Genomic DNA, 57,671 nt, shown 5'->3' with positions numbered 1-57,671 from the left:
GTTTATTGAATTCTATAATGATTCAGACGATGCGCTGGATATGAGTGGCTTTATGATTTATGATGCCGACGGATATTTGGCAAGTACTCCTAACCATACTTTCCCGGCAGGTACAATAGTACCGGCACACGGTGCAATTGTAGTGTTTGGCGGTGGTACACCTACCGGAAGTTTTGGTGGTGCCGTGGTACAAACCTCAACAACTGGTGATTTAAATATGAATAATGCAGATGATCTTATGACAATCACTGATGCCGAAGGTAATGTACTGCTTACCTTTAATATCGAACCGCTGTCTAACAACCCTAACGAATCGTATACCAGAAATCCTGATATTACGGGAGAATTTGTACAGCACAGCTCAGTAAACGGAGCCTTATTCTCTCCGGGTACAAAAGCAGACGGAACCTCATTTTAATTAATTATAAGAGTTAGTATACAATGATAACAGGCCCAATTATAGCAATAGTATTTATTGTATTGGTAGCAACACTGTTGCTAAAAAAATACTATCCGCATGCGGTATTGCTTATAGCAGGATTATTAATGCTTACCGTAGCCTACTTTTTACCGGGGTATGATCCCTTCCCGGAGTTCAAAAAAGGCTTTATAGGTTTCAACATTTTTAAGGCTGTAAGAAATTCGTTTGCCGGAACTAACGCAGGTGTTGGGTTAATGATAATGGCTATTGGTGGTTTTGTGGCTTATATAGATAAAATAGGCGCATCTAAATCTTTAGTATATATAGCTTTAAAACCATTGGGCCTGTTTAAAAAATATCCATACATAGCTGCTTCACTGGTTATTCCTATAGGGCAGATACTGTTTGTATGTATCCCGTCGGCGGCGGGCTTGGGATTGTTACTAATGGCTTCGGTTTTCCCTATCCTTATCAATCTGGGGGTAACAAGGCTATCGGCAGTTTCGGTAATAACAGCCTGTACGGCTTTTGGTATGGGACCTGCATCGGCCATTACGGTAAGTGCAACTTCAATTATGGAGACCGATACCGTAGGTTATTTTATAAGGGAACAGATACCGCTTGCCATTCCGCTTAACTTAACGCTTATGATTACCTATTACTTTGTAAACAGGTATTATGATAAAAAGAATAATGTAGCACAACACGAAGTGGAGGTTAAGGAACCCGAACTTACTGCTCCGCTATACTACGGTATAATCCCTATTATGCCTTTAATACTACTGATTTTATTTTCGGATATATTCAATTTCTTTGGTGATGAAATAGTATTAGACACTACTACGGTAATGTTTATCAGCCTTTTTGTAGCACTGATTTTTGAAATGATACGAAAAAAATCGGTAAAAGATGTACTGAAATCGCTTACCATTTTCTGGTCGGGCATGGGGGATATATTCAAAACTGTGGTAACCCTTATCATCGCTGCCGATATATTCTCGCAGGGACTTATAGGCCTTGGCTTTATTGAGGGACTTATAAATACTTCCCAGCACCTTGGTTTTGGAGCTATAGGTATAGGAATCGTTATGGCGGTAATGATATTTTTGGCCTCTATGCTTATGGGTAGCGGTAATGCGGCCTTCTTCGCTTTTGGTCCGCTAATCCCTAATATAGCATCAAAGCTTGGGGTAAAAACTACTACTATATTACTGCCTATGCAGTTTTCGGCCTCAATGGGAAGAACCGTATCTCCGGTGGCAGGAGTAATGATTGCTACAGCAGAAATAGCCAAAGTACAGGTAATGGAAATTGTAAAACGCAATTTGATTCCGCTTGTTTCGGCTTTACTAGTCATGTTAATTTATTATTACATATAAAATATGCTTACACTAATAAAAAATGCTAACGTATATGCTCCCCAGCACTTAGGTACAAAAGACATACTTGTAGGAGGAGAGAAAATACTGGCTATAGAAGATAATATAGAACCCCATTCAACTTTCACAAAGATTATAGATGCTAAGGGTAAAGTTGTTACCCCGGGGTTTATAGATCAGCATGTGCACATAATTGGGGCAGGGGGTAAGCATGGCTATGCCTCTATGACGCCCGAAATTATGCTTGGTGAATTTGTAGCCTGCGGGTCGACTACCGTGGTAGGGCTATTGGGTACCGATGGTACTGCCCGTAGCGTGAAAACACTTTATGCAAAAACTAAAGCCCTTACTGATGAGGGGATGAGTGCTTATATGTTTACCAGTTATTTCAGTATAGATCCTGTTACCATTACCAGTAATATACAGGATGACATGGTGTTTATAGATAAGGTAATAGGCTGTAAGGTGGCTATAAGCGATGAACGCTCGTCTTATCCAACGGCTCACGAACTTTTAAAGCACTTAAGGGAAGTAAGGGTAGGCGGACAGATTGCCGGTAAAAAGGGAGTACTGCATATTCACTTAGGGAAGATGTCTTCACAAATAGACATACTACTTGAAATCGTAAAGAAATACGAGTTTCCTATAGAAAACATATCACCAACCCACGTAGGGAGAACAAAATCACTGTTCGATCAGTCTCTTGAGTTTGCCAAACTGGGTGGTATGATTGATATTACTACAGGAGGTACTAAGTATACAGATCCTTATAAATCGGTACTGTATGCACTGGAGCAGGGTATATCTATAGACCAGTTAACCTTTAGTAGCGACGGTAATGCCGGATTAGGTAAAACAGATGAGACAGGTAAGGTTATAGGTTTTAAAAAGGCTCCTGTTAATCTTAACTACGAACAGTTCAGGGCACTGGTAAAAGATGGCGGACTGCCAATAGACCAGGCTGTAAAACTAATAACCAGTAACCCTGCCAAGAACCTGGCATTAAAGCAAAAAGGTACTATTGGAGTAGGGTTTGATGCCGATTTCTGCTTTTTAGATGATGATTTGACGCTGACAGATGTAATTGCCAGAGGCAAGGTAATGATGGCTGATAAAGAGATTATTGTAAAAGGTAATTTTGAACACTAACAGATAATGAAAAAGTATATACTATTAATCACGGTTTTACTGCTTAGTGCCGTTAAAATGTCTGCCCAGGTACATTTGGATAAATACAACTTTGGAGAAGGACTTAATTTTAGCGGAGACAGTGGGTACAGCATGAGGCTACAGGGGTATGTACAGCCTTATACCGAGTTTAAGAAAGCCGAAAACGACAGCGACCTGTATACCAGGTTCAGGATGCGACGCCTCAGGCTTAGGCTTTCGGGGGAGTCGGCAGATACAAAATTTAGCTATAGGTTACAGGTAGATCTTAGTGGTTCTACCGAAGCCGATACCGATGAAGGGAGTAACAATATGCTTCTGGATGCTTTTGTTACCTATGATTTTTCCAAAAACTGGTCGGTTAGCTTTGGGCAAAAAATGACCCCTACAGATAACCTTGAGCTTAGCATGGGTTCGCAAACACTTCAGTTACCTGAGCGTAGCAGGCTTACTTCGGTATTTGCTTCCATAAGGGAATTCGGGTTGTTCTTTAACGGATCGTACAGGTTAAGCGGCGGCGATATGTATTTAAAACCTGCGGTTGCCATTACTAATGGTGACGGTATGAATGTTTTTGATAAAGACCACGGAGGTTTTAAATATGGCGGTAGGCTGGACTTCCTTCCTTTCGGGTTGTTTAACAAATTTGGACAATACCGTCAGGCTGATATTCAAAGGGAACTTACCCCAAAAATCCTTATTGGTGTTAACTACAGCTACAATGACGGAGTGAGTAGTAGGAGAGGCCGTAACAGCGGATCCATATTGTACCTTGATGATAGCAATAATGAGGCACTACCTGATTATGAAAAGTTTGGTATTGACTTCCTTTTAAAATATCAGGGCTTTTCCTTATTGGGAGAGTTTGTAAAATCAAACGCTTATATAGATAACAGTATTACCCAAAGGGTACGTACCGATGGTTCTGTTTCTTCAAGTTTTGAGGTAGATGGGATTCAGGATGTAACGAACTACATTAAGAACAGAATGATGCTGGGGCAGGGGTATAATGTACAGGCAGGTTATGTGTTTAAAAACCTGTGGTCTGTAGACGGAAGGTACACTCACCTTGAAGCCGATAAGTATTCTTTCCTTAATAACGGAGCATTTTATGCAAGGCCTAACTACTATACACTGGGTGTAACCAAGTATATGAGGCGTAATTATGGAGCCAAGATACAGGCTTCCATAACTTATGTTGACACGGCTCCCGAAGCTACCAACAACGATGGTGAGCTGGTAAACGGTAACGAGTGGATAGGAAGATTAATTTTTACAGTAAGTTTCTAAATATCAGGAGATGAAAAATATAATAACAATTTTGGTATTAAGTTGCACATGGCTTTGTTCGGCGCAGCTTTTTAATCCTCAGAAGAAGGAAATGACCGAAAAGTTCTTTCCTGAATTTGAAGTGGAGATAAATACTCCGGCTTTTGATAAAAAGAAAGGCTTTACCAAGTATGACGAAATGATGCCTTTCCTTCAAAAACTGGTTGATAGCCATAAGGATATTGCAGAGATGACATTTATTGGCAAAAGCCAGAAAGGGAGAGATATTCCTTATATCCATATCAACAAGAAATCAGGAGTTAACGATAAGGTTAAGGTATGGATTCAGGCCGGTATTCACGGTAACGAGCCTGCCAGTAGCGAAGGGGTACTTTACTTAATAGAGCAGTTGCTTAACAACAGTGAATACAGTACTTATCTTGATCAACTGGAAATAGGTATAATACCTATGGCAAACATAGACGGTTATAACAAACAGAACCGATATGCTGCAAACGGGCTCGATCTTAACAGGGACCAAACCAAACTTATGGTTCAGGAAAGTGTATACCTTAAAAAGGCATTTACTGATTTTGGTGCCGAAGTAGCGCTTGATTTCCACGAGTTCCAACCTTTTAGGAAGGATTATCTTGAAATGGGGGAGTTTGGGTATTCCAACCCATATGATGTAATGCTTTTATACACAGGTAATCTTAACGTGCCAAAAGAATTAAGAGACCTTACGCAGTTTGGGTTTATCAAAAACACTAAAGATATCTTGGCTACTCATAACCTAACAAGTCACGATTACTATACTACTGCCGATGTTCACGGATTCACGGTATTCAATCAGGGATCGGTTAATGCAAGGGCAAGTGCTACTTCATACGCATTAAGCAACTGTGTGTCTACCCTTGTGGAAGTAAGAGGTATAGACTTAGGGAGGACTTCCTTTAAGAGAAGGATAATGACTACTTTCTATATTGCTGTTTCCTATATGAATACAGCTATGGAAAACAAGACCGAACTGAGAAGGATTTTAAAACAATCGGAAGAGTCGGGTAACGATGTGGTTGTTTCGTCAAAAAGGGAAGCTTCAAGGTCTGAACTGGAATTTATAGACATAGCCAGTAACACAAAAGTAAAGGAGGAAGTAAACCTTCGTGATGCCTTAAAGTCACAACCTGTATTAAAAAGGGATATGCCTACAGCCTACATTATTTTACCTGAGCATACCGCACTTATAGAAAAGCTGAAAGTACTGGGTGTGGAAGCACAACAGCTTAAAGAGACTCAGGACATAGAAGTGGAAAGCTACAAAGTAGTAAAATATAAAAGGGATGCCCGAAAGTATGAAGGTATGAACAGACAGTACGTAACTACCGAAAAGGTAACCGAAACCAAAAACTTCCCTGCCGGAACTTATATTATTTATACCAGTCAGAAAAACAAGGGACTGGCAATTGAAACACTGGAACCCGAAGCAGATAACAGCTTTATCTCTTTTGGGGTATTGAGAACAAACCTGGGAGAGGAACTTCCTATTTACCGTTATATGAAATCTAAACTTTAAGTATAGCACGCAACATGAAAAAAATAATTTTATATATACCGCTTATACTGGCTTTAAAGCTATCTGCTCAGGATAATGTAAGCACTGTAAACGAAGTGAAGTTTGAGCAGGGCAGCGGACTCAATTTTGGCTTTGACAACAATAACTACCAGTTTAATATTGGAGGCTTTATACAGCCTGGATATACCTATAGTAAATTTGAACATCAGGATGCCGAAAATACCATGAAGGTGAACCGTGCTTACTTTACCGTAGGCGGTAAAGCGTTAAAGGAAAAGGTGAGCTTTTTTATCCAAACCGATTTTAGCCTGTCTAACCCTTTACTGGATGCATGGGTTGCCTATCACCCAACAAGTAATATAAACGTTACCGTGGGGCAAAAAAGAACTTTTTTAAACAACAGGGAAATGACCATTAATGAGGATAAGTTCCAGTTTACTGGCAGGAGTATGTTAAGTACAGGACTTTCCAATACAGGTAGGGAGTTTGGTGTTTTTCTTGACGGAACCTTTAGTATAGGTAACTTTGGCTTTGTACCTCAGGTTGCCCTTACTTCGGGAGACGGGAGAAACTCTTTTGGGTCAGACTCAAGGGATGCTGATTTTGGCGGATTTAAATATGGCGGTCGTCTTGATTTATATCCGTTAGGATTTTTTATGGAAGGTAACCGGAATACAACAGCTGATTTACTACACGAAGGAAGTTTAAAAATGGTAGTAGGTGGTGCTGCAAGTTACAATGATGGTGCTAGTAATGGTGTAGGTGAGGGTCATGGTGATTTTGATCTTTATAACGAAGACGGCGGACTACAGTACCCTGATTACAGAAAAATGTATGCCGATATATTATTAAAATACCAAGGTTTTTCATTATTGGGAGAGTATGCCAATACCAGTGCAACAGGTTTAGAACAAACATTTATTAACCAGGCAGGGACTGTGGTATTACAACCTATGCAAATAAGTTCTATGTTAGTACTGGGTGATGCTTATAATGTACAATTAGGGTATGCTACCCTTAACGGTTATGCTGTAGATGTACGTTATACAAACCTTATACCTGAGTTTAAGGATTATAGCAGTTCACTAATGGAAGAGACCAAGGCCTATACTTTAGGATTGTCTAAATACATTAAAGGAAACAGCCTTAAAATCCAAACTGCTTTATCGAGTATAGAGTATAAAACCAGTAAAGAAATAAGGGCAGAATTACTATTTCAGATAGTATTTTAGTGCAAAAAAAGGATAACTTTACTTTATGAAATTATTTAGATCAGGCTCTGAAAAGAAGATAGTTTTTAAAATTATGGGACCGCTTCTTTTTATTTTTCTGGAAATACTGGGGCCTCCTCAATCTTTAAATGCAAGTGCCTACCATGTGGCATGTGTTACACTTTGGATGGCTTTTTGGTGGATAACCGAGGCCATTCCAATTGCAGCAACTGCATTATTACCCATAGTACTTTTTCCTTTACTTGGTGTGCTGGACCTACAGTCTACCACAACCAGTTATGGACATAAATATATTTTCCTCTACTTGGGAGGTTTTATACTGGCCATAGCCATTGAACGCTGGAATTTACATCAGCGTATGGCCCTTACCATTATACGGTATGTAGGGGGGAAGCTGTCTCAAATTATACTGGGCTTTATGATTGCCACAGCTTTTTTATCCATGTGGATATCAAACACGGCGACTTCGGTAATGATGTTGCCTATAGGTATGGCAGTAGTAAAACAGTTTAAGGATGGTTCGCCCGGAAACAAAATGGGAGATTATTTTGGTAAGGCATTAATGCTGGGAATAGCCTACAGCGCCTCTATAGGAGGTATAGCTACTTTAATAGGTACGCCGCCTAACCTTGTATTGGCAGGAGTGTTGGAAAAAATATACCATGTTAAAATAGGTTTTTTTCAGTGGATGAAGTTTGGGCTTCCTATTTCGATACTATTACTTGTACTATGCTGGAAATACCTAACGGCTTATTCCTTTAAATTTAAATCGGTTGAGTTTCCGGGAGGAAGAGAAGAGATAGACAGGATTTACAATAAGTTGGGAAAAATGAGTTTTGAGGAAAAACGTGTTTCCGTGATTTTCATACTAACAGCCTGTGCATGGATTTTCAGGGGATTGATTCAAAAGGTAATTCCTACTATAGATGATACTATTATAGCAATGGCTGCTGCTATATTGTTATTCATTATTCCGTCAGGAGAAAACAAAAAGGCCCTGTTAACCTGGGAAGACACAGTTAAGCTGCCTTGGGGTGTTATCTTGCTTTTTGGTGGAGGTATGGCGTTGGCAGAAGGTTTTTCGAGTACGGGACTTGCCGAATGGGTTGCCGAACGTATGACAGGCATGGAGAATGTAAATCTGTTCGTGTTGATACTTATTTTGGTTACTCTTGTAAATTTCCTAACCGAGGTTACCTCAAATATGGCTACTACAGCTATTATTTTACCGGTGTTGGCACCTATGGCTCTTTCGCTTGATGTGCATCCTTACCTTATAATGACAGGAGTAACGCTGGCAGCATCGTGTGCATTTATGCTTCCTGTAGCCACACCCCCTAATGCTATAGTGTTTGGTTCGGGTTATTTACGAATATCTGATATGGTTAAAAGCGGAATTGTAATGAATCTCGTTTCAATACTTATAATTACGCTTATGGTTTACTTCCTGCTTCCGGTTATATGGGGAATGGATTCGGTAAATTTCCCTGCTATTTTTGTCAAATAGCAAAAGCAATGAAACAATATATAAAACCCGGTTTATGATTATTCATAACCGGGTTTATTTTTTAATGTGATATTGTATCTGTTACAGGCATAAATACAAATCTTGGATTGCTGAAGTCTAAGGGAATATCAGGGCTAAAATGCGGAATATTGACAAACTCTACCACAACACCTTTGCCTTCCAGTAAATAGCCATCCTTTTTTAAAAGAGCAATGGGAACCCTTTTTTTATTGGTTCCTGCCCAGGGCTTATAATAATAGTTGCCAATAAGGGTATCACCTTTAATTTTTCCTCTAACCTGCCCAATGTCCGAACCGTTTACACCATTAATAATTTCATATCGGCCATAAAATTCTGTACCCACAATATTAAGATCTAAAATACCTTTTAGCTTACCGTTTTCGGCAATGTAACGCGAAGGTTTATCAGTATCATTATTGCCTTTTTTGCATCCTGTAAATAATAACAGAACAAAAGCAATACATACTATTATTCGTTTTAAATGTTTTTGCATGTGTAGAGTTATATTATATAAGGCAAATAGTGAAGGAGCTTCCCTCGTTACTACTCTTGTAATTTAAATAACCTCCGTGAGCATCTACAATGTTTTTTGATAGTGTTAGCCCTATACCGGCACCGTCTTTACGGGTGGTAAAAAAGGGAAGGAATATCTTGTCTTCTATTTCCTTATCAACGCCCAGTCCGGTGTCAGATATGGTAATAAAAGTGCGCTCCTGTCTTACTTCAGCCGTAAGGGTTATTATTTTATTTTGCCTGCCCTCCAGCGCATACATGCTATTAGTAAGCAAATTGATAAATACCTGTTCCATTTGGTTGGCATCGACCATTAACCAATAGGTTTCGGCAATTTCATTATTAATGGTAATACCTGCTTTTTTTAGTAGGGGTGTCATTACTAAAAGGGTATCGTTTACAAGCTTTGTAAGTTCGGTTCTTTCTTTGTTAGGAGAAGGTAGCATTGCCAGTTTCCTGTAGCTTTCTATAAAGTTTTGGAGGTGGTCACTACGGTGTATCATGGTATTTACACTCTCCCTTATATCATTCATATCTTCTTCAGAAAGCGTTTCCTGTTGTGCCAGTTCATTAAGGTTTTGAGTTAGCGAACGTATAGGAGTAATGGAGTTCATCAGCTCGTGTGAAATAACCTTCATCAGGTTAATCCAGGCATCTTTTTCCTTTTTAGCTACTACCTTTTGAATAGAGTCTAAAAGAATGATATAATACTCCTGTCCAAAGGTAACCGACTTGGAGGTTTGCAGCATGTAGGTTTGGCTTTCCTCATCGTCTATCCGTATTTGTGCTGATACTCTAAAATCTTCAAACTTTCTTTCCTCAATGATAGCGCATAATGCAGGGAGCTGTTTTTTGAGATATTTCCAATGTGATACTCGTGGTGTTTGGAAATGTTGTGAGAAATAATCATTCATGAGGAATACACTCCATTCCTCATTGGTTTTGTTGAGTATAATTACTCCGGTTTCAATGTTGTTTAAAATAGAACGGTATACCAAGTCTTTTGTAAGCTGTTCGTGTTGTCGTGCCTTAAGGGTATCATATAGCTTAAACAAATTTTTATAGTTCTCAAAATCGCTGTGCCTTGAAAAATCGGCCGAGAAGTCGTCACTAAGTATGGCTGTGATGGTTTTATCGTAAAACAGATAGGTATTTCTAATAAAATAAAACAGCTCTGCCATTAGCAGTACACAAACTATTATACAGAATATAGCCGAATAGGGAAGTCCTTTAGCAAGAGCATAAACTCCAAGTCCGCCTGAAATCATTATAAAGATTAGGCGAAGAAAAAAGAGCTGATAAAGTTTTAGTGATTTCATACCTTATTTTTTACCTAATTCATACTTATCTATCCTGCGGTAGAGAGCAGCTCTTGAGAGTCCCAGTTCCTCGGCAGTTTTACTAATGTTGTTATTGTGCTTTTGCAGGGCACGCTCTATGGCTGTTTTTTCCATATCAGACAGTTGCGTGTCCTGTGTACTATCAACTTCTGCCACTTCCTCTAAATCGAGGTCGGTAGCCGTAATTTCATTTTCCTCACATAATATAACAGCACGCTCTATACGGTTTTCCATTTCCCTGATGTTACCGTTCCAGGCGTGTTTTTCAATTTGTTCTAAAGCTGTTTTAGAGAAACTAAGGTTTGTCCTGTCATACTTGGTTTCCATTTTATTTAATAGAAAAGAAGCCAGGTCAATCAGGTCTTCAGTACGCTCTCTTAGCGGAGGTAATACTATTTCCATAGTATTGATACGATAGTACAAATCTTCCCTAAACAGTTTTGAGGCTACTTCCTCTTTCAGGTCGGCATTAGTAGCAGTAATAATCCTAACGTCTACAGCTCGGGGTTTTGCCTCACCAAGCCTAGTAACCTGTTTGTTTTGTATAACCTGTAATAGTTTTGATTGCAGGTGTAAGGGAATGTTACCAATTTCATCAAGAAATATGGTACCATTGTGTGCCATTTCAAACCGACCCGCAGTATCGGTTTTGGCATCGGTAAAAGCACCTTTGGCGTAACCAAACAATTCACTTTCAAATATATTTTCGTTAAGCGCACCTAAATCCACATTTATAAATGGTTTTGTAGCTCTTGGCGATTTTTGGTGTATATGGTTTGCCATAACATATTTACCGGTACCGTTTTCTCCCAATATTAATACATTTGCATCGGTTTTGGCAACTTTGTCGGCGAGTGAATAAGCTTTTTTAATGGCAACCGACTCTCCTACAAAATAGTTGTCTTTATCTGGTTTGACAGCTTCCTGTTTTCTTTCTTTACGGCTTTCGGTAACGGCAGCTTTTACAACTTCAACCAGTTTGTTGTTATCCCAGGGTTTTAATAAATAGTCAAAAGCCCCCAGTTTTAGTCCTTCAACAGCGGTTTCTACTTTCCCAAAGGCTGTCATGAGTATCATAACTGTTTTAGGGGAGAAGGTTTTTATTTCTTTAAGCAGGTATATGCCTTCGCGTCCGTCTTCAAAACCAATACGGTAATTCATGTCCAAAAGCACTACATCAATTTGATTTTCTGCCAATACCTCAACAGCCTTTTTAGGGTCGTTTAGCGTAAAAATTTGTTGAAAATGTTTTTTTAAAACCATTTTAGCGGCAAAAAGTATGTCTTCCTTATCATCAATAACTAAGATGTTGGCATGCGTTTTTTTCATTGATTGTGCGGTTTCGGACAAATACTGTTCGATATCGGACAGTATTGTTTATTGAGTTTTTTTTATTTAGCTGGTTTATAGTTGGTTGTGAATTTTAAATGCGTGGCACGAAATTGTACTTATATATGCCAAACGAACTTAAACATGGACACCATCATTAACCGTAAAAATAAAAAAAATAAATATCTGCTATTAGCAGTTCCCGCTTTTTTACTGTTGGGATACTTTGTGTATGCTGCCGTAACCAAGAAAAGAAGCCTTACCGTGACAAAAAGTGAAATAACCATTAAGACAGTAGAGAAAGACTATTTTGAAGACTTTATTGTTTTTCAGGCAAAGGTAGAGCCGTTAAACTCCATGCTGCTTAATGTGATTGAAGGCGGAGCTGTACAGGAAATATTTGTTGAGAACGGTGATATGGTAGAAAAAGGTGAACCGCTTGCAAGGCTTTATAATCCTAATACCGAACTGAACTATGTTACACAGGAAACCTCAATAATAGAACAGATAAATAACCTTAGCAAAGCAAAGCTTGACCTGCGCAATCAGGAGCTGAGCATGGCAAAAGATCTTATAGCGATAGACCACGATTTTCAGGATGCCAAAAATCAGTACGACCTGCATGAAAAGCTTTACAGTGAAGAGATACTTTCTAAAAATGAATGGGAAAAAACACAGGAAAACTTCAGGTTTCAAAAGGAACGTAAAAACATAATACAGCAAAGTATACAAAAGGAAAAACAGGCCAACCAGATACAGATAGCACAAATATCCCAATCGCAGGCTATTATGTATAAAAGTCTTGATATTTTAAGGGAGAACAAAAAACACTTTTTGGTAACGGCTCCGCTTGCCGGTCGGCTTACCTCTTTTGAGCCCGTATTGGGTAAAAACTACCAGAGTGGTGATAATATAGGTAAGATAGATGTAATGAACGGATATAAACTGGTAGCCGAGGTAGATGAATTTTATCTGCAAAGGGTAACAGTAAACCAAAAAGGAAAAATAGACCATAAGGGTGAAATGATAGATGTGGTAGTTACCAAGGTAATCCCAGAGATTATTAACGGTCGTTTTATTGTAGAGCTAAATTTTGCTGCCGACAAGGAACTGAAATTACAGCAGGGATTAAGCTTTGGGGTTAGATTAATGCTTTCTGAAAAGGAAAAAACGCTGGTAATGCCTAAAGGCAGATTTACAGAGGAAACATCTGGTAAATGGATATTTGTGGTAAACGGCAATAAGGCCGAAAAGCGTGAAATAAAACTGGGAAGGGAAAACCCGGTTTATCATGAGGTACTGGGAGGCCTAAAAGAAGGCGATAGGGTAATAACATCAAACTATGTTGATTATACCGATGTGGAAATTTTAAATTTGGAATAAAGTTATAAATACAGAACCGTGGGTTCAGTCATCATCAGAATAAAAATTAATCAACCAATTAATTAACTTATGAAACACATTTTGTTTAGCCTTTTAGTTGTAATTATATCATATTCAAGTGCTTTTGCGCAGAACTGTAACTGTGAAGAAAATTTTAAATGGGTAAAAAAGACCTTTGAAGAAAATGATGCAGGATTTCATTATGCCTTAAGCATTAAAGGAGAAGAGGCTTATAAAAAGCATAACGAACTTTATGAAAGTAAAGTAAAAGAAATAACAGACCTGAGTGAATGTGCAGATGTTATTTATGACTGGTTGACTTTTTTCAGAAAAGGACATTTTTATATTGATATAATTCAAAGCAGTAATGAAGTAACAGAGACGACTATAAATAATAATGAGAACTGGGAAAAGTATCCTATTACTGAAGAAGAGTTTAATAAATACCTTTCTAAAGGAAAACTTGAATCTTTTGATGGAATTTGGAAAACAGATCCTTATAAAATAGGTGTTATTAAAACAAAATCAGGATATACCGGTTTTATACTTGACGGAGGTAATACTCCATGGCAAAAGTATGAGGTGAAGTTTAAGTTGGATGTCACTAAACCTAATAAATATGAAGGTACTTTTTATTTGAGAAATTATAACGGATATAAGCTTAATGATATTATACAGTTAGGGGAGAATACTTTACAGTTTGACGGTATTTTTCTTGAAAGAGAAACCCCCAGGTTTAAAGATACTAAACAAATAAAAAGTTACCTGGAGCTTATTAAGGCTGACAAGCCTTTAGTACAACAATATTCTGACTCTACCATAGTGTTACGCATACCTTCATTTTCAAATGGTTATAAAAGGGAGATTGACAGTGTAATAGTAGCTAATCATGATAAAATCATATCAACCCCAAACCTTATAATAGATATACGAAATAACGGAGGAGGATCTGATGGCAGCTACAGTGAAATCATACCCTATTTATATACTAACCCAATTCGTATTGTTGGTATGGAGTTACTTTCCACCCCACTTAATAACAAGCGTATGGAAAGTTATATGGATAATCCTGATTTAACAAAAGAAGATAAAAAAGAACTACAGAAATCTTTAAAAGTACTTAATGGTAACCTTGGCAAATTTGTAAATCTTGGCGATAAAAAGGTCTATATACAGGAACTTGATACTGTATACAGTTATCCTAAAAATGTAGGAATACTAATAAATAAAGGCAATGGCAGTACAAGCGAACAGTTTTTGCTGGCCGCAAAACAAAGTAGTAAAACCAAACTGTTTGGTACAACTACGGCAGGAGTACTAGACATCTCAAATATGTATTATGCGATATCTCCTTCAGGAGATCTAAAGCTGGGGTACTGCCTGTCTAAAAGTTATCGAATACCTGATATGGCAATTGATGGTAAAGGTATTTTACCTGATTATTATCTGGATAATGAAATCCCCCAGTCTGAATGGGTACAATATGCACAAGACAGTTTTAGTAGAAATAAATAACCAACAAAAAATACAATCATGATCAAAATAGAAAACCTTTCAAAAGTATTCAGAACTGAAGAAGTTGAAACAAAAGCATTAAACGATATATCTATCGAAGTTAAAAAGGGCGAGTTTGTTACTATTATGGGGGCATCGGGCTGTGGTAAGTCAACACTGCTTAATATAGTGGGACTGTTAGACAGCGCATCGGGCGGAAGTTACAAACTGCTGGACAAGGAAATAAATGGACTTAGCGAAAGTGAAAAGGCTAAAGTAAGAAAGGAAAACATAGGTTTTGTATTCCAAAATTTCAACTTGATAGATGAGCTTTCAGTTTATGATAACATAGAACTACCACTTATTTACAACAATGTTCCGTCGGGCGAAAGGAAAAAAAGGGTTGAGGAAATTGCAGAGCGTTTGGGTATTTCACACAGGTTAAAGCATTATCCGCAACAGTTATCGGGAGGGCAGCAGCAAAGAGCTGCCGTAGCAAGGGCGCTGGTGAATAATCCTAAAATAATTCTTGCCGATGAGCCTACAGGTAATCTGGACAGTAAAAACGGTAACGAAGTAATGGAGCTGTTAACAGATTTACACGCTAACGGAGCAACAATACTTATGGTTACGCACTCTGAATATGATGCTTCATTCTCTCAAAAAACAATCTATATGAAAGACGGTATGATACTCAAGGAGAAACTAAACAACAGGAATGTAGATGTTCTTATATCTAACTAAGAACAACAGGAGTCAATCATCAGTCAAAATCAATTAAAACCAATCACCATGTTAAAAAACTGGCTAAAAATATTTTTATACAATGCAAGGAAGAATAAGTTCTTCACAGCCCTTAATACGTTGGGGTTAAGTATTGGTATAGCCGCACTTATATTTGCCATATTGTACTGGAATGAGGAGCATAGTTATAACCAGTGGAATCCTGAAAAAGATACTGTGTTTACCGTTGCAACCCATTTGGGTAACGATATAGTTTGGCCTTACAGTGTATACCCGTTGGCAAAATACATGAAAGACGAACCGTCAATAGAGGAGTTTTGTTATTTCAATAACTGGTATTACTATGAGCTGGTACATTACGGAGAAAAAAAACAACAGATAAATATACTGGATGCCCAAAAGAATTTCTTTGATTTCTGTCCGTTTCAATTTGTAAAAGGAGATATTAATAATGCATTTCCCGATGTAAACAGTATTGTACTGGAAGAGAAAACAGCCCAGTCGCTTTTTGGAAAGGAAGATCCTATAGGAAAGGAAGTTACGTATTCAGGTAGGAAACTTGTTGTAAGAGGAGTGTATAAAATACCCGGAAAATCATCCTTTGATCCTGATGCGATTACTAATTTAATAGAAGGAACAAGGCTTAAAGGTAATGAGGACGGATGGGGTAATTTTAACTTCGGGCTGATGCTGAAAACCAAATCATCTGAAGATGCTGATAAAGCCAGGGAAGCGGTTGAAAACATCTATCTTGATTACAGAACAAAGCTTTACGCTAAAGAAGAAGGGCTTTCGGTTGATGAGTACATTAAAACAAACGGCACAATCAAAATAAAACTGACCTCTTTGGCTAACAGCCGTCTTCATTCTCCGGTAGAAGATACACCAGAAGGGCAGGGTAACTATCAGTTTATGCTTATTATGCTTGGCCTTTCTGTACTAATTTTAATACTTTCAATAGTAAACTACGTAAACCTTGCTACGGCAAATGCTATTAAAAGAGCTAAGGAGGTAGGTGTACGCAAAATACTGGGCGCCACAAAGAAAAACATAGTTAAGCAGTTTATTTTTGAAACGGTAATGGTTACAATAATGGCAATTGTACTGGCTCTTGTAATTGTAGAGCTATCACTGCCTTATTATAATGATTTCCTTAATAAATCACTGGTTATAAGTAGCGGTCAGTTTTATCTTCAGCTTATAGTAATATTTTTTGTAGTGGTTTTTATGGCAGGTATGTTGCCGGCAATATACGTTTCTAATTTTAATACTCTAAAAGTACTTAGAGGGAATTTTGGGAGAAGTAAAAACGGAGTATGGTTACGTAATGGTATGTTGGTACTACAGTTTGCCATCGCAGCCTTTTTTATAATAGGTTCCTATATCGTTCATCAGCAGGTAGATTATATGAGTAATAAAGATTTGGGATTTAAAGGAGATCAGGTTATAGAAATTTACTACAGAAGACCTTACAATGATGACCCGGCGATAATGTTTAATAACTATACTATTGTTAAGCAGGAACTAAGTAAAATTAAAGGAGTACAGGCCGTAGCAGCTACAGCATTCTCTTTGGGTGGGGGAGCTGGTTCTTCTTCGGGTTTTACTTATAAAGATCAACGTATACAAGCTCAAAACATGGCGGCTGATTTTGGTTTCCTTGAAATGATGCAAATTAAAATGGCTAAGGGAAGGGCACTGTCAGATAAGTTTTCGTCAGATACTATAAACGGAATGATGATAAATGAAACGGCAATGAAATTGATGAAGGAAAAAGATCCTATTGGAAAAACTATTGACTGGAATGGTGAAAAGCTTCATGTTGTTGGTGTTGTAAAGGATTTTCATTTAAACGGACCTCAAAATGAAATACCACCTATGTCCTTCTTCCATTTTAAGACCATTGACTGGATGACTTATAATTTGGATAAGGTCTATGTAAAAATATCGGCAGATGAAATGGGTTCGGCTTTAGAAGACATAGAAAAGTTTTGGGTTTCTAAGGTAGATACAGAATATCCTTTCGGCTATGAGTTTGTAAACAAAAAATATCAAAGAAGCTATCAGGAATATGTAAATCAAAAAAATCTGTTTTCTCTTCTAAACGGTGTGGTTATACTTATCGCACTATTCGGATTGTTTGCACTGGCTTCCTATAGTATACAACGCAAAATGAAAGATATTGCCATACGTAAAACTCTAGGGGCAGAGACTAAAGTGCTGCTTAGAGAACTGTCTAAACAGTATATACTGTTTTGTGTTGCGGGTTTTATTCTGGCAACTGTCCCAGCATGGATATTACTTAACAAGTGGCTTGAAAATTTTGCTTACAGGGTAGATGTTTCGTTTGTACCTTTTATTATAGGCTTTATAGTATTGATGATACTTACACTTGTTGTAGTACTATCCAGAGCGTATGCCGCTACGAGGGTTAATATTCTTAAATACCTTAAATACGAATAGTTATGCTGAAAAACTGGATAAAAATATACCTGTATAACATTAGGCATAACAAGCTTTTTACAGCACTTAATATACTGGGGCTTAGCCTGGGTATCGCCGGACTTGTTTTTGCATTACTGTACAGTAACGATGAGTATAGCTATAATGCATGGAACCCTAACAAGGATAATGTATTTTATACGGTGTCTGATGTGGGGGAAGATATGCTGTGGGGTTCAAGCTCGGTGCCGCTTGGCAGGGCTTTGGGGGCATCTGTACCACAGGTGGAGGAGTATTGTTATGTTGAAGGATGGTATAACAATAATGTGGTAATCTATGAGGGTAAAAAAACAATGCTTGATAAGATTACTGATGCACAAAGAAACTTTTTCAGTTTCTTACCTTTTACCTTTATTAAAGGTAGTGCCGAAACAGCTTTAAGCCCAACCACTATGGCTATTTCTGAACCAACTGCCAAAAGGATTTTTGGTAGTCAGGACCCTATCAATAAGCAGGTAACTTATATGGATAAAGTATTTACCATAAAAGGTGTTTACAGGATAGACGGGAAATCGTCTTATGAGCCTGAGGCTGTTATAAATTTAATAGATAAAGATCTTGATGAGAACCAGGATCGATGGGGTTTTTTCGGTTACAATTTGCTTTTAAAGCTTAAAAATCCTGAGGATGCTGCTTTTGTTTCAAAACAAATAGATACGCTTTACTATAACAATACAGTAAAAAAATCCATAGCCGAATCGGGTATTAGTGAAGAAGAGTATTTAGAACGTTACGGAAGAACAAAAGTATACCTGGAGCCTTTAAGAGATTTAAGGTTAAAATCCAGAGTTTCAGATGTGCCGGAAGGCAGGGGCAACTATCAGTTATTGCTAATCATGATGGGACTTTCCATACTCATATTGGTAATATCAATAGTAAACTATATAAACCTTGCTACGGCAAATGCTATTAAGAGAGCTAAGGAAGTAGGGGTACGAAAAATACTGGGAGCTTCAAAAAAGAATATTGTTAAGCAGTTTATTTTTGAAACGGTTATTACTACGCTATTTTCCATATTACTAGCCTTGGTAATTGTTGAGGTTTCACTGCCATATTATAACAGCTTTTTAGCTAAAAATCTGGTTATAAACGAAAGTGATTTTTACATAGATCTTGCTTTACTGTTTATAGTTGTGATAGTATTGGCAGGAATATTTCCGGCTATTTATGTGGCAAAGTTTGAGGCTGTAAAAGTACTTAAAGGAAATTTTTCCAGAAGTAAAAAGGGGATATGGTTACGAAACGGAATGCTGGTAGTTCAGTTTGCGGTGGCTTTCTTTTTTGTAATAGGCTCATATATAGTACATCAGCAAATAAAATATATTACTACAAAAGACTTAGGGTTTAAAGGAGAGCAGGTTTTAGATGTGTATTACAGAAATCCTTACGATTTTAACGATAAGGGATATATGGAAAAGCTATTAAACCGTTACGAGAGTACAAAAGAGCAGCTTAAAAATATAAAAGGGATTGAACAGGTATCTGTTAGTACTGTAAAAATAGGAGGCGGAAGTGTATTACAGTCTTCGGTTTCTTATCAGGGTACAACGGTTTCTATGCAGCTTATGGCTATGGACTTTGGCCTACCCGAAATACTCCGTTTTAAGTTTCTTGAGGGCAGGGATTTATCTCCACGCATCGCTTCAGATACTATAGATTCGGTTATCCTTAATGAAACAGCAGTTAAGATGCTAAAAATAACTGATCCGGTTAATAAAGTTATTAATTATAATGACAGCAAACTTAAAGTTGTAGGTGTGGTACAGGATTTCCACATGTTTGGTCCTGCCGAGAAAATATTACCTATGATGCTGTTTCACTATAACGTAAAAACGTGGGAACTGCAAAACTGCCATGAGATTTATATAAAAGCAAATCCTGAGCAAATGGAGTCGGTCATTGCAGGTGTTGAGAAGCTATGGAAAGAAAAGGTTGATCCCGATTTTCCTTTCGGTTATGATTTTGTAGATAAAAATTTTGCCCGTACGTATGAAGATTATGTAAGGCAGCGCAATGTGTTTTCCCTGCTTAATGTAGTGGTTATACTTATAGCTTTATTTGGGTTGTTTGCCCTCTCGTCTTACAGTATACAACGAAGGATGAAGGAAATAGCTATACGTAAAACACTGGGTGCAGAAACGGGTACATTACTTAAAGACCTGTCCAGGCAATATGTACTATTTTGTGTTATAGGATTTGTTATAGCAACAATTCCCGTATGGATGCTACTTAACAAATGGCTTGAAAATTTTGTTTACAGGATAGAAGTTTCATGGCAACCGTTTGTAGTAGGCTTCTTATCACTCATGGGCTTAACACTCACAGTTGTATTGATAAGAGCTTATGCCGCTACAAGGGCAGAGATACTTAAATACCTGAAGTACGAATAATATCTTTAAAGTTAGTTAATAATAAACAGCCTGTAGGGAGCGCAATCCCTACTGGCTGTTAAAAGAATCATGCTATGAAAGGTAAATCCTTTTTATATATATTAGTTTTAGTTATAGCAATGCCTTTGTTTGCCCAACAGCAGGTATGGACCTTGCAGCAATGCCTGGAAACAGGTAAAGAAAACAGTCTTGATTTTCAGTTAAGTCAGTTAGAGGTATTAAGTGCCGAAACTACACATCGCAGTCCTTTACTGGAGTATTTACCAAAGGTTGATTTTTCGGCAAGCCATAACTACAGTATCGGTTCTACTATTGACCCGGCTACTAATAACAGGGTGAGTTCTAATATACAGTCAGATAATTTTTCGCTAAATGCCAGTATGAATCTGCTTGATTTTAATGTGTTTACCACAGCAAGACGCAATAAGATAGCAGTACTTAAAGCAAAGGCAGACAAAGAAGCCACACAAGCCGAATATTCGCTGTCAATACTGGAAAACTATTTTAATGTACTATATACTCAGGAGCTGCTTAAAATTCAGTTAGATCAGTTTGAAAACGCAAAGTTCAACCTTAAAAGAGTAGAAAAGGAAGTAGAGTTGGGCAACAGGCCAAACAGTGATTTGTATGATATGCAGGTGAGCTATTCGCAGGAAGAAAATAATATACTTGAAACAAAGCAATTGCTGTATAACCAAAAGCTTACCCTGTTACAGCTTATGAATGTTGAAAATACAAACCCTGATGATATTTTACTGGCTAAAGCCGATGAGGTTGTGCTTACTGATGAGAGTGAAACCAATGCCTTTGAAAATGCTCTTAAAAACTATCCGGCTATAGAGTCAAGAGAGTTGGCTATGGAGGTTGCCCGTAAGGAAATTACCATGAGGAAAAACAATTATTTACCGGTTTTAAGCGCCTATTACAGCTATTCCTCATTTTATTACCTGCCGCTTAATCAGCCGGGAGGACAACAGGTAAACCCTTTCTGGACACAGCTTAACGACAATAAAAACCATTACATAGGCATGCAGTTAAACGTACCTATATTTAACGGTTTGCGAACCAGTAGGGATGTACAGCTTGCAAAAATTGAGTATATGAAAAGACAGGTGGAAAGCGAGCAGGAAAAAATTAAACTAAGCCAAACCATAGAGCAGGAAAAAGCTAAACAACAGCAAAATAAACAACTGGTACAAAAGCTTGAAAACACAAAGCAATATGCCGAAAAATCGTTTACTACAACACAATCTAAATTTAGTAGTGGGCTGGTGGAAGCCATAGTATTTACCTCCTCAAAAAACCAGTTACTTATGGCAGAATATAATCTGCTAAAAGCAAAGTATACAGTACAATATATAGGCTATAAACTGAAATTTTTACAGTTTAATACTTTTTAAAATATCAGTTTTACTGAATAAAACAGGGATTAAGCATGTTTTATATATAAACATTTAGCCATGTATGATAATTATCAGTTTTTGTCTCATGGCGATATTTAATATTTGCAGATAAAACTATTTGCAAAATGACAACTATAAAACAACCGCATAGCTTTCATATTCCTGTTATGGGGCTTGCCTATACTATTGACAGTCCTATTAAGGTGGCACAGTTTGGTATTGATTCGGTTATCTCTATTGTAGACGATGAGTTAATCGAAAAAATGCACGCCTTTTACAGTGAAAAGTTTGAGCTTCCGTATAAGGAAATCTCAAAAAAAATATCAGACTACAGGGCTGAGCGTATTACAGCCTACCTCAATACGGTAGACAAAATTGTGAAGCAAAAGTATGATGCTTTTTGTACAGAACTAGTTAACAGTAAAAAAACACTAAGCAACTTTGTTGATATGCTGCCTACTGTATCTGATTTAAAAAAAGGACTTCAGTTCTATGCATCGAGTCCGTTTGACCAAACAAACGAGATACGAAGCTTCCTTAATAAACATTTCAGGCCTGGAGCAATAGATGTAAACATCATGACTAAGGTTGATAAAACCAATTACAGTGATAATGACACTTTGCCTTCATGCTATAACGATGCCCATGCTGCTTTAAGAGGCTTCGCACACAGTAAGCTGGAATCGGCAGTAGTACTATCGGCAGGGATGAATCCTTCACTGTATAATTACCTTGCTGAATTCCCTGATTTTTTTCCTGATGAAAAGGGAAACCTGAAGAAGAAGGTTATACTTAAGGTGAGTGATTTCAGGTCGGCATTAATACAAAGTAAGTTTCTTGCCAAAAAAGGGATATGGGTAAGCGAGTATAGAATTGAATCAGGACTTAATTGCGGTGGGCACGCTTTTGCTACAAACGGATTGTTACTGGGACCTATTATGGAGGAATTCAAACAACGCAAACAGGAACTGATATCTCCGGTTTATGAATTATGGGTTAAGGAACTGGAACAAAAGCAGGCTTTTATTCCTAAAGAACCCCTTGAGGTAAAAATAACAGTACAGGGTGGTGTTGGTACTGCCGAGGAGCATCAGTTTTTACTGGATTATTACAAGGTCGATTCGGTAGGCTGGGGATCGCCTTTCCTTTTAGTACCTGAGGCAACCACTACCGATGCTGCTACCCGAAAACTTTTAATGGAAGCAGGCGAGAACGATTTTTATAAAAGTGAAATATCTCCGTTGGGAGTACCTTTCAACACAGTTAGGGGAACAACTAACGAGTGTATTAAAAACAATCGTGTATTGCAAAACAAAGCGGGTAGTTCGTGCCCTAAAAAATTACTGGCACTACATAACGAGTATGATGAAAAGGGTATTTGTACAGCATCCAGAAAATACCAAAAACGTAAGCTTTTTGAACTGGAGCAGTACAGGGATACTATTACAGAAACCGAGTACAGGCAAAAACAGGATACTATTGTTGCAAAATCATGCCTTTGCGTAGGGCTTGCCAACCCGGCATACATGGAGAATAACATCCATATAAAAGGCGAAGAGCAGGGGGTAGTAATTTGCCCCGGACCTAATATGGCCTACTTTAACAGGGAAGTTTCGTTATTTGATATGGTAAGGCATATTTACGGCTATACATCTGTTTTACAAAACAGTTACCGACCTAATATGTTTATTAAGGAATTACAGCTTTATGTAAGCTACCTAAAAGAACATTTACTATTAGAGACTGAAACATCTGAAAAGCAAATGAAAAAATGGGTAACTTTTAAGGATAATCTTTTAAGCGGAATTAACTATTACAGCAAGTTATTTATTGATAATAGTTGTTTTGAAGCACAACAAAGGGAAATTTTAAACAGTCTTAACGGTTATAAGGCTGAACTGGAAAGTATCGCTATTTAATTAAACGACTTCCTGAACTCCAAAGGAGATTGGTTTGTTTTTGACTTAAACAGTTTACTAAACGATTGAGGATGTTCAAATCCCAGTGTATAAGCAATTTCACTAACTGTTAGGCTGGTTGTGGAAAGTATTTCTTTAGCCCTGTCTATAAGCTTACTGTGAATGTATTGCTGAGCTGTTTGACCTATTAGGGAACGCAACATATCGCTAAGATAGTTTGGTGATAGGTTAAGCTGTTCTGCAAGGTACTGTACACTGGGCAACCCTTCGTTTAAGGGATTATCATTACTAAAATAATTATTCAGTAAATCGTCCAGCTGTTGTAACAGGTCACTGTTTACAGCCTTACGGGTAATAAACTGACGTTTATAAAAACGATTGGCATAGTTGAGTAACAGCTCAATTTGTGAAATGATAACATCCTGACTAAAATCGTCAATACGATTGTTAAGTTCATCGTCAATCATTCTGAATATTGAAAGCATAGTGTCCCTTTCACTTTCCGAAAGATGTAGTGCTTCATTAGTAGCATAAGAAAAGAAACCGTATTGCTTTATCTTTTTAGCTAACGGATAATTCCACAAAAAATCAGGATGAATAAGTAACACATGCGATGAACAGCCTGATATATCCATAGGATCATGGTCTTCCTTACCTATAATCTGATTAGGAGAAGCAAACAGTAGTCCGCCCTGATCAAAATCATAATAGTGCTGACCGTATTTTAACCGGTTACTAAATTTTGGGCGGTATGATATTTTATAAAAGTTAAGAATGTGGTTAGCTGCCGGTTTACTAAAATCAAGAGATGAGTTTGTACTGCTGATAACACTTATCAATGGGTGTGCAGGAGCAGGAAGTCCAAAAAACTTATGCCCTTCAGATATGGAGTTGAACTTAATATGTGGAATATCTTCTTTTTTCATTTTTAAAATCAGTTAAATAGATGACCGATACCTATACAAATATCGGTTATCTAAAATCAATTATCAAGGTTTTACCTCTTTAAGGGAGCATTCTTAATTTCCTTGCGCCGAGTTTGATATGGTTTCCCATTCTTCCCATACCGCGAGCCTGTTGTTATAAGCTTCACGTACCGATGGTAGTCCCTGGTCACCAAGGAAAAAGCGTAACGGAGGGTTCTCGTTGTCTACTACTTTAAACAATGCATTTGGAGTAGCATCGGGGTTACCTCTTTCCAGGTTTCTAAGTCCGCCTATAAACTGGTTTTTAAAGTCGTCGTATTCTTCCATACCGGCAGAGAATTTTAATGATTCCTGACTGCCGAATTCTGTAGCATAAGCACCCGGTTCTATAATGGTTACTTTAATGTTAAACTGACTTACTTCGGCAGCAAGACTTTCATGTATGGATTCAAAAGCCCATTTTGACGAGCAGTAATATCCTATAACCGGATAACTAATATGTCCCAAATTACTTGATGTTCCCAGTATGTGCCCGTAACCCTGTTTACGTAATAACGGCAGGGCAGCCTGTATAACTGTAACAGGACCTATAACATTGGTTTCATACAACAGGCGTATCTCATCGGGGTTGGCTTCCTCAATAGTCCCTATAAGTGAATAGCCTGCATTATTGAGCACAATATCCAGTTTTCCAAAATGATTATAAGCCTGTTCTAAAGCTGTTTTCACCTGTTCGGGTTTGGTTACATCAAGCTGTAAAATCAGTACATTATCACCATACTTTTCTTTAAAGTTAGCTATACTCTCCAGGTTTCGTGCTGTAGCTGCTACTTTATCACCACGTTGCAGTGCGGCTTCGGTCCAAACACGGCCGAAACCTCTGGATGTACCTGTAATAAACCATATCTTGTTTTCCTTATGAGTTGTCATAATCTTTTAATTTTGAATTAATAATGATACAAAGGTCAGTAAATGGATGAGGGCTATTGTAGCCTAATTTAGGATAGTTGTAGCCAAAAAAAGTTTTATAGCATCTTTTATACTATAATTCTTATTATTGAGTTATTTTTAGCAATTGCTTTCCGCATATATTATTTTATGGATAACAGTAAACTCATAAAGAGTCTTAAAAAAGGAAATCAAAAAACCTTTAAGGAAGTTTATTTTAAGCACTATGATAAACTTATACAGGTAGCGAGGAGGTTTGAATTTAAATTTCTAACCCCCGATGATTTCGTGCAGGAAACTTTTGTACAGCTTTATACCAAAAGAGAGCTGTTAAAAGAAGATGTTCTTTTTGACAAGCAATTGTTTGTTATTTGTAAAAATATAATTCTCAATCACCTTAACAGGGAAAATAAGGTTATTCCACTGGATCCTGTAAAACTTAAAATGGAAGCCGACGGTGAAGATACCGACCTACTTTTAATGGAGGACAGGAGAAAACAGCTTCAATACTTACTGGAGCAGCTACCGGAACAGCAAAAAAAAATATTTACACTACACAAGCTGGATAACTATTCGTACCAGGAAATAGCAGAGATGACAAGGCTTTCCGAGAAAACAATAGCCAATCACATTTACCTCGCTAATAAATTTATTCAAAAAAAAATCGCCGAGGCTTAGGAACTTTTTGTTTCCCGTTTGTTATAGGATAAATGACAAGCAAATGAACCTCGAGATTTTTAAAACCAATGTAGAAACACAAGAGCAGGCAAATTACCTTTTAAGACTGTTGCAGCATTGTATTTCTGATTGCCCTATAAGTTTTGATTTGCAGGACAGCAACCGCATACTGCGCGTGCATACCAACAGGGAAGTTTCTGAGGTGGTATGCTCTCTGTTTGTAAAGCAGGGTTTTCATTGTCAAAAATTATAACACTACCATGGAAGATAAAGATATTGATAAGAAACTGAAAAAAGTTTGGGAAGATGAAGCTGCTCAACAGCCTGATGAGAAGAAAGAGGCTTCATGGAATGACTTCTCAGCAAAGGTATTTGAGAAAAAACCAAGAAAGATAAGGCCATGGCACTATGCTGCAGCGGCAATATTATTAGTTTTTCTTTCCCTGAGTGGAGTCTTATTGTCTGATAATTCTTTTGGAGGGGAGAGGGATATGGCCTATACCATAGTTGAAAACCCTACTACAAAAGTGAAGCTTATTAATCTTCCCGACAGTACTGTAGTGGAATTACAGCCAAATGCAAAACTGGAGTATACCAATGATTTTGCAGACAACAGAAAAATAAACCTTAAGGGTACAGCATTTTTTAAGGTACACAAGGATAAAGAGCATCCTTTTAGGGTGTTTTGTGGTGAGACCACTACAACGGTTTTAGGCACCTGTTTTACTGTTACCGAAGGAGAAGAAGATTCGGTATCGGTAAAGTTATACGAGGGAAGTGTACAAATGACGGTAAAAGGCAATTCTCATAACTGGTTGCTTTCTCCGGGAGAGGAGTTTTTATACAACGAACAGGATGTGACTGTAGAGGCTTTTAACCGATTTAAAGATTTTGATAATGTACCGTTAAAATCGGTTTTAAAATATATAAGAGATACTTATGGCTATGAGGTAATTATGCCTAAAAGCTATATCAATATGCAGGTAACCCTGCGATTAAACGAGAAAGAAAATTTAACCGATGTAATACATATTTTGGCCGAAATGTATAACCTAACTCCGCAAATAAATGAAGAAATAAAGAAAGTGACCTTTAAATCAAGATAAAATAGAAAAGGATGCCATAGCCGCGAAACTAAACATCCTTTCTGGTATCAAAACAGACCTTACAATCCATTTTAATCTAATTTCAAAAATACAAAATTTTATGAAGCATATACTTGCATCATGCTTTTTAATGCTCAGTTTTAACTTATACTCACAACACATTTCTATAAGTATATCGCCCGATTCAACTCTCGATGAACTGTTTAAACAAATTGAAAATCAAACCGATTATAAATTTGCTTTCACCGAGAAAATAGATACCGGTAACAAGTACTTTAAAAGAAGTTTTAAATATGATACTATAGAAGTTAAACAACTACTGGAACAACTTAATAACGAACTGCCTTTTCATTTTTCACTGATAGGGAATAATATAACTGTAAAGCAAACGGGAAGCAGTAAGAAAAAGCAGGAACATACACTATCGGGAACTGTTCTAGACGATAACCAACAGCCGTTAATAGGAGCAAGTATTGAGGTAAAGGGATTAGGTATATATACCTCAGCCGATGAAAACGGAAATTTCTCACTAAGCCTGCCCTCAGGTAATTATACCGTAGTTATCGCTTTTTTGGGATTTAAAAACAGGGAGCGACAGGTGTCACTGTCAAAAAATACCCATCTAAACTTTAGTATGGAGGTAGATACTCAAACCCTTAATGAAGTGGTAATTAACCAGAATAATAAAGCTGTAGATATCAAAAAGCCTCAAATGAGTATGAACAGCCTTTCGGCTGAAGAGATTAAACAAATTCCTGTAGCTATGGGAGAGCCCGATCCGTTAAAGGCATTGCTAACCCTTCCCGGTGTAACAAATGCGGGAGAGGCTTCTTCTGGTTTTAATGTAAGAGGAGGGGCTGCCGATCAAAATCTTATCCTATTAGACGGAGCTCCTATTTACAGCGATTCACACATGTTTGGTTTCTTCTCTGTTTTTAATGCCGATGCTGTGAACAGTCTGGATTTGTATAAAGGAGGTATACCTTCAAAATATGGCGGACGTGTGTCATCGGTACTCGATGTAAAACAGCAAACAGGAAGTTTAGACAGCTTGGGTGTTAATGGAGGGATAGGTTTAATATCCAGCAGACTAACGGTAAAAGGACCAATACAAAAAGGGAAGAGTTCGTTTATGGTAGCGGGCAGATCGTCTTATGCGCATTTGTTTTTAAAACTGGCAGACAATAAAAATTCAGCTATGTTTTATGATATTAATACACGCCTTAATTTTGATTTAAACGAAAATAACAGCTTACAGTTTTCAGGATATCTTGGTAACGATATTTTTGATATAGGAGACAGCTTTTCCAGTATATATGGTAATACTATGGGGAACTTAAACTGGAAGCATACCTTTTCTCAGGATTTAGCTACTAACCTGTCGGTATTTTACAGTGATTACAAGTTTAATCTGACAATAAATTCTGAAAACTTTACCTGGGACAGTTCCATAAAAAGCTATGGGTTTAAGTACGACTGGCAGCATTACCTGTCGGATACCTTTACCCTTAATTACGGAATTGCCACAACCTATTATGATTTTAATCCCGGTACATTAGCGCCCGATAATGAAAGTTCAAGCTTTAATTATCAGCAGTTAGATAAGAAATATGCTCTTGAGCCTTCTGCATATCTTGATATTGAACAGAAGATATCTGATAAAATTAATTTACGTTACGGTTTACGCTATAGTATGTTCTACAGGTTTGGGGCACAGGAGATAAATATTTATGAAAATGACCGGCCAGTAGTATATAATCCTGTTTTTGATATTTATGAACATGGTACGGTTGCAGGATCTACGTTTTACAGTAAAGGAAAAAAAATATCAGGCTTTGACAATTTTGAACCACGGGCAGCACTCTCATTCGCGTTTAATGACGATGCATCTGTAAAAGCGAGTTATAACCGAATGGCACAGTATTTACATATACTAACTAACAGTCAGTCGCCACTGCCTATGAATATATGGACGCCAAGCGGACCTTTTATCAAACCACAAATACTGGATCAGTTTGCTGTAGGTTACTTCAGGAATTTTAAGAACAAAACCTATTCACTTGAAACCGAAGCTTTCTATAAAAAAATAAAAAACCGAATTGATTATGTTGACGGTGCCGATTTGCTGGGGAACAATAATTTAGAACAGGAAATACTTAACGGTAAGGCAAGGTCATACGGACTTGAGGTTTTGGTAAGAAAAAATACAGGGAGATTAACAGGATGGGTAGCCTACACCATTTCGAGGGCAGAACAAAAAACAATAGGGCAGAATCCCGGTGAACCGGGTATTGCAAATGGAGACTGGTATTTATCGCCTTATGATAAGCTGCATAATCTGAATATTACAGGTAACTATGAGCTAAACCAAAAATGGTCGTTTAGTGCAAATTTTTCCCTTCAATCGGGGAAGCCGGTAACATATCCTGATGGGTATTATCAGTTTAACGGAATTAATATCCCTAACTATTCTGAAAGAAATGCAAATAGGCTGCCGGCTTACCATCACTTGGATATTGCAGCTACTTATACGCCAAAGCCATATAAGAAAAAAGGATGGCAAAGCTACTGGGTATTTAGTATTTACAATTTGTATAACAGGCAAAATGCTGCTTCCATGCAGTTTACAACCAATGATGATACAGGATTGAATGAGGCGAGGCGACTTTCAGTTTTTGGGTTTATACCAAGTGTGTCTTACAACTTTAAATTTTAAGCTATGAAAAAGAGAATAATGAATAATTATAAGAAAGTAGGAATGACATTATTAAGCCTTTTACTATTACTGGCTTTTTGTGCCTGTGAAGAGGTGGTTAATGTTGATTTGAATACAGGAGAAGCAAAACTGGTAATTGATGCCGAAATATTATGGATAAAAGGAACTCAAGGTAATGATCAAACCATAAAAATAAGCCGGATGACCGACTACTATAATCCAACGCCCCCAAAAGTATCCGGCGCTCAGGTATATATTGAAGACAATGAAGGGAACCTGTTTATGTTTAACGAAGGAGATGAACCCGGCACTTATGAGTGTAATAACTTTATCCCACAGCTAAACGGAAGCTATACCCTTACAGTAACTGTTGAGGAAGAAACCTTTAAAGCGACTGAAACCCTAATACCTGTACCTGAAATAAACAGGGTAGAGCAAAGGTTAATTAACGAGTTCTTTGAGGATGAATATGAAGTTTCAGTATTTTTTGATGATCCCCTTGAGGAACTTAATTTCTACCTTACAGATTTTGTGACCGATGTTTTAATTTATCCTGATTTAGAACTCTCTGACGACGAGTATAAGGAGGGACAGGAAATTAAAAATGATTTCTCAGACGAAAATCTGGAAGTAGGCAGTATTGTTGAAATTACAGTTAGAGGAATTTCAGAACAGTTTTATAACTACATGAACCTGATTTTAGAGTCTAACTCCTCAAATCCTTTTGCAACCCCGCCTGCAAATATTAGGGGGAATATGGTTAATCAAACTACTGCGGGCAGTCATGCCTTAGGCTATTTCAGGCTATGTGAAGCAAACTACCGCTCGTATACTATTGAATAAAATTGGTAATGTTGTAATAATTGTTTAATTAAAAAGCCGGCTAACAACTTGTTAACCGGCTTTTCGCATAATTAAGGAAATTATGAATAGCCTGTCACTCCGGTTATAGGTTTGAAATGATAAACTCACTACGCCTGTTCATCTGGTGTTGCTCTTCGGTACAATCTATACCGTCGGCACACTCATTAACCAGCTGGGTTTCCCCATACCCTCTACCAGTTAATCTGCTTGCATCAACACCATATAGTTCCTGTATACATTCTAATTTTCTGATTTCAAGAAATTTATAAATATTGTCGTTTCTGGAATCCCCGTTGTTTGAAGTAAAAAAGCCTCTTCTGGATTTTGTATCAATTATATAAGCGAAGTCATCCATGGGCGAATTGATATCGGCTCCAACATTCTGGATATTATGAACGCCGTTTTCATCTAACTTGCCTACAAATACGTCTAATCCTCCCAGTCCGGGGTGCTGTACATTGTACCGTTCCGGTTAAGTTTTCAATATGTATCATATCTCCGGTGCCAACATTTTGCAGTATATAATAAGTACCATCAATAGCTATTTTTCCCATTTGTAGTTATTATTGGCAATAGTTGGACCATATCCTACATTAGCACCTGTATCATACAGGTAATTATTGGTCCATTTGTTTTTAATAGTGTAGTAGTTACCGCTAGATGTAGTAACCGTAATGGCTGATGTAGCCGTTTTGTTACCGTCTGTAGTTTTTATCGTTATGGTTGCTGTTCCGCCCGAAACTGCTGTTACAACACCGTTAGCATTGACTGTTGCTACTGCGGTATTATTCGAAGCATATGTGACAGATTTATTGGTAGCATTTGAAGGAGCGACTATAGCAGTTAACTGTAAAGTCTCTCCAACACTTAAAGTAGCTGTGGCAGGAGATAGAGTTACACCCGTAACAGCAACATTTTGTCCGCCCGAACAGTTAGTACTTTGTGTCCATGAAAATGAACCGCTTCCACTGGTGTTTTCATCGATAGTAGCATTACCACCCCTGTTAGAATAATCTATGTTACAATAAGTAGCATTACCGTTTGGAGCACTGGCAATAAGCACACAATAACCTCTTCCCCAATCCCTGTTAAGTGCATTTTTGTTTGGGAACTCTTTACCTGTACCGTTAACCGTTATATTATTGAAGTTAAGATTGTAAATACCATCTCCAGATCGTTTACTTATTGAAATAGCATCGTTTCTGGAATCTAAAATATCAATATTATACATGTTAACATTTTTAACCTGAGTCCCTGCATTACTGGCACTAAAAATATCTATTGCATCTACCGGATTATTATAAGTATCGTTAAAGGTACCGCATGTTGTTATAGTAATATCATGTATTTCATGAGTTCCGTTGTTATTGAAAGGAGCTCCGTCAAAATTATTGCTTACACGAATACCTGCTTCAAGATTATCTTTAATAATTAAGTTGTACGCCTTGTTGTCTTTACCACCATAAATAGCAACACCGCTTGCACGCCAACAGTTTTCGGAAGTATTATATCTAAACGTATTATTTATACACTCCTGTCCGTTAGCAGACCACATTGCCTGGTCATCGTCTCCGTTGTTTCTAAAACTACAATGTTCTACTACTGAATTTGCAGTCTCTTTACATAGGTTAATTCCATCGGCAATTGCAGGGATTCCTACATTGTACTGTGCTATCCACGCGCCACATTGAAAATGTTCTGCCCATATATTTTTTACAGTTGAACCAGAGGTGAACACACCATTAATAGCTTTGTAAGAATTACTTCTGGAAGTTGAATTTGTGGTTAAGTAAAGATCAGAAAATGAAATATTACTGGCATTAGCCCTTAACCCGCCATTGCCAGTACTGGTAGTAGTAAAATTGATTTGGGTATACCACATACCGGCACCAACTAAAGAAGTGTTTGATACGCCAAAATACAATTCTGTACTTACATTATAAACGCCACTTGGAATGTATATTTTACTCCCGCCGTTTTGGTCAATAAATGACTGAAGGTTGCTTCCGTTTCCGGTATAGGTTACAGCACCTGTCGGCGCAGTTACAGCAGCCGGAACAGGTTCCATCTCAGCAAAATCCAAATGGATGTTTCCTGGCTCCCTTACCAGTTTTAAAGTACCTCCTACAGGTATTTTGTTTGGGAACTTATAGCGCACTTCATCAAAGCGCATTCGTGGATTTTGATTTGTTATTCCGTTATTATTAGGATTCCCGTTACTCCAAAGATATTCCCACGACCATGTGGAGGTAAGGGTTAGTGTTGTAACATTTGTGTTTCCGTTATAAACACCCATAGTAACTGTTTGTCCGTCGCGCACACTATATCTTATTACAAGTCCGTCGGCAGCCTCGGTTAAATTCCATTGTATAGTAGCATTTGAAGCCGACATATTTACACATTGTTGATTTGATGCTTCCGATTGCAGGTCAGATTGGGCGTATGATTTTGAGGTTACTGAAGCACCATTAGATAATTGCCCCAGTTTGGCTTCATATCTTTTATAAGGAGCATCATAATATCCGCGTTGTGCATATAAACCGGAGTATAAGAGTAAGAAAAAAATAACAATAATAAAGTAATTTCTCTTTCTTTTAAAAGTAGTGGTGGGTAGTTGGTTATTCATATTTTAAATTTTTAAGTTTCTCTTAATTAAGTGTTTAACTAAGCTATGTGTTTGCTTAAAAAATTAAAAAAGGTAAGTTTAAAATCAAAAATACTATAACGGTTTCGTTTAGTTAATTATTTGGAAGTTAATTTTTTATGTTTTGTGGGGGAATGTTATAATCAAGAAAAAATAAAGCTCTTCTAAATTATTTTAGGTGTTTAAAATCTTAAATATTAATGAAGAAAAGTTAATTACTACTGTTATTTATTGTTTTTAATACAAAACACTTTTTACAGATGATAACTTAATACCTAATATTTAGCTATATTTTAAATGAAGTGATGATAGTATTAAAAGGTATTGCTGACTTTTATTTTGTATTAATAGAATCTGTACTTGGATTCAAAAAGCGATAATCATTATGGTCTAATTCAGCTGGGGAGTTTTATATTTAATCAAAAATTAAAGTTAGGGTACTTTCTTCTTCAAATTCATTATAGATACTTATTATGACTTCCATAACTTATTTTGCTGTGATTATGTAGTTGACAACTATAAATATATAGGATCAGATATTTAATAACTACAGGCTTATCTTCTTATAATAATGATTTTCATACTGAAATTTTAAAAAAAAAGATTTTGAATTAATTCTGTATATGTAATTATTGGATTTTTCATTACACTAACCTAAAACTGCAATTTAAGAGTATTATCAATTTTAATAAAAACCTCAATTTGTTAAAATTCAAATCGCTTGTTAGATCATTATTGACTTTAATAAGTAGTTAACAAATAAAGATTAGCAATTGTTTTTTAAATAATTATCTGTTTTTTGTGTTAATATTTAAGTTTTGATTGAAAAATAGTATAAAATTATATTAAAATTTAACATTTTTTAATATTAAAGTAGCCTTGACTAATTTTATTTTTACTTTTTTTAACAATAAAATTCATGTTATAATTTACTGAAGATGAAAAAGGACAGAGTTGCTTATGGAGTTCTTATTGGTGTAATAGTTTTTTTAACTGTAATTCTTTTCTGCTTTAAAATTTCTAAAAATAGTTTGGTTTATGTTCAGAGCTCTACTGTATTTGAAAGTTTTAATATGATGAAGGAAATGAAAAAGGCAGGAGAAAAAGAATTAAGAGACAGGGCTAATAAAGTTGATAGTCTTTATTACTTGTTAAATATGCCAGATACTCCGGATAAAGAAAAACTTACCATGATTTTTATTGAGGAGAAAAAACAGCTTGAGGCTTTTCAGCAGGAATTCGTAAATGTAGAGTCAGAAAAAATAAGGAGCCGTATTTCGTCATATGCAAAAGACTTTGCCGATGCCAATGGTTATGAATTAATATTAGCAAGCCAGCCTAATGTTAATATTCTATATGGTGATAACTCTTTAGATGTTACAAAAGAATTTATAGACTACATAAATAAAAAATATGAAGGCGGGAATTAGTTTTTTATTAATGCTCTTTTTACTTGTTAGTTGTAAAAAGCAAATTACAGCAGACTCATGTGATGAGTCTGATTTGGCATATAAATATTTCAGTTTGGAGAAGTCAGGGTGGAAATCAAAAAAGAACACCCAACAAGTAGATGATATTTATTTTACAGCTACCGAAGTTCCATTAGCCTATTATATACTTAAAGAGAAGGGAGCAGATAATCTTACCAGTGTAGATTCAATAGAAAATGTAAACAGTAAAGAAAGAATATTGGAGTTCGAATTTTTACAGGATGAAGAGCAGGATCTTTTAAAAGAAGAATTTACAGGAAGAACTTATGAAGACGGGGTTAAATACATGTCTTTTTCAATTGAAAACGATTTTTATGTTGTAACCTCAAAACAAGACACTATAAAGTGTGCCGGAACTTTATTTGAAAGAAGTTTTAAACTAACACCTTACAAAAGAGTATTACTGTTTTTCTCGGGTATTGAACCTGACGATGAAATACAGTTAATATATAACGATCGCCTTTATAATAAAGGTACCATGAAATTTAAACTACAAGAAAACCTTACTAAAGTAATATTATGATTCAAAAAATCAGAACCAGTAAAACCTCTAAAGTCATAGCCTGTTATTTGGCTATGATGATTGTACTTCAGGTTGCAGCCCCTATACAAGCTTATGCGCTTACGGGTGGTCCTGCTCAACCTGAGTTTAGTTCTTTTACACCCATTGGTACTTCCGATATGGTAAACCTCTCAAGTGGTGATTTTAATTACAATATCCCTATTATGGATGTTGGCGGATATCCTTTAAACCTTGCATATGGATCGGGAGCTTCAATGGATCAGGAAGCTTCATGGGTAGGTTTAGGTTGGGATCTAAATGTAGGACAAATATCAAGACAGGTAAGAGGCTTGCCTGATGATTTTGATGGTGATGAAATGATATATGAAAATAACATGAAACCTAATGTAACAGTTGGTGCTAATTTTGGTGCTTATGCTACTATACTAGCAATAAAAGAGGAGAAAGGGAGTGCAACTGGTGAAACTGGTGGTGGTGAAGAAGGTGTAAGCATCTCAACCGTTTCACCAAAGGTTAATGTGAATTTAGGTTTTGGAGTTACTTTTAATAACTACGATGGTTTTGGTTTTACCTTAACAGGAGGTGTTGGTGGTTCTATCGGCCTAGGAGGCGATACGGCAAATGCGTTAAACACAGGTATGAATGTAGGGATAACTTCATCAGCTTCAGATGGGGTTAGTGCATCTCCAAATGTTAGTTTTATGAGTAAGAGTATGGTAGCATTAAATGAACAGGTTAATTTACAAGGAAGTGTAGGAACAACCCTTAATAGTAGAAAGGGGTTAGAAAGCACTACTTTTTCATTAGCTAGAACTAAACTTTTCTTTAAAAATGGAATTGTTGACGATTCTAGAAGCTTTTCAAGTGGGGGTGCAATTTCTTTTGCAGATGCATCATTTACTCCAACTAAAAGAGTAGCGATGACTTCCTCTAATTATAACTTTAATATGAATATTGGGACTGAGATTTGGGGTTTTGAAGGAGGAGTTAAATTTTCAGGGTATAGAATAGCACAAGGATATAGTGATTCTGAAAAATATAAAAAAGAAAAAGCTTATGGTTTTGAAAATAGCTACAATGCTTCAAAAAGTGATGTTTTAGATTTTAACAGGGAAAATGAAAGAACAGTAAGCAGTAGTACCACTTCATTACCTGTAACTAATAATACTTATGATTTGTATAGTATACAGGGGCAGGGAATATCAGGGATGTTCAGGCCATATAAAGGACAGGTAGGCTATGTTTATGATAACCAGGTTACAGATGGTTCAGGAGGAGGAAGTTTAGGTGTTGAATTTGGTATTGGAGGAGGAAGTCACTGGGGCATTAACACGAATATTATTACAACAGATAGCCATACTAAAGCTTGGGAAGAAGGGAATTCTACATTAGCACGTTTTGATGAAAAAACAACGGGAAACAAACCTGATTATGAAAAAGTATATTTCAAGAATATAGGAGGTTTTCATGTGGATCAGGAATTTGATAATCTTTTAATGACTAAACTTGGAGGGTATGACCCTGTAAGAATAGGTGTTGCCGGTAAAAAGTTTTCAAGAAATACTGAGTCTCAATATGTAAAAAAAGCAGGTAACTCTACAGTAGTACCTATTACCAGTGCAATAAAAAGAGATGGCAGAGTTAACAGAAATCAGGCTATTCAGAAATTAACAAACGAAGAAGCCGAAAAATTTGGACTGGCTACAGAGTTTAGTAAGCATGTAAAATACAACCAGAAGTATAAACATCATACCGGTGAAATACAAGTTACAAAAGAGGGTGGTGATCGCTATGTTTATGGAAGGGCTGCTTATAATGTTGTTAAAAAAGAAGTGACATTTGATGTTAGTGGTAATCAGGGGGACTGTCAAACAGGCTTGGTTCCTTATACTCCGGGTAGGCATAATACATCAGATAATAAAGCGTCTGGTGATCAGTATTTTAACCGTGTAACAACACCTCCATTTGCACATTCTTATTTATTGACTGCTGTACTGTCTTCGGATTATTCTGATTTGACTAATGACGGACCTACAGATGATGATTTAGGCGCATATACAAAGTTTATTTACGATGATTCTAAAACAATCAATACGAATTATAAATGGAGAATGCCTTACAAAAAGAATCATGCTAGTTACAATGAAGGGCTTAGATCTGATGGTTTTGATAATAAGGGTAGCTATTTATATGGAGAAAAAGAGCTTTTATATATTAAAAAGATAGAAACCAAAACACACGTTGCAATTTTTAATATCTCCTTAAGAAAGGACGGATATGGTGTTGATGGTGAAAACGGAGGAGGATCGGTTTCAACATCTTCAAGAATGTACAAGCTGGACAAGATTTCATTATACTCTAAACCTGAATATGAAGCTTTACAGGAAAATGCTACACCAATTAAAGTAGCGCATTTTGTTTATGATTACTCTTTATGTCCTGGTATTGAAAATAATTTTGGAGCAAACCCTTCCGGAACAAATGAATTAGATAATCAGGGAGGTAAATTAACTCTTAAAAAAGTATATTTTACTTACAGAAATTCTAATATGGGTATGTATACTCCATACTCATTTGATTATGGGTATAATCCGTCATATGATATTAAGGCTTATGATGTTTGGGGGAATTATAAACCAAATGACGAAAATTCCGGTTGTGGGATTAATGATAAACTCACAAATCCTGAATACCCTTATGTAGAGCAGGATAAAACGAGTGCCGACTTATATACTTCTGCATGGAATTTAAAAACTATTACCATGCCATCTGGTGGTAAGATGAATGTGGAGTATGAGTCTGATGAGTACAAATATGTACAGGATAAAGAGGTTATGCAAATGTTTAAAGTTCTTGGTGCCGGGACAACAAGTAATCCTTCGTTAGCTCAAATAACCAACCCTGTTTTATATACCAGTAGTTCAAATAGTACAAATTATTTATATGTAGAATTGAATTCAGATTATGGTTCTGATTTTAATCAAAAACTTATAGATAAGCTAAAGGATACTAAAATTTTCTTTCGTTTTTTACTCAATATGGCAAAACCGGGTACAGGACATGATGAAAGGTATGATTATGTTGAGGGATATCTTGATATTGATACTTCTAAAAGTATTACTCAGGTACCTTTAAGTACACCAGTTCTTGCTATACCTATAAAACTGGCTAATAAAGGAGACGGATTTAACCCTAATGAAAAAATTAATCCAATATCTATTGCAGGGATTAATTTCGGTCGAAAATACCTTAATAAATACGTTTATAGAGATATTACAGGACAAGGGACCGATGATTTAGAGGAAGTTGTAATGAATATTATTGGTTCTGTTGGTGAAATAGCAAACATTGCTAAGAGTCCTAATAGACAATTAATAGATAGACGTATTGCAAGTAAGTTTGTATCTGGAAAGTCATGGATACGTTTAATGCAGCCGGATGACAGAAAATATGGTGGAGGCTGCAGGGTAAAAGATGTTACAATGCATGACCAGTGGGATGTAATGACAAATAATACAGATAATGAGTATTATAAACAACATTACGGACAGGAATATACCTATAATCTTGAAGATGGTTCTTCATCAGGAGTTGCAACTTATGAACCGCTGGGTAATAAGGAAAATCCTTTTGTTCAACCTTTCTTTGACAGGGAAAGGAGTGAACTTCCGTTAGGCCCCAAAGAAAGCAATTATGTAGAAATGCCTTTTGGAGAATGTTTTTTCCCTTCGCCAACAATTACTTACAGTAGGGTTGAAGTTAAAAATATTCAGAGAAGCGATGTTGATGATAATAATGCTGAAATACAGGTTAAAAGGCATGCAACCGGTAAGGTAGTTACCGAATTCTTTACCAGTAAAGATTATCCTACCATTGTAGATTATACTGATATGCTTTCTCATTACGATAAGTCAAGTAACCTTTCTAATATACTTAACCTATATGTGAGAAATCATATGACATTATCTCAGGGATTTGTTGTTCATACCAATGATATGAACGGTAAAATGAAGGCTCAAAGAGTTTATGCAGAAGGGCAAACCTCTGCAATTTCCGGGGTAGATTATATTTATGAGGAAGATTCTAATTTAGGTAATACAAATTATAATAATAACCAGGGAAGGCTAAATAATGTTATACTAACAGTAGATTCAAAAGGTATTATTAGTCAAAATCTCGTAGGTGTAGATTATGACGTTATTAACGATTTTAGGGAAAACAAATCAGTAACAACTAACGGAGGTATTAATATCAATACAGCATTTTTACCATTTACGATATTAACGGTTGTAGTTCCTACTCCTCTACCTTCATTATCTGTACATGAAAACTATTTAAGAACATCGGTAACAACAAAGGTTATACATACTTCGGGTATTTTAAGAAAGCAGGTGGCTTATGATGCCGGTTCTACTGTTTATACTAATAATTTAGCATGGGATGCTGAAACGGGAGCAGTATTACTTACCGAAACCATTAATAGCTTTAACGATAAGTACTATTCGTTTAACTTCCCTGCTTACTGGGCTTATGACGGAATGGGACAGGCAGCTAAAAATTTAGGCCTTATCTGGAACCTTAAAAGAGTTTACGGTGCAACCGGTAAATATAAGTTAGCAAGTTCCGGGACAGCCTATAAAGCCTCAGATTATCTGGCAAGTGGAGATGAGATTTGGGTAATGCCTGACGATTCTGATGAGTTTAAGGCTTATATAGCAGATATAGATGAATATAATGCTACACTTATAACAGAGCAGGGAGTACTTGTAAACAGTGATATGCTGGATACAGGATCATTTAAAGTTATACGTTCCGGCTTTAGGAATATGCAAACGGCTTCAATGGCTTCGGTTACTTCAATGGTTAATCCTTTATATAACGGGACAACATTAAAAGGAAACATTATTTTCCCAGCTATTTACTCTTCTACTACAAGCTCTGCTTATAAAATAGTTTCTGCAGCAGCTATAGAGTATAGTGATACATGGGCTGCACAGTGTGAGTGTATGTTACCAACTATGAAGTTTGAAGGAGACAAATTGGTTTTTGATTATACAGACAGTTATGAAAATGATCCATATAACCCTTATAAATACAATGTTAAGGGTAACTGGAGGCCTAAGGTATCTTATGCTTATTTGACGGGAAGGAATTCATCAACCAATTCTAACGATTTGAGAAATACGGGGTACTTTAACAGGTTTGATCCTTTTTATACCTATGGCTATTACGCTGCTGCAAACAAAAGGACGTGGTATATTAACACAGCAAATAAGAGTAAATGGACTTATGCTTCTGAAGTTTCGCAATACAGCCCGTTTGGTTTTGAAGTGGAAAACAAAGATGCATTAAACAGATACTCTTCGGCATTATACGGATATAACTTTAGGTTTCCTACAGCCGTTGCTGCAAATTCAAGATATAATGAATTAGGGTATGATGGTTTTGAAGACTATGATTTCCAGGATGAATCCTGTACAGAAAGATCACATTTTAGTTTCAAAAACACTATCAGGCCACAAAAAGTAACTGTTTCTTCAGGGCAGGCTCACTCAGGGCGTAAGAGTTTAAAGGTATCACCTAATAACTCTGCAGTAATAGAGAAAAGAATTGTTCCATGCCCTTAATCCCAAATTATAATAGTAAGATGAAAAAAATTATACAGCTATTATTAGCAATATTAGTTACTTATAATGGGTACTCTCAGTTATCAGAAGGATTTGAGGGAGCGCCGGATAACGCTACAAATGGTGACTGGGCATTAAGTTCCGGTACCTGGCATGTTTATGATAATGGTATAGGCTTATATTATTCCTGGATGAGAAGCCCTTTAGGAAGCCCTGCCCAGCCGCCAAGAACAGGAAATGCAGCGGCTTATTTAGGTAAGGACAATGTACCGACAGGGAGTATAGCTCAGGATTGGTTAGTAACTCCTGCGATTGATATATCTTCAATGGATAATCCTCAGTTAAAATTCTATTCACGTTTAACAATGAACGGAGACCAGGGAGGGGTGTATAAGGTGTTGATTATTAGCGCAAACGGAACACTTACAGATATTAATAATTATACCTTGTTATCAAATTGGTCTGAATTACAAATTAACCCTGCACAGCAGGAATATAATCTGGTTACGGTTAATATACCTACTAATTCAGTAGCCGGTCAAAATGTAAGGTTGGCATTTCTAAAAGAAGGTGATAATGTTGATCGGTGGTTAATAGATGATGTTTCTGTAAATTCAGGTTGTCTTGAACCAACTAATCTGGGGGCAAGTGGTATTACAACCAATTCGGCCGACTTATCATGGGATGTAATTGGCCAACCATCACAATTTGAGGTAGAGATTTTGAAATATTCAGATCCTTTTACAGGAAGTGGAATATCATTATCTCAAAATGAATATACTTTTACATTCTCTCTAGGTCATCCTCCTACAGGAGGGACTACACAGGTACCTTTTACAGAAGCAACAGATTATAAGTATAAAGTAAGAGCTGTTTGTGGGGCTGGTAATTACAGTCCATGGTCTCAAACCTATTATTTCAGTACCCTTAGTCCGGGTGAAGGTTGTGGAGGAGCTATTGCAATACCTACAACCCTACCTTATATAAAGGTAAATGAGAGTTACACGGCTAATGGTTTAGGAGCCGCTGCAGGATCTGGATGTGGTTCAGGATCAGGGGGGTACCTTAACGGTAATTATAAAATATTCTCCTACTCGCCAACGGCTAACGGGACCGTTAATATAGAAATGTCTTCAACAGTAAATCAAACAGCTGTTTTTGTATATGATGGTTGTGATGATATTGGTGTTAACTGTTATGCTACCGGTTTTGACGAGTCAACACCAAATAAGGAAATTACTAATTTACAGGTGTTATCAGGCCACACATATTATATTGTGGTTGCTACTAAGGGTAACTATACCAGTCGTTTTTCTCTTATAGTTAGTAAAAATAACTGTTCATCTGATATTGTTGCAAATTTTGCTATACAGGGAGATTGTGTAAATGGTACTTTTAATGCAGTTGCAAACATCACTAACCTTGGCAACGGATCGGGTACTGTAACAGCAACATATTATAACGAAAACGGATTTGTTGGTGCTCCAACACAAACAATTTCAGCTCCGGGAACGGTTTCGTTCCCTGCTACAGGAAATGTTAGAATTGTACTTCAGAATAATAGTAACAAAAACTGTGTTTTATTAAGTAAAAATTTATCATTGGATTTATGTCCTCCGGTAAATGACGAATGTGCAAATGCTACAGTTTTAAGTTCTAATGCCGATGGAGATTGTTACCCTGTAAAAGGCAAAGTTACAGGAGCTACAGCTTCTCCGGAGCCTAGTACCTGTGCAGGTGCGGAAGATGATGATGTTTGGTATCAGTTTGTAGCTACAAGCTCAGAACAGATAATAGAAATAAACAATATAAACGGTACAGATACTAACCTTAGTCATGCAGTATATGAAGGAGCAGACTGTGCCACTATGTCACAGATTTATTGCAGTAGTACTGATTATAGTGTTGCGACAAACCTTGTTGCAGGACAAACCTATAAGATAAGAGTATATTCGGTTTCTTCAAATCCGGCCGAAACGACATTTACCATTTGTACAAGGTCTTATCCTGAATCGTGTATGGATACTAACCAGTATTCAGTATATGTAAGACAGTCTTTTGTGGCCCTTGTTAACCATTTAATAGGAGCTGCTGATTCGATAGATACAAGTGTAAACCCATATACCTGTGCAGAACTTTCGGCATTGGCTCCTTATATAACAGATGCTAACCCTAAGATATATAATTTTACTTATGCAGGAGGGATGTTAAGTTTTTCATTTAGCAATCACTCCCCTTCAGATCCTGATATGTTGTTTTATATGTCGGAAGATACCTATCTGTCCAATATAAATTTAGTTTCTTACAATGCTGCAACTACAGTTGGAATTGCGGGGCTTAAGTTCACTAATGGAGAATATCAAAATATAAGAAATAATATTAGGCATGTAAATTTCTGTCCTGAAAACCTTTCTATGATTAAGGAATGTGAACCTATGGCAGGAAGAATCAGGATAAATCCGGGAATGTCATGTATGAATGTAAATACACCTCATAACTTTTCTTTTGTTACACCTGCTACTAATATAGCATCATACTCATGGGCAGTTTATAATTATAGTTATCAGGTACAGGCTACAAGCCAACAAGCTAATCCTAGTTTTACATTTGCTGCTGAGGATAGTTATATAGTACGCCTTATAGTTACTGATACCAATGGTTGTAAAACCCAGTTTGAAAAAAACTTTGAAGTTATGGCTAATTGCAGTAACTATTGTACCGAGGTAAACTCTGCTTCAAACGAAGTAAAGGAACTATTTATGGACCTAGTTAATCACTTAATGGATATTTACAGAGATGGAGGTACTGTTACAACACCATATACATGTCCAGAAATGACAGCATTAGCACCATATATTACAGATACTAATGCAAAAGTTTACAATATTTCTTATGTAGGTGGTGGTTTACAATTCTCTTTTGCTAATCATACCGGTGATTATGATGTTGCTATTCAGGATAATGGAGAGATTACCGATATTAATCTATTAAGTTTTTCTGATGCCAGTGTAACTTTCTCTCCAGCAATAACTTATTTAAACGGAACAAAAGCTTATAGCAATAAAATAAAGCATATTGATTTTTGTCCAAGAGTATGTCCTGATTTAGATGGCAAAATAATAGTTAATAGTAGTCCTAGTAATGATTTGGCTTTAGTTGGCCCTGTCTCATTTAGTTTTGTTACGGCTAATACAACAATTACATCGTATAACTGGACGTTTTATACAAATAGCAAGTACTCGTTTATAGGAACAAGTACAGAAGCAAATCCAGTTATAACGGTTAATAATCCTGGGGAAATTACTGCTGATCTTGTAGTAACTTATGGAGATGGCTGTATTGCTACTTTTCATATTTATATGACGGTAGTATCACTGGCACAAGGTGATTTAGAATATACATGTTGGTCAGACAATGCTGAGTATGCGGTTGTTACTGAAGCATATTTGAATTTGGTAAATCATATTATTGATATTTATAGTAATGGGGGTACGGTGCCTAATCCATATACCTGTGATGAGCTTGATGAACTGGCTCCATTTATTGTTGTAGACAATCCTAAAATATGGAATGTAGATGTAACAAATGGTCATCTTAGATTCTCTTTTTCTGATGATGTTACAGTTCCAGATGTAAATATTTACAATTTTGCTCATATAGCAGATATTACTGTTTTTCCTGAAGAATATGTACCTGGTGGAGAAGGTGGTCCAGAAGGATCTTTTCGAACCTATATGCCGGGACATAGTCCTGAATTTTCGCACTCTGATGTATATCGTATTGAATTTTGTCCTGAAACAGGTGATGATAATGACTGTGGCGGATTTGCTTTTGGGCATATAATGCAAAATACGGGAGACTCATGTTCTGTAATCAATACTTCACAAACATTCTCATTGCTCTCAAGTATGAGTAATATTGAGAGTTACAACTGGACTTTTTATAACAGCGACGGAACTTTCCCTATATTAGTTAGCCAGTCATCAAATCCTTCAATTACTTACAGTAATTTAGGTAATTACCTTATTAAACTTGAGGTCACTAATGTAAACGGATGTAAATCGTATTTTTATAAAACGGTTACTATAGCTGCTTCCTGCGATAATGCGTGTACTGAGGTTAATGAAAACTCAACAAGCGTTAAGTTTTTATACACTGCCTTGTTAAATCATTTATTAAACCTTAACGGTATTATACCTGAAGGATATACTTGTATTGAACTTTCAGCTTTATCTCCATACCTTACAGATGCCAACCCGGCAATTTATAATGTTTCCTTTAACGGACAACAGCTGTCGTTCTCATTCTCACAAAATGATTCGCAGCCGGATGTGGTGATTAATGATTTTGGAGCTATAAGTGATATTAATATTTATAACTATTCGTCTTCGGCGTCGAATACCAATATTATAGTAACCTATGCAAACGGTAATCAGTCAACAAATACTGTTAAGCATGTTGATTTTTGTCCGGTAGTAGAACCATGTGAATCACATGTATCTTTTGTGATAGATGAATCATCTTCTATAGATGCAGAAGAGGTTGCCAGTATTAAAAGACAATTAAATGCTTTTATAGATCAGCAGGAAGGAAGTAATATGACTATTTCTTTCGTTGGTATGTCTGACTCTGATGTTAATACAAGGACTGACCATGTTTACGGAAGGGTAACTGCAGAAAATAAGATTTTGTTTAAAAACTGGATTGCTAATTACAGATCAAATTACACCGATCAAAGATTAGAAATGGGTATTAGTCCTGATTCTGATTACTGGGCTAGTGGACTTAATCATGCAATGACAGCTTTTGCCTTAAAACCTGAAATCGTAATTGTAATTACAGATGGTTCGCAAACAGCTAATGTAGAAGGATTAAAAGATGCAGTAACCAGTATTACCAATGATCCTGATTCCCATTTATATGTTTATGGTGGTGAAGGTTATTATGTAAATCAAAATTCACTTGATTTTAATGGAAATACCCCAGATACTGGTATTAGTGATGTGACCGGTATGTTAAAAACTTCTCTTAAGTTTTTAATGGAGTTGCCTGATGCTGAATATCCTATAGACAGTTCTGAAAGTCTGATTTCTGCTTCTTATTTTGAATATGAAGATTTTACCGGACTTGAAGAATTAACTTATTTCTCAGAAAAACTTTCATCGGCAAATATTGGTTGTGGAATATTTACAGTTGAGTATTGTAAAAGCTGTGAAACCTTCCAGCCTGCACCGGGAGGAAAATACTGGATAAGTGCCTGGGTAAAAGAAGAACAAAATATTCAGGTTAAAACCTATACTAAAGGAGTGTTAAAGCTGATTTTTGAGGATGGTGATGAACAGGAAGTAGCAAATATTGAGCTACTGCCAACAGGCGATATTATTGATGGCTGGCAGCGTATTGCAGCTAAGTTTGAAATACCTGCACTGGCTCAGGTAATGAAGATTGAGCTAATTAACTTAAGCCCAAACATTCCGGTATATTTTGATGATATACGTGTACATCCATTAAATGCAAGTATGAAGTCATTTGTTTATGATCCTGAAACATTCAGGTTAATGGCAGAGCTTGATGATAACAACTATTCAACCTATTATGAGTATGATAACGAAGGAGGTTTAGTGAGAATCAAAAAAGAAACTTCAAAAGGAGTTAAAACTATTCAGGAATCAAGATCAGGTAATGTTATACAACCAACCAACTAACCTATGAAATATATTTTAAGCACCTTACTACTGATGCTTCAGCTCAGTTTGTTTTCACAAACTAAAGATGAAGTAATCAACAAAGTCATTGCAGAATATTCTTTAAAAAAACCTCTGCAATACCATGCAACTTACAATTTGTATAAGGATTATAACACAAAGAATGTTAATCAGTCTTATACAGGTGAGTATTATAAAAACGAATCAGAAGATACGTATGTGAAAATAGACCAGACAGAATATTTTATTACCAAAAAAGTAACTGCCCAGATAAGTCATTCTGAGAAAGCTATTTTGATATCCTCTACAACTGCTATGCAGCAGGAGTTTGATATAAAAGAGTTTTTAAAAGTACTCTCAATAGGTGAGTTTAAAGATTTGAAAACACATTGGGAGGTTGAACTTTTACCTAAAAACTTTTCGGGGCTGCCATACTCTAAAGTAATACTCCATATAGGTAAAAATTACTTGTTAAAAAAACAGGTGTTTTATTATAATACCGCGATGAATTTTTCTGAGGATTATAAAAACAACGATCTAAGTTATCCCAGACTGGAGATAACTTTTAAAGATGTTAATCGAAATGCAATCTCGGCAAAGCAATTTGATACTTCTAAAATTTTCGTAGTTAAAGGTGGAAATATAAACTTATCTGCCGGCTATAGTAATTATCAACTAATAGATCAAAGATTAAAATAAAATATAAATATATGTTAAACAGAAAGTTTATATTAACGGTATTATTTATTGTCTTTAGCCATTTTTGCTATAGTCAAAAGCAGGAAGTACATTCTAATGATGCAGTTCCGGCAGGTTCACTTACAGCTAACTATACTTTACCAATTATTGTAGATCCACTTTATAGTAATCTTAATAGTGGTGATTTTATATCTGTAGATTCTGGTGTATATGTTTATTTTGGTTTGTCTGATGATTCAGCAACTCCTACTGTGCATAGCCAGATTTATTCTGCCTCTATAACATTAACCATAACTCCCTATAGTGCTACCGGAGCTCTTACTCCATATGATGTAAATATGGAGATTATGCATGATTATGTTAATGATTTGCAACAGTTTAATGACTTGGCTGTTTATAAATTGCCCGGAGTGCATAAGGCAAGTGTAAAAGTAGCTTCGGCACCTGTTTATAAAAATGCTGGCGGACAGGTAATCACGGTTACTTCTCCGGCTGTATACGTACAGCTAAAGTTTATGACAGACAGGTATTATAACCTCAAGAACACTACTGTAACCCCTATAACCGAAAAGCTAGTTAGTTATAACGGTTTTACTGAAACCGTAGTAGCATCAAACGGTACTACAAACGGAGAAGACGAGGTACAAATTAGTTGGAATGCATACCCTGCTGCACCGGCAGAAGGATACGAGTTAGAGTGGACATGGGTCGATAACTATGGAACATCTAATGACGAACTAAGTAAGGCAGAAATAGAACTTACAGAAAAGGATTTTGAAATAAATTCTACAAGAATTGAAACAAAAAACACCAGTTATAGAATTCCGTTAGTTTTTTCTAAAGGATATCTTATTTATAGGGTTAGGCCTGTAGGTAGGTTTTTAGATGATATTTCCAAAAATTATTATGGAGCCTGGTCTAGCGGATTGTCTGATAAAAACACAGTTAATGACTGGCCAAACGTATTAAAAATAGGAACCAATTATGAAGGAGGAATTAAAAACTGGCAATATCAGTCATCTTATGCAGAAAATGGTAAGAAGAAAGAGGTAGCAAGTTTTTTTGACGGGTCTTTAAGGAACAGGCAAACGGTTACCAGAATAAATAATAATAATAACGGAAACAGGCAGGCGGTTGTTGGAGAGGTAATTTACGATAATCAGGGAAGGCCGGCAGTTGAAGTTCTACCGGCTCCATTACCTGAGTCATCTATAAAATATTATGATGATTTAACAAAAAATAATGCTTCAGACCCTTTTACCCACAAAGATTTTGATTGGGATTTAGTTACAGATGAATCTTGTGAGCCAACTCTTATAGGAGGCATGTCTAATGAAGCAGGGGCTTCAAAATATTATTCAGAAAACGCTCAGCAATCAGCATCAAGTCCTTTTCAGGATTTTGTGCCTAATGCAAACGGTTATCCCTTTTCACAAGTAGAATATACTCCTGATAATACAGGAAGAATAAGAAGAAAAGGGGGAGTAGGTGCAGCCCATCAGTTAGGGTCAGGGCATGATATGCAATATTTTTACATGTTACCGGAACAGGAAGAACTAAACAGGCTTTTTGGAAACTCAGTTGGATATAATTCTCACTATAAGAAAAATATGGTAGTAGATCCAAATGGGCAGGTTAGCGTAAGTTATATTGACCCAACAGGCAAAACCATTGCTACTGCTTTAGCAGGAAACTCTCCTAGTAATTTATCATCCTTAACAGATACAAATAATAGCAGCCTGCATCAAATCACGACTAGTAATTTAATTACTAGTAATATTAAGTACTCTACAGGTAATAACTCAGGTAGTATTGATGGATCTAAGGTAGAGATGCAGGTAGGTGTTGAGAATGATAATAGCACACTTACTTTTAGTTACTCTTTGTCTCATAATACGGATGCATATACAGAGTCGTGTTTAAATGGGATTAATTATCCGTTTGTTTTTGACTGGTCTTTAAGCTTATTAGATGACTGTGCAAATCAAATGTTTACAAATACACCTTTAAGCGGACAGGCTGGTGTAGTTAACACTAATACCAGTACAGTTACTCAACTTAGTTTTTCAGACGATTTTATTACTCAGGCCTTATCGGTAGGTACTTATACACTTAGTAAAGATATTCGTGTTAATAATGATGCATTAGAAGCTTATGCAGATGATTACATGGCAAGAATTAGTGATCCTTCTAATCCTTGTTATGTTAATCCGGATAATTTTAGTCCTAATGCGTCTATTGAAGATTGTAATGTTACCTGTTCAGAGTGCGAAATCAGTTTGGTTTCACCTTACCTTAGTGATTCACAGATATCAGCTTTTACAAGCCTTATTAATACAAGTAATAATCCTAACGGAGATCAGTTAGGAAATACTTCGGCAAGACAGAGTTATATTAATATTGCTAAGCAGGGGTATGTTTTAGCCAATATAAAAATTGTATTGGATAATACTACTTTTGCATATTCGGGCTCAGAGCTTACTTATACTAATAATGCCGGACAGGAAATAAATCAGTTAGAAGTTGATTTATACGAAAATCGTTTCGAGCAGGAGTTTAATGGGTTGTTACAGGGATGTAGAGGTTTATGCGAGCAGCTTATAGCCCCTTGTCAGGCATTTGAACATCAACTTTTAGCCGATATGAGTATTAATGGCCAGTATGGTTCTACATATGGTCTTGTTGGTACTGATGTTGATGATGATACAGTATATCCTAAATCATTAAGTATATTTAATTCAGGAAATTCATTTTATTATGGAGGGTATGTTGTTACTGCCACATATAATGATGAAGAAACAGGAGAGCCGGTACAGGATATTGATGCTAATTATAGCTGGAAACACCCTGCAACCCCTTATTTAAATGAATATGGAGAACCTTCTAAAATAAGAGTTCAGAAAATTTCAGAAGGAGTTTATGATCCACCTATATCAGGAGGTACAGTAACAGAAGATATTTTGCCTGGTTACTACCTTGTGAACCCGGAACAACTAGAAAATGTTTCAGATTTTATTGATGCCTGGACGCCTTCATGGGCTAATTCATTAATAAAATATCATCCTGAATATTTCTATTACGTTTATCAAAAAGCAATTTGTGAAGCTACATACTCTGGAGAAACTTCAGATTCTTTTGATGCTAAACTGGAGACTATTGAAACTTTTGAAGATATAATGAATGCAAGTAATAATCAGCTTGGTATAACATTCATGCAGTTACTACAAAGGTCACAATATAAAAAAGATCCCTTCTTCAATATTACATATAGTGGTATAGAAGGAACTATTGAATCATCTACTCACCGCTCTCAAAGAACAGCGATAATGGATGAAGCCTTAAACTCTAACTATGATGGTATAGTTATACAGGGTTCTAATTTAAATATGCTTCAGTCTGCTATATACCTTACGCTTAACGGTAATGGTATGATGGGTGTTTCAGATTTCCAAAACTTATACAGTAATACGTCAAGCTTTAGTTCCGCTTTATCATATATTCAAACTTTACCTGTAAGTCAAAGAAACAATATATGGGTTATGTTTAGAAGTAATTATACAGGACTTAAGCATAAAATAAAAACAGTATATTCTACAATATATTCGCTTACTAAAAGCCGATACAATGGCTGCATAGGAGAGCTTGAGGATACAGATAATTTTGTAACAACATTCATTTCATATAGTAACTATTCTGATATAGTTAATTCTATTGACGCTGCTGTTACAACGGGCGAACAGGATTCTATAACAAATATTTGTGATCCTCAAACAGCTTCTTTATATGCAGAAAAAGCTAAGCGTTTCATGCCGGCAGACTATGGTTCTAATAATGGTATGGGGCAGGGGCAAAACCAGGAAGATATTATAAATGATGCTGATGCAAGTGTATATATGCTTACCGGAAAATGTCCGTTGGCATTTGATATGGAGTACTTTTTAAATGGTTTGGTTCAGCCAGCATATAATAATCACGGGCTTTTAGTAAACGGAACACCTGCAAATCAGTTCCCTTACCTTACACCTGATTTATATATGTCTCAGGCAGGATTGACCTCAATGCCTACAATTATGCAAACAGAAGCTATTTATGGAGGTCAAAACGGTGGTGTACTAGGAATAAAAATAGGAAGTTTAAGCCCTATTAATTTAACAATTTTAAATGCAGGAATAGCTGATTCAGGTTGTGGTACAACACCAACATGGAGTGATTACGAAATAGGTAAATTTGTTATAACAGAGCTTAAAAATCTTTATTATATCCCAGGATCTTATAATCCGGGTTCTGGCTTGTTTAGGTTTAGAATTGTAGCATCTATAATTAGAGTTCCTGCAGTATGCGAATTCCCTGAGGAAATAATTATTGAGGGGTCTTCAAGAGTAGCTGTTGGGGGTTGTGGCTTTGAAGATGATCCATCATTAATAGTACCAGGTGGTACAGTATTGACAGATCAGTCATCAACAGAGACAGGAGGAGTACCATGTAATAAGTTGTCAAGGTTTGAAAAGGGACTATTACGCTTAATGAATAAGTTAAATGATGCTCCTGGAGGAAGTAAATTATTAAATCAGAATATATCTTTGGGCTATACTAATGTGGGGACATTAACTCAGGCAGATCCATATGGATATATGAATAGTATATTACCTGAGGTTTTAGAAGATGATAACTATGTGGCTTATTGGAACGCTTCTTCTTCTACAGCTTTTCAAATAATTGTAAATGGAGGGAATACTGCTCAAATTACAATGCAGCAGGCTTTAAACCCTTCAAACATATATAAATTTACAGCTGTAAATATTGAAGAACAAATTATAAAGGTTTCTTACATAGCACTTCCTAATTATAATCTGGTTACTGTAACAGGTAATATATTGAATGGTGGCAGAAAAGGACCTTTTGATTTTGATTGTATTTGTAAAGAAGTAGTAAATATAGGGTATGGTGCAGGAGAACAGTTTTTAGGACTTGTTTCTTTCCTATGGAATAAACGTTATGTTTTAGACCCATCTGAGTCTTATGATTTCCAACCATATATGGCTAATATAGATCCGTTTGTTGATGCTACTAATCCAACTGTAAATTACTTTAGTACAAATGATAGTTCTGGACGTGGGATTTACTTCGTTTTTGATAAAAATTATCCATGTAAGTTTTATCTAACATTAGATGATAATGGTAATACTAATTTATTTAATAATACCATAGGTTTTTCTGATCTTGAAATTTTTGACATACAAGGAGGTACTGCAACATTTAATATTAAAGTACATCATGGTGAATATCAGGGATATGATGAGTTTGGAAGTTTAACAATATTACCTCCGGGTGTCACAATTAAACAAGGAAAAATTGAATGTGTTAAAATAGAATGTGTTGAAGGAGCAGCTGTTACTAATGCAACAAGATTGCTATTTATGGAGTTGAGATCACAGTACCTGTCTTCAGGAACTGTTTCAGAGAATTTCTCTTCAGCTAACCTTAATGTTTTAGCACCTTATGTTAATTTAACAGATGAAGATGAGACCCCGGGAATCTATAATTTTTATGTTTCTGAAACTTCTGAAGGTACTCAGCTAGGTTTTTCTTTTACTGATTCAGGCTGTGATGTTAAGTTTAATATACCTGGCTATAATATAAATCAGGTTAATACTATAACAAAATTTACTTTTAATAATGATTATTCAGCCTTTACATTTAAAGGTACATTAACAAGTGGCGGTAGTTTTGTTGGAAACGGAACAATGGAGTGCTTGTATATAACTCCGTGTTTTGTTGAAGTACGTGTAGACTGTAATCCTTGTATACCGCAAACTGTTGATGTGGTAAATTGTGCAGATGGCTGGAAACAATTCAGTAATACTGTTGCCTCAGTGAGCGGTTATACGTTGGATGCAGATTTTTCTCCGGAATATTTCTGTTCATCTAATCTTCAATATGTATCAGAGGACTATCAACATTATATAAAAGAGCTTAATATAACAACCACAGATGATGCTCATTTTATTACAATAACTGAATTTGCGATGTCTTCTTTAGGTTACGGAAATATAACCACACAGGATGCTATTGACGATTACAGAGTTTATATTGGAGATGGCGGAACCTATAGCTGGCTGCGCTATGTTGAGGAAATATATATGCAAAACAGCACTACCTGTCCGCCTGCATTAATATTCCCTTCTCAGGATATTAGAATAGAGGCACATGATCCATGTGAAACGTTTGTAAATAATGTAAACGGGACATATTCAAGTGAATTATGGTTAGCTTATTTACAGGGACAAAGAGCTGCATTTAAGGAAAGATACTTAAAGGCAGCTATAGGCGGACTTGACGAGGGGTTTAGTAAAAGTGCACCGGATAAAGAGTATCAGTATACGCTATACTATTATGATCAGGCAGGTAATTTAGTTTCTACTGTGCCTCCTCAGGGAGCTGTAAGGCTTGCTCCTTCTCAAAATACAACTATTAATCAAAATAGAGATAATGTTACAGGGGCTGTTTACCCTTCACATTCATTAAGAACAGAGTATAGGTATAATTCTCTTAATCAGTTAGTTTGGCAAAAAACTCCGGATGGCGGAGAAACAAAGTTTGCTTATGATTATTTGGGAAGGATAATTGCTTCTCAAAATGCAAAACAGAATGTGGTAAATAAATTTAGTTATACACGTTATGATGGTTTAGGGCGTATTTATGAAGCGGGTGAAATTACTCCTACAGGCGGATATGCAATAAATACTGAAGGTAAATTAATTTTACAGTCAGTTGCTCAAAATGAGTTTAATGATAATGGTGTAAGAAACGAGGTTACCAGAACTATTTATGATGAACCTTTTAGCACAACCAGTATAATGTTTACTGATTATTCGGCTAACAATACCAGAAATAGGGTTACTGCTGTGTTGTATTATGATGAAGTAACAGATTCTACTGTTGAAGAACAATATCAAAATGGTATTTTTTATGACTATGATGTTCACGGTAATGTAAAAGAACTAATTAGTATTATAAATGATGATGCTCTTATTAGCATGCAGCAGCATATTAAAAAAGTAAAATATGATTATGACCTTATTAGTGGTAATGTAAATAAAGTTACATATCAACTAGGTAAACCAGATCAATTTATACACAGATATGATTATGACGAAGACAATAGGATTACTGATGTTTATACCAGTAAGGATGATATAATATGGGAAAAAGAAGCTAATTATAAATATTATGAACATGGTCCTCTTGCCCGTACAGTAATTGGAGATAAGGAAGTACAAGGGCTAGATTACATGTATACATTACATGGTTGGTTAAAAGGAGTAAACTCTGAGGTATTAGGTAATAGTTATGATATTGGAAAGGATGGTTTTGTTGTTGCAAAAGATGCTGTATCATTTGCCTTAAACTACTATAGTGGGGATTATTCTTCTAGAATTAACAGTACAAATTCTGTTGATAATACCACATTTTACTTAACAAAAAATTCTAACTCTACACAAACCGGAACTAGTCTTTTTAATGGTAATATTAAGGGAATGATTACCTCGCTTACAGATCAAAATCAAAACCCAATTCCAATAAATCAAAGTAAATATGGTTATGATCAGTTAAACCGTATTAAGTCGTTTAATTCATATGGTTATACCTACGCAAGTTCCCCTGAATCAATTTTAGCAGGATCTGTTAGTATGCCTTCTGCAACTTATAATTATGACAGAAATGGAAACTTAACGAGTTTAATACGTAATGGTATTTCTGCGATTTCCGGCTCTGGAAGTCAAACGGTAAAACAAATGGATTATTTTACTTACTTCTATAATAGCGGGACAAATCAGTTGAGTTATGTTAAGGAGAATACCGCAACATCAAGTGCTACATTTGACGGGGATATAGATATTGAAGATCAGGTAGTTGGTAATAATTATGAGTATGACCCTATTGGACAACTGATAAAAGATAATGGTGAGGGATTAACTATTGACTGGCGTGTTGATGGTAAGGTTAAAAGTATTACTAAAACAGACGGAACTATTATTAACTTCTCTTATGACGGTCTTGGTAATAGGTTGGCTAAAACAGTCACAAATGAAAGTGGGGTAACTACTACTTACTATAACAGGGATGCTCAGGGTAATGTATTGAGTGTTTATGAGGTAGTGGCAGAAAGTGGCCAGCCAACTAAATATTATTTAGTAGAGCAAAACATTTATGGAAGTAGCAGGATAGGTTTAGAACAAAACCGTATTGAACTTGCTCAAGAAAGCGTAATGGGGCTAACTCAATTTGCCTCAGCCAGTATGATGAGTAGTGAAATGCAAACATTCTCTACCATGAGTACTGTAGCAGCCCTATACGGTATAAACCTTACAGGAAATAGTTATACTACCTGGACAGATAATACCCAGTTACATTTATTTGATCAGGATGGTGAAAAAACAAGGCAGATTGAAATTACTTCAAACTTTAAGATTGATGATGCTAACTTCCCTAATATGACCAAACAAAATGTGGCCGATTTACAGGGAGTTGTATACCCCCCAAATCAAAACAGGGTTTGGTATAGAAGTGCAGCCAAACTTCAGGTTAAAAGAGATGAATATGGTAATTTCATACCTGTTGTTATTCTTGAAAAGTACCAACGTGTGTACAATAGGTATAGAGCAGGTTTTAAAGGTAAGAGATGGAGTTACAGAAACTATGTTAGGCAGGATGTATATACCCTTGATTATGCTATTCCTACTGGGGAATGGAATATGGATTTAGAGATTAAACTTGTAGGTAGTAATTATAGGCCAAAACTTACTCTTAACGGTAATGTTTATGATTATGACCAGTTTACAAAAGAAGAGGTAGTACTATTGGATGGTGAAGAGGAAAAAGGTAAAAAACATTACCCTACACCTCCGTCAGCAAATCACTCATTAGGTAAAAGAGATGTTGAATATTTTGTAAATTACGATCCTCAGCCTGATCCGGGACTTAGGGCTCAAATGTGTGATTTTGAATATAAAATAGGAGACGATGAAACTCCTGTTATTGACTTCCCGTTTGATACTTTTACGTCTTATCCATATGCATATTCTACAGGAGGCGTAGCAATGCAATTAACAAATGGCACTCAATATTCTTCTACTTATTGTGGTACACCAGGTCAGGATACAGATGCCGATGGTTTAACAGATGATGTAGATAACTGTCCGTTCCACTTTAATCCGGATCAGTTAGATAGTGATGGTGACGGAGTAGGTGATGTTTGTGATAACTGTGCTTCTTCAAATCCAGATCAGTTGGACAGTGATGGTGACGGAGTAGGAGATGCTTGTGATAACTGTATTTATGTTGCTAACGCCGATCAGGTTGATAGTGATGGTGACGGTATTGGTGATGTTTGTGATAACTGTATGTATACAGCTAATGCCGATCAGGCAGATGCAGATGGAGATGGTATAGGCGACGTTTGTGAAGGATATGATCAGGGAGTTGGAACACCGGAACCAATAGGAGAAAAAATACTGGCACAACGCTATGTAGGAGATAAACGTTATGAGCTTACAAATCATTTAGGTAATGTACTGAGTGTAATTACCGACAGAAAACTCTTAGACGCATCAGCAGGAGGTAATGAAACTATAGCTAATGATACATTTGACAGTGGTAATAACGGCTGGACACAATATGGATCTGGAACTACAATTGTTAATAATAATGGGAAATTAGATGTTTCTGTGAACGGTTTTATAAAAGGCACTAGTAAAACACTTACTTTAGAGCAAGGGAAAACGTATCAAGTATCGATTGATATAAACAGGGACAACTTTCAGCCATTATTGAGTGTTAGAAATGATTACGTTATAAATAGTACAAGTTATAATCTTGGTGGTCATTATGTGTATGAATCAGGGACACTAACTTATACCATACAATCTGTACAAACTGCACCTCATAGAGTAACTATTGTTCTTCAGCAGCCAGGCTATAGTGATGGATACCAGACATTCTCTATTGATAACTTTGTTGTGACAGAGGTAACTTCTGGGGTTGCTTCTACAGGCTTTACACCAGATGTAGTTTCCTATAGTGATTACTATCCTTTCGGAATGCAGATGCCTAACCGATTCTATAACGGAACCGATTACAGGTATGGCTTCCAGGGACA

General features: G+C 36.3%; 31 protein-coding genes and 1 pseudogene (1 of these 32 running past the window's edge). 25 read left to right on the top strand and 7 right to left on the bottom strand.

All coding sequences use genetic code 11. The features are described from left to right. The 7 genes in view from V3Z67_RS17115 to V3Z67_RS17085 are tightly spaced (at most 25 nt apart) and all read left to right on the top strand, a layout consistent with a single transcriptional unit that may run on beyond the window. Window positions 1–418, top strand: the 3' end of a protein-coding gene (locus V3Z67_RS17115) for a lamin tail domain-containing protein (protein WP_330444476.1). Its footprint begins 1,202 nt before the window's first position; 418 of the gene's 1,620 nt are visible here — the last part of the coding sequence; its start codon lies beyond the left edge, outside the window; its stop codon occupies window positions 416–418. Between the two features lie 23 nt (window positions 419–441). After that, window positions 442–1,800 (top strand): C4-dicarboxylate transporter DcuC, encoded by a 1,359-nt coding sequence (dcuC, locus tag V3Z67_RS17110; protein WP_330444475.1) that lies wholly within the window; start codon window positions 442–444, stop codon window positions 1,798–1,800. Between the two features lie 3 nt (window positions 1,801–1,803). Further along, complete coding sequence (gene iadA / locus V3Z67_RS17105) at window positions 1,804–2,949, top strand: beta-aspartyl-peptidase (RefSeq protein WP_330444474.1); 1,146 nt, start codon at window positions 1,804–1,806, stop codon at window positions 2,947–2,949. 6 nt (window positions 2,950–2,955) lie between these two features. Beyond that, window positions 2,956–4,257: a porin gene (locus tag V3Z67_RS17100; protein WP_330444473.1), complete on the top strand. Its 1,302-nt coding sequence runs from the start codon at window positions 2,956–2,958 to the stop codon at window positions 4,255–4,257. A gap of 10 nt (window positions 4,258–4,267) precedes the next feature. Beyond that, window positions 4,268–5,809 (top strand): M14 family zinc carboxypeptidase, encoded by a 1,542-nt coding sequence (locus V3Z67_RS17095; protein WP_330444472.1) that lies wholly within the window; start codon window positions 4,268–4,270, stop codon window positions 5,807–5,809. Window positions 5,810–5,823: 14 nt separating this feature from the next. Beyond that, entirely contained in the window at window positions 5,824–7,041 is a 1,218-nt protein-coding gene (locus V3Z67_RS17090; protein ID WP_330444471.1) for a porin, read from the top strand. A 25-nt stretch (window positions 7,042–7,066) separates the two neighbouring features. Beyond that, a complete protein-coding gene (locus tag V3Z67_RS17085) occupies window positions 7,067–8,548 on the top strand; it encodes an SLC13 family permease (RefSeq protein WP_330444470.1) in 1,482 nt (493 codons plus the stop codon). Window positions 8,549–8,609: 61 nt separating this feature from the next. On the opposite strand, the gene V3Z67_RS17080 is transcribed toward V3Z67_RS17085, so the two are convergent. Genes V3Z67_RS17080 through V3Z67_RS17070 form a run of 3 tightly spaced genes read right to left on the bottom strand, consistent with a single transcriptional unit; the run spans window position 8,610 to window position 11,751 of the window. Next, window positions 8,610–9,062, bottom strand: coding sequence for a hypothetical protein (locus tag V3Z67_RS17080; protein WP_330444469.1), 453 nt, complete (start codon window positions 9,060–9,062; stop codon window positions 8,610–8,612). 13 nt (window positions 9,063–9,075) lie between these two features. Continuing rightward, window positions 9,076–10,401 (bottom strand): sensor histidine kinase, encoded by a 1,326-nt coding sequence (locus tag V3Z67_RS17075; RefSeq protein ID WP_330444468.1) that lies wholly within the window; start codon window positions 10,399–10,401, stop codon window positions 9,076–9,078. Window positions 10,402–10,404: 3 nt separating this feature from the next. After that, the gene (locus V3Z67_RS17070) at window positions 10,405–11,751 is read right to left on the bottom strand and encodes a sigma-54-dependent transcriptional regulator (protein ID WP_330444467.1); all 1,347 of its coding nucleotides are present in this window, start codon (window positions 11,749–11,751) and stop codon (window positions 10,405–10,407) included. Between the two features lie 144 nt (window positions 11,752–11,895). Here V3Z67_RS17070 and V3Z67_RS17065 point away from each other — a divergent pair, with 144 nt between their 5' ends. The 7 genes from V3Z67_RS17065 to V3Z67_RS17035 all read left to right on the top strand — a co-directional run bounded on the left by V3Z67_RS17065 (window position 11,896) and on the right by V3Z67_RS17035 (window position 23,586). Then, complete coding sequence (locus tag V3Z67_RS17065; RefSeq protein WP_330444466.1) at window positions 11,896–13,134, top strand: efflux RND transporter periplasmic adaptor subunit; 1,239 nt, start codon at window positions 11,896–11,898, stop codon at window positions 13,132–13,134. A gap of 69 nt (window positions 13,135–13,203) precedes the next feature. After that, the gene (locus tag V3Z67_RS17060) at window positions 13,204–14,649 is read left to right on the top strand and encodes a S41 family peptidase (protein ID WP_330444465.1); all 1,446 of its coding nucleotides are present in this window, start codon (window positions 13,204–13,206) and stop codon (window positions 14,647–14,649) included. A gap of 18 nt (window positions 14,650–14,667) precedes the next feature. After that, a complete protein-coding gene (locus V3Z67_RS17055) occupies window positions 14,668–15,372 on the top strand; it encodes an ABC transporter ATP-binding protein (protein ID WP_330444464.1) in 705 nt (234 codons plus the stop codon). Between the two features lie 48 nt (window positions 15,373–15,420). After that, entirely contained in the window at window positions 15,421–17,835 is a 2,415-nt protein-coding gene (locus tag V3Z67_RS17050; RefSeq protein ID WP_330444463.1) for an ABC transporter permease, read from the top strand. Between the two features lie 2 nt (window positions 17,836–17,837). Further along, on the top strand, window positions 17,838–20,264 hold the full coding sequence (locus V3Z67_RS17045; RefSeq protein ID WP_330444462.1) for an ABC transporter permease: 2,427 nt from the start codon (window positions 17,838–17,840) through the stop codon (window positions 20,262–20,264). Between the two features lie 74 nt (window positions 20,265–20,338). Then, window positions 20,339–21,664: a TolC family protein gene (locus tag V3Z67_RS17040; RefSeq protein ID WP_330444461.1), complete on the top strand. Its 1,326-nt coding sequence runs from the start codon at window positions 20,339–20,341 to the stop codon at window positions 21,662–21,664. A 128-nt stretch (window positions 21,665–21,792) separates the two neighbouring features. Further along, window positions 21,793–23,586: a hypothetical protein gene (locus V3Z67_RS17035; protein WP_330444460.1), complete on the top strand. Its 1,794-nt coding sequence runs from the start codon at window positions 21,793–21,795 to the stop codon at window positions 23,584–23,586. Here the strand turns inward: V3Z67_RS17035 and V3Z67_RS17030 are convergent. Continuing rightward, entirely contained in the window at window positions 23,583–24,512 is a 930-nt protein-coding gene (locus V3Z67_RS17030) for a helix-turn-helix domain-containing protein (RefSeq protein WP_330444459.1), read from the bottom strand. The two genes, V3Z67_RS17035 and V3Z67_RS17030, sit on opposite strands and share 4 nt — an antisense overlap. 93 nt (window positions 24,513–24,605) lie before the next feature. Next, on the bottom strand, window positions 24,606–25,442 hold the full coding sequence (locus V3Z67_RS17025) for an SDR family NAD(P)-dependent oxidoreductase (RefSeq protein ID WP_330444458.1): 837 nt from the start codon (window positions 25,440–25,442) through the stop codon (window positions 24,606–24,608). 168 nt (window positions 25,443–25,610) lie between these two features. Here V3Z67_RS17025 and V3Z67_RS17020 point away from each other — a divergent pair, with 168 nt between their 5' ends. From V3Z67_RS17020 to V3Z67_RS17000, 5 genes are all read left to right on the top strand, one after another. Continuing rightward, window positions 25,611–26,138: an RNA polymerase sigma factor gene (locus V3Z67_RS17020; protein ID WP_330444457.1), complete on the top strand. Its 528-nt coding sequence runs from the start codon at window positions 25,611–25,613 to the stop codon at window positions 26,136–26,138. A gap of 43 nt (window positions 26,139–26,181) precedes the next feature. Next, window positions 26,182–26,391, top strand: a complete 210-nt coding sequence (locus V3Z67_RS17015) for a hypothetical protein (RefSeq protein ID WP_330444456.1) — start codon at window positions 26,182–26,184, stop codon at window positions 26,389–26,391. 7 nt (window positions 26,392–26,398) lie between these two features. Next, window positions 26,399–27,244, top strand: coding sequence for a FecR family protein (locus V3Z67_RS17010; RefSeq protein ID WP_330444455.1), 846 nt, complete (start codon window positions 26,399–26,401; stop codon window positions 27,242–27,244). Window positions 27,245–27,344: 100 nt separating this feature from the next. After that, the gene (locus tag V3Z67_RS17005) at window positions 27,345–29,960 is read left to right on the top strand and encodes a TonB-dependent receptor (protein WP_330444454.1); all 2,616 of its coding nucleotides are present in this window, start codon (window positions 27,345–27,347) and stop codon (window positions 29,958–29,960) included. Window positions 29,961–29,963: 3 nt separating this feature from the next. Beyond that, window positions 29,964–30,803, top strand: a complete 840-nt coding sequence (locus V3Z67_RS17000) for a DUF4249 domain-containing protein (protein ID WP_330444453.1) — start codon at window positions 29,964–29,966, stop codon at window positions 30,801–30,803. 103 nt (window positions 30,804–30,906) lie between these two features. On the opposite strand, the pseudogene V3Z67_RS16995 reads toward V3Z67_RS17000, so the two are convergent. Both V3Z67_RS16995 and V3Z67_RS16990 read right to left on the bottom strand, forming a co-directional pair. After that, window positions 30,907–31,275: pseudogene (locus tag V3Z67_RS16995) on the bottom strand (hypothetical protein); the annotation flags it as partial. Between the two features lie 90 nt (window positions 31,276–31,365). Next, entirely contained in the window at window positions 31,366–33,450 is a 2,085-nt protein-coding gene (locus V3Z67_RS16990; RefSeq protein WP_330444452.1) for an Ig-like domain-containing protein, read from the bottom strand. 956 nt (window positions 33,451–34,406) lie between these two features. Here V3Z67_RS16990 and V3Z67_RS16985 point away from each other — a divergent pair. The 6 genes from V3Z67_RS16985 to V3Z67_RS16960 form a co-directional block, all read left to right on the top strand. Then, complete coding sequence (locus tag V3Z67_RS16985) at window positions 34,407–34,898, top strand: OmpH family outer membrane protein (RefSeq protein WP_330444451.1); 492 nt, start codon at window positions 34,407–34,409, stop codon at window positions 34,896–34,898. Continuing rightward, a complete protein-coding gene (locus V3Z67_RS16980; protein WP_330444450.1) occupies window positions 34,882–35,481 on the top strand; it encodes a hypothetical protein in 600 nt (199 codons plus the stop codon). The genes V3Z67_RS16985 and V3Z67_RS16980 overlap by 17 nt, the downstream gene beginning before the upstream one ends. Next, window positions 35,478–41,108: a hypothetical protein gene (locus tag V3Z67_RS16975; protein WP_330444449.1), complete on the top strand. Its 5,631-nt coding sequence runs from the start codon at window positions 35,478–35,480 to the stop codon at window positions 41,106–41,108. Before V3Z67_RS16980 ends, V3Z67_RS16975 begins: the two co-directional genes overlap by 4 nt. Before the next feature lie 20 nt (window positions 41,109–41,128). After that, the gene (locus tag V3Z67_RS16970; RefSeq protein ID WP_330444448.1) at window positions 41,129–46,813 is read left to right on the top strand and encodes a choice-of-anchor J domain-containing protein; all 5,685 of its coding nucleotides are present in this window, start codon (window positions 41,129–41,131) and stop codon (window positions 46,811–46,813) included. A gap of 3 nt (window positions 46,814–46,816) precedes the next feature. Then, window positions 46,817–47,512, top strand: coding sequence for a hypothetical protein (locus V3Z67_RS16965; protein WP_330444447.1), 696 nt, complete (start codon window positions 46,817–46,819; stop codon window positions 47,510–47,512). An 11-nt stretch (window positions 47,513–47,523) separates the two neighbouring features. Continuing rightward, a partial coding sequence (locus tag V3Z67_RS16960; protein WP_330444446.1) for a thrombospondin type 3 repeat-containing protein occupies window positions 47,524–57,671 on the top strand: 10,148 nt, incomplete at its 3' end.

The sequence above is a fragment of the Flavobacterium sp. C4GT6 genome (genome assembly GCF_036347315.1).
In the GTDB taxonomy this organism is placed as follows: domain Bacteria; phylum Bacteroidota; class Bacteroidia; order Flavobacteriales; family Flavobacteriaceae; genus Flavobacterium.
The sequence above is the reverse complement of the archived record's forward strand: the minus strand, read 5'-3'. Positions and strand labels throughout refer to the sequence as shown.

Bases quoted from the DNA above. Each gene is read 5' to 3' on its own strand.
- dcuC (WP_330444475.1), top strand. From the start codon at position 442: ATGATAACAGGCCCAATTATAGCAATAGTATTTATTGTATTGGTAGCA.
- iadA (WP_330444474.1), top strand. From the start codon at position 1,804: ATGCTTACACTAATAAAAAATGCTAACGTATATGCTCCCCAGCACTTA.
- V3Z67_RS17100 (WP_330444473.1), top strand. From the start codon at position 2,956: ATGAAAAAGTATATACTATTAATCACGGTTTTACTGCTTAGTGCCGTT.
- V3Z67_RS17095 (WP_330444472.1), top strand. From the start codon at position 4,268: ATGAAAAATATAATAACAATTTTGGTATTAAGTTGCACATGGCTTTGT.
- V3Z67_RS17090 (WP_330444471.1), top strand. From the start codon at position 5,824: ATGAAAAAAATAATTTTATATATACCGCTTATACTGGCTTTAAAGCTA.
- V3Z67_RS17085 (WP_330444470.1), top strand. From the start codon at position 7,067: ATGAAATTATTTAGATCAGGCTCTGAAAAGAAGATAGTTTTTAAAATT.
- V3Z67_RS17080 (WP_330444469.1), bottom strand. From the start codon at position 9,062: ATGCAAAAACATTTAAAACGAATAATAGTATGTATTGCTTTTGTTCTG.
- V3Z67_RS17075 (WP_330444468.1), bottom strand. From the start codon at position 10,401: ATGAAATCACTAAAACTTTATCAGCTCTTTTTTCTTCGCCTAATCTTT.
- V3Z67_RS17070 (WP_330444467.1), bottom strand. From the start codon at position 11,751: ATGAAAAAAACGCATGCCAACATCTTAGTTATTGATGATAAGGAAGAC.
- V3Z67_RS17065 (WP_330444466.1), top strand. From the start codon at position 11,896: ATGGACACCATCATTAACCGTAAAAATAAAAAAAATAAATATCTGCTA.
- V3Z67_RS17060 (WP_330444465.1), top strand. From the start codon at position 13,204: ATGAAACACATTTTGTTTAGCCTTTTAGTTGTAATTATATCATATTCA.
- V3Z67_RS17055 (WP_330444464.1), top strand. From the start codon at position 14,668: ATGATCAAAATAGAAAACCTTTCAAAAGTATTCAGAACTGAAGAAGTT.
- V3Z67_RS17050 (WP_330444463.1), top strand. From the start codon at position 15,421: ATGTTAAAAAACTGGCTAAAAATATTTTTATACAATGCAAGGAAGAAT.
- V3Z67_RS17045 (WP_330444462.1), top strand. From the start codon at position 17,838: ATGCTGAAAAACTGGATAAAAATATACCTGTATAACATTAGGCATAAC.
- V3Z67_RS17040 (WP_330444461.1), top strand. From the start codon at position 20,339: ATGAAAGGTAAATCCTTTTTATATATATTAGTTTTAGTTATAGCAATG.
- V3Z67_RS17035 (WP_330444460.1), top strand. From the start codon at position 21,793: ATGACAACTATAAAACAACCGCATAGCTTTCATATTCCTGTTATGGGG.
- V3Z67_RS17030 (WP_330444459.1), bottom strand. From the start codon at position 24,512: ATGAAAAAAGAAGATATTCCACATATTAAGTTCAACTCCATATCTGAA.
- V3Z67_RS17025 (WP_330444458.1), bottom strand. From the start codon at position 25,442: ATGACAACTCATAAGGAAAACAAGATATGGTTTATTACAGGTACATCC.
- V3Z67_RS17020 (WP_330444457.1), top strand. From the start codon at position 25,611: ATGGATAACAGTAAACTCATAAAGAGTCTTAAAAAAGGAAATCAAAAA.
- V3Z67_RS17015 (WP_330444456.1), top strand. From the start codon at position 26,182: ATGAACCTCGAGATTTTTAAAACCAATGTAGAAACACAAGAGCAGGCA.
- V3Z67_RS17010 (WP_330444455.1), top strand. From the start codon at position 26,399: ATGGAAGATAAAGATATTGATAAGAAACTGAAAAAAGTTTGGGAAGAT.
- V3Z67_RS17005 (WP_330444454.1), top strand. From the start codon at position 27,345: ATGAAGCATATACTTGCATCATGCTTTTTAATGCTCAGTTTTAACTTA.
- V3Z67_RS17000 (WP_330444453.1), top strand. From the start codon at position 29,964: ATGAAAAAGAGAATAATGAATAATTATAAGAAAGTAGGAATGACATTA.
- V3Z67_RS16990 (WP_330444452.1), bottom strand. From the start codon at position 33,450: ATGAATAACCAACTACCCACCACTACTTTTAAAAGAAAGAGAAATTAC.
- V3Z67_RS16985 (WP_330444451.1), top strand. From the start codon at position 34,407: ATGAAAAAGGACAGAGTTGCTTATGGAGTTCTTATTGGTGTAATAGTT.
- V3Z67_RS16980 (WP_330444450.1), top strand. From the start codon at position 34,882: ATGAAGGCGGGAATTAGTTTTTTATTAATGCTCTTTTTACTTGTTAGT.
- V3Z67_RS16975 (WP_330444449.1), top strand. From the start codon at position 35,478: ATGATTCAAAAAATCAGAACCAGTAAAACCTCTAAAGTCATAGCCTGT.
- V3Z67_RS16970 (WP_330444448.1), top strand. From the start codon at position 41,129: ATGAAAAAAATTATACAGCTATTATTAGCAATATTAGTTACTTATAAT.
- V3Z67_RS16965 (WP_330444447.1), top strand. From the start codon at position 46,817: ATGAAATATATTTTAAGCACCTTACTACTGATGCTTCAGCTCAGTTTG.